Origin of the sequence: Desulfosporosinus sp. HMP52 (genome assembly GCF_000765145.1) — a bacterium.
Lineage (GTDB): Bacteria > Bacillota > Desulfitobacteriia > Desulfitobacteriales > Desulfitobacteriaceae > Desulfosporosinus.
Window position 1 is genome coordinate 1 of sequence record NZ_JMGA01000013.1, and the last position, 52,641, is coordinate 52,641.

Annotated in this window: 48 protein-coding genes; 30 read left to right on the forward strand and 18 right to left on the reverse strand. The window is 40.5% G+C overall.

Annotation, left to right across the window (positions count from 1 at the left end; translation table 11 throughout):
• Nucleotides 1–404 precede the first annotated feature (404 nt).
• The gene (locus tag DP73_RS04780) at nucleotides 405–623 is read right to left on the reverse strand and encodes a hypothetical protein (protein ID WP_128751382.1); all 219 of its coding nucleotides are present in this window, start codon (nucleotides 621–623) and stop codon (nucleotides 405–407) included.
• A gap of 120 nt (nucleotides 624–743) precedes the next feature.
• Here DP73_RS04780 and DP73_RS22380 point away from each other — a divergent pair, with 120 nt between their 5' ends.
• Nucleotides 744–1,007, forward strand: coding sequence for a hypothetical protein (locus tag DP73_RS22380; RefSeq protein WP_081962958.1), 264 nt, complete (start codon nucleotides 744–746; stop codon nucleotides 1,005–1,007).
• Between the two features lie 575 nt (nucleotides 1,008–1,582).
• Here DP73_RS22380 and DP73_RS04790 read toward each other — a convergent pair.
• From DP73_RS04790 to DP73_RS04805, 4 genes are all read right to left on the reverse strand, one after another.
• On the reverse strand, nucleotides 1,583–2,080 hold the full coding sequence (locus tag DP73_RS04790; RefSeq protein WP_034597894.1) for a hypothetical protein: 498 nt from the start codon (nucleotides 2,078–2,080) through the stop codon (nucleotides 1,583–1,585).
• 129 nt (nucleotides 2,081–2,209) lie between these two features.
• On the reverse strand, nucleotides 2,210–3,115 hold the full coding sequence (locus tag DP73_RS04795) for a S1C family serine protease (RefSeq protein WP_034597895.1): 906 nt from the start codon (nucleotides 3,113–3,115) through the stop codon (nucleotides 2,210–2,212).
• Nucleotides 3,115–4,140: a hypothetical protein gene (locus DP73_RS04800; protein WP_034597896.1), complete on the reverse strand. Its 1,026-nt coding sequence runs from the start codon at nucleotides 4,138–4,140 to the stop codon at nucleotides 3,115–3,117. The genes DP73_RS04795 and DP73_RS04800 overlap by 1 nt, the downstream gene beginning before the upstream one ends.
• Nucleotides 4,141–4,260: 120 nt before the next feature.
• Nucleotides 4,261–5,148: a hypothetical protein gene (locus tag DP73_RS04805; RefSeq protein ID WP_034597897.1), complete on the reverse strand. Its 888-nt coding sequence runs from the start codon at nucleotides 5,146–5,148 to the stop codon at nucleotides 4,261–4,263.
• Between the two features lie 269 nt (nucleotides 5,149–5,417).
• Between DP73_RS04805 and DP73_RS04810 the strand changes: the two genes are divergently transcribed.
• Together DP73_RS04810 and DP73_RS04815 are read left to right on the forward strand one after the other, a co-directional pair.
• Nucleotides 5,418–5,978 carry a sigma-70 family RNA polymerase sigma factor gene (locus tag DP73_RS04810; RefSeq protein ID WP_034597899.1) on the forward strand — a complete coding sequence of 187 codons (561 nt, stop codon included), beginning with the start codon at nucleotides 5,418–5,420 and terminating at the stop codon, nucleotides 5,976–5,978.
• Nucleotides 5,945–6,706, forward strand: coding sequence for a DUF4367 domain-containing protein (locus tag DP73_RS04815; RefSeq protein WP_034597900.1), 762 nt, complete (start codon nucleotides 5,945–5,947; stop codon nucleotides 6,704–6,706). The genes DP73_RS04810 and DP73_RS04815 overlap by 34 nt, the downstream gene beginning before the upstream one ends.
• A gap of 76 nt (nucleotides 6,707–6,782) precedes the next feature.
• Here the strand turns inward: DP73_RS04815 and DP73_RS04820 are convergent, their stop codons facing one another.
• Complete coding sequence (locus DP73_RS04820) at nucleotides 6,783–7,214, reverse strand: DUF6147 family protein (protein WP_034597902.1); 432 nt, start codon at nucleotides 7,212–7,214, stop codon at nucleotides 6,783–6,785.
• Between the two features lie 694 nt (nucleotides 7,215–7,908).
• On the opposite strand from DP73_RS04820, the gene DP73_RS04825 reads away from it, so the two are divergent.
• The 3 genes from DP73_RS04825 to DP73_RS04835 all read left to right on the forward strand — a co-directional run bounded on the left by DP73_RS04825 (nucleotide 7,909) and on the right by DP73_RS04835 (nucleotide 10,260).
• Nucleotides 7,909–8,151, forward strand: coding sequence for a hypothetical protein (locus DP73_RS04825; RefSeq protein WP_052090406.1), 243 nt, complete (start codon nucleotides 7,909–7,911; stop codon nucleotides 8,149–8,151).
• A gap of 31 nt (nucleotides 8,152–8,182) precedes the next feature.
• Entirely contained in the window at nucleotides 8,183–8,380 is a 198-nt protein-coding gene (locus DP73_RS04830; RefSeq protein ID WP_034597903.1) for a hypothetical protein, read from the forward strand.
• 182 nt (nucleotides 8,381–8,562) lie between these two features.
• Nucleotides 8,563–10,260, forward strand: coding sequence for a long-chain fatty acid--CoA ligase (locus DP73_RS04835; RefSeq protein ID WP_034597904.1), 1,698 nt, complete (start codon nucleotides 8,563–8,565; stop codon nucleotides 10,258–10,260).
• 207 nt (nucleotides 10,261–10,467) lie between these two features.
• Here DP73_RS04835 and DP73_RS04840 read toward each other — a convergent pair whose 3' ends face one another.
• The 3 genes from DP73_RS04840 to DP73_RS04850 are packed head-to-tail and all read right to left on the reverse strand — an operon-like array spanning nucleotide 10,468 to nucleotide 13,780.
• The gene (locus tag DP73_RS04840) at nucleotides 10,468–12,315 is read right to left on the reverse strand and encodes a carbohydrate-binding domain-containing protein (RefSeq protein ID WP_034597906.1); all 1,848 of its coding nucleotides are present in this window, start codon (nucleotides 12,313–12,315) and stop codon (nucleotides 10,468–10,470) included.
• Nucleotides 12,316–12,326: 11 nt separating this feature from the next.
• Complete coding sequence (locus tag DP73_RS04845) at nucleotides 12,327–13,016, reverse strand: DUF4956 domain-containing protein (protein ID WP_034597907.1); 690 nt, start codon at nucleotides 13,014–13,016, stop codon at nucleotides 12,327–12,329.
• A 23-nt stretch (nucleotides 13,017–13,039) separates the two neighbouring features.
• The gene (locus DP73_RS04850; RefSeq protein WP_034597908.1) at nucleotides 13,040–13,780 is read right to left on the reverse strand and encodes a polyphosphate polymerase domain-containing protein; all 741 of its coding nucleotides are present in this window, start codon (nucleotides 13,778–13,780) and stop codon (nucleotides 13,040–13,042) included.
• Nucleotides 13,781–14,507: 727 nt separating this feature from the next.
• On the opposite strand from DP73_RS04850, the gene nrdR reads away from it, so the two are divergent.
• Together nrdR and DP73_RS04860 are read left to right on the forward strand one after the other, a co-directional pair.
• Complete coding sequence (nrdR, locus tag DP73_RS04855; RefSeq protein WP_034597909.1) at nucleotides 14,508–14,993, forward strand: transcriptional regulator NrdR; 486 nt, start codon at nucleotides 14,508–14,510, stop codon at nucleotides 14,991–14,993.
• Between the two features lie 26 nt (nucleotides 14,994–15,019).
• Nucleotides 15,020–17,428 (forward strand): vitamin B12-dependent ribonucleotide reductase, encoded by a 2,409-nt coding sequence (locus DP73_RS04860; protein WP_034597951.1) that lies wholly within the window; start codon nucleotides 15,020–15,022, stop codon nucleotides 17,426–17,428.
• A 437-nt stretch (nucleotides 17,429–17,865) separates the two neighbouring features.
• Here DP73_RS04860 and DP73_RS04865 read toward each other — a convergent pair whose 3' ends face one another.
• Entirely contained in the window at nucleotides 17,866–19,032 is a 1,167-nt protein-coding gene (locus DP73_RS04865) for an IS91 family transposase (RefSeq protein WP_034597910.1), read from the reverse strand.
• Nucleotides 19,025–19,888: a tyrosine-type recombinase/integrase gene (locus tag DP73_RS04870; protein ID WP_034597911.1), complete on the reverse strand. Its 864-nt coding sequence runs from the start codon at nucleotides 19,886–19,888 to the stop codon at nucleotides 19,025–19,027. The genes DP73_RS04865 and DP73_RS04870 overlap by 8 nt, the downstream gene beginning before the upstream one ends.
• Nucleotides 19,889–20,294: 406 nt before the next feature.
• On the opposite strand from DP73_RS04870, the gene DP73_RS04875 reads away from it, so the two are divergent.
• The 7 genes from DP73_RS04875 to DP73_RS23340 all read left to right on the forward strand — a co-directional run bounded on the left by DP73_RS04875 (nucleotide 20,295) and on the right by DP73_RS23340 (nucleotide 24,729).
• A complete protein-coding gene (locus DP73_RS04875; RefSeq protein WP_034597913.1) occupies nucleotides 20,295–21,017 on the forward strand; it encodes an Abi-alpha family protein in 723 nt (240 codons plus the stop codon).
• A 188-nt stretch (nucleotides 21,018–21,205) separates the two neighbouring features.
• Complete coding sequence (locus DP73_RS04880; protein WP_034597914.1) at nucleotides 21,206–21,706, forward strand: hypothetical protein; 501 nt, start codon at nucleotides 21,206–21,208, stop codon at nucleotides 21,704–21,706.
• Nucleotides 21,707–21,918: 212 nt separating this feature from the next.
• Entirely contained in the window at nucleotides 21,919–22,143 is a 225-nt protein-coding gene (locus tag DP73_RS04885; protein WP_034597915.1) for a hypothetical protein, read from the forward strand.
• A 126-nt stretch (nucleotides 22,144–22,269) separates the two neighbouring features.
• Complete coding sequence (locus DP73_RS04890; RefSeq protein WP_242865702.1) at nucleotides 22,270–22,590, forward strand: protein tyrosine phosphatase; 321 nt, start codon at nucleotides 22,270–22,272, stop codon at nucleotides 22,588–22,590.
• Nucleotides 22,591–22,701: 111 nt separating this feature from the next.
• Nucleotides 22,702–23,664 carry a YafY family protein gene (locus DP73_RS04895; protein WP_034597918.1) on the forward strand — a complete coding sequence of 321 codons (963 nt, stop codon included), beginning with the start codon at nucleotides 22,702–22,704 and terminating at the stop codon, nucleotides 23,662–23,664.
• 75 nt (nucleotides 23,665–23,739) lie between these two features.
• Complete coding sequence (locus DP73_RS04900; protein ID WP_034597919.1) at nucleotides 23,740–24,372, forward strand: type 1 glutamine amidotransferase family protein; 633 nt, start codon at nucleotides 23,740–23,742, stop codon at nucleotides 24,370–24,372.
• A 204-nt stretch (nucleotides 24,373–24,576) separates the two neighbouring features.
• Nucleotides 24,577–24,729 carry a hypothetical protein gene (locus tag DP73_RS23340; protein ID WP_165574384.1) on the forward strand — a complete coding sequence of 51 codons (153 nt, stop codon included), beginning with the start codon at nucleotides 24,577–24,579 and terminating at the stop codon, nucleotides 24,727–24,729.
• Nucleotides 24,730–24,831: 102 nt separating this feature from the next.
• Here the strand turns inward: DP73_RS23340 and DP73_RS04905 are convergent, their stop codons facing one another.
• Nucleotides 24,832–27,069, reverse strand: coding sequence for an excinuclease ABC subunit UvrA (locus DP73_RS04905; RefSeq protein WP_034597920.1), 2,238 nt, complete (start codon nucleotides 27,067–27,069; stop codon nucleotides 24,832–24,834).
• A gap of 220 nt (nucleotides 27,070–27,289) precedes the next feature.
• Here DP73_RS04905 and DP73_RS04910 point away from each other — a divergent pair, with 220 nt between their 5' ends.
• Entirely contained in the window at nucleotides 27,290–27,775 is a 486-nt protein-coding gene (locus tag DP73_RS04910) for a hypothetical protein (protein WP_034597921.1), read from the forward strand.
• Between the two features lie 195 nt (nucleotides 27,776–27,970).
• Here the strand turns inward: DP73_RS04910 and DP73_RS04915 are convergent, their stop codons facing one another.
• The 5 genes from DP73_RS04915 to DP73_RS04935 form a co-directional block, all read right to left on the reverse strand.
• The gene (locus DP73_RS04915; protein ID WP_034597922.1) at nucleotides 27,971–29,086 is read right to left on the reverse strand and encodes a Ger(x)C family spore germination protein; all 1,116 of its coding nucleotides are present in this window, start codon (nucleotides 29,084–29,086) and stop codon (nucleotides 27,971–27,973) included.
• Entirely contained in the window at nucleotides 29,083–30,189 is a 1,107-nt protein-coding gene (locus DP73_RS04920; RefSeq protein WP_034597923.1) for a GerAB/ArcD/ProY family transporter, read from the reverse strand. The genes DP73_RS04915 and DP73_RS04920 overlap by 4 nt, the downstream gene beginning before the upstream one ends.
• A gap of 4 nt (nucleotides 30,190–30,193) precedes the next feature.
• Nucleotides 30,194–31,408 (reverse strand): spore germination protein, encoded by a 1,215-nt coding sequence (locus DP73_RS04925; protein WP_034597924.1) that lies wholly within the window; start codon nucleotides 31,406–31,408, stop codon nucleotides 30,194–30,196.
• Nucleotides 31,409–31,595: 187 nt separating this feature from the next.
• Entirely contained in the window at nucleotides 31,596–32,261 is a 666-nt protein-coding gene (locus DP73_RS04930) for a uracil-DNA glycosylase (RefSeq protein WP_034597952.1), read from the reverse strand.
• Nucleotides 32,262–32,428: 167 nt separating this feature from the next.
• Complete coding sequence (locus DP73_RS04935; protein WP_034597926.1) at nucleotides 32,429–32,791, reverse strand: response regulator; 363 nt, start codon at nucleotides 32,789–32,791, stop codon at nucleotides 32,429–32,431.
• 180 nt (nucleotides 32,792–32,971) lie between these two features.
• Between DP73_RS04935 and DP73_RS04940 the strand changes: the two genes are divergently transcribed.
• Genes DP73_RS04940 through DP73_RS04950 form a run of 3 tightly spaced genes read left to right on the forward strand, consistent with a single transcriptional unit; the run spans nucleotide 32,972 to nucleotide 36,903 of the window.
• Complete coding sequence (locus DP73_RS04940) at nucleotides 32,972–33,286, forward strand: hypothetical protein (protein WP_034597928.1); 315 nt, start codon at nucleotides 32,972–32,974, stop codon at nucleotides 33,284–33,286.
• Between the two features lie 32 nt (nucleotides 33,287–33,318).
• Nucleotides 33,319–34,692 carry an ATPase domain-containing protein gene (locus tag DP73_RS04945; protein ID WP_034597929.1) on the forward strand — a complete coding sequence of 458 codons (1,374 nt, stop codon included), beginning with the start codon at nucleotides 33,319–33,321 and terminating at the stop codon, nucleotides 34,690–34,692.
• 27 nt (nucleotides 34,693–34,719) lie between these two features.
• Nucleotides 34,720–36,903 carry an ATP-binding protein gene (locus DP73_RS04950; protein WP_052090407.1) on the forward strand — a complete coding sequence of 728 codons (2,184 nt, stop codon included), beginning with the start codon at nucleotides 34,720–34,722 and terminating at the stop codon, nucleotides 36,901–36,903.
• Nucleotides 36,904–37,017: 114 nt separating this feature from the next.
• Here the strand turns inward: DP73_RS04950 and DP73_RS04955 are convergent, their stop codons facing one another.
• Nucleotides 37,018–37,437: a VOC family protein gene (locus tag DP73_RS04955; protein ID WP_034597931.1), complete on the reverse strand. Its 420-nt coding sequence runs from the start codon at nucleotides 37,435–37,437 to the stop codon at nucleotides 37,018–37,020.
• Between the two features lie 134 nt (nucleotides 37,438–37,571).
• Between DP73_RS04955 and sbcD the strand changes: the two genes are divergently transcribed.
• From sbcD to DP73_RS05010, 11 genes are all read left to right on the forward strand, one after another.
• The gene (gene sbcD / locus DP73_RS04960) at nucleotides 37,572–38,867 is read left to right on the forward strand and encodes an exonuclease subunit SbcD (RefSeq protein ID WP_034597933.1); all 1,296 of its coding nucleotides are present in this window, start codon (nucleotides 37,572–37,574) and stop codon (nucleotides 38,865–38,867) included.
• Nucleotides 38,864–42,478 (forward strand): AAA family ATPase, encoded by a 3,615-nt coding sequence (locus DP73_RS04965; RefSeq protein WP_034597935.1) that lies wholly within the window; start codon nucleotides 38,864–38,866, stop codon nucleotides 42,476–42,478. Before sbcD ends, DP73_RS04965 begins: the two co-directional genes overlap by 4 nt.
• Nucleotides 42,479–42,747: 269 nt before the next feature.
• Nucleotides 42,748–43,524: an IclR family transcriptional regulator gene (locus DP73_RS04970; RefSeq protein ID WP_034597937.1), complete on the forward strand. Its 777-nt coding sequence runs from the start codon at nucleotides 42,748–42,750 to the stop codon at nucleotides 43,522–43,524.
• A 313-nt stretch (nucleotides 43,525–43,837) separates the two neighbouring features.
• A complete protein-coding gene (locus DP73_RS04975) occupies nucleotides 43,838–45,088 on the forward strand; it encodes a (Fe-S)-binding protein (protein WP_034597939.1) in 1,251 nt (416 codons plus the stop codon).
• Nucleotides 45,089–45,223: 135 nt separating this feature from the next.
• Nucleotides 45,224–46,528 carry an FAD-binding oxidoreductase gene (locus DP73_RS04980; RefSeq protein ID WP_034597941.1) on the forward strand — a complete coding sequence of 435 codons (1,305 nt, stop codon included), beginning with the start codon at nucleotides 45,224–45,226 and terminating at the stop codon, nucleotides 46,526–46,528.
• 18 nt (nucleotides 46,529–46,546) lie between these two features.
• On the forward strand, nucleotides 46,547–47,923 hold the full coding sequence (locus DP73_RS04985) for an FAD-linked oxidase C-terminal domain-containing protein (RefSeq protein ID WP_034597943.1): 1,377 nt from the start codon (nucleotides 46,547–46,549) through the stop codon (nucleotides 47,921–47,923).
• A gap of 322 nt (nucleotides 47,924–48,245) precedes the next feature.
• On the forward strand, nucleotides 48,246–48,593 hold the full coding sequence (locus DP73_RS04990; RefSeq protein ID WP_034597944.1) for a cupin domain-containing protein: 348 nt from the start codon (nucleotides 48,246–48,248) through the stop codon (nucleotides 48,591–48,593).
• A 331-nt stretch (nucleotides 48,594–48,924) separates the two neighbouring features.
• On the forward strand, nucleotides 48,925–50,202 hold the full coding sequence (locus tag DP73_RS04995; RefSeq protein ID WP_034597946.1) for an ATP-grasp domain-containing protein: 1,278 nt from the start codon (nucleotides 48,925–48,927) through the stop codon (nucleotides 50,200–50,202).
• A gap of 9 nt (nucleotides 50,203–50,211) precedes the next feature.
• On the forward strand, nucleotides 50,212–50,499 hold the full coding sequence (locus tag DP73_RS05000) for a hypothetical protein (protein WP_014901187.1): 288 nt from the start codon (nucleotides 50,212–50,214) through the stop codon (nucleotides 50,497–50,499).
• Nucleotides 50,500–50,568: 69 nt separating this feature from the next.
• Nucleotides 50,569–51,462 (forward strand): CoA-binding protein, encoded by an 894-nt coding sequence (locus tag DP73_RS05005; RefSeq protein WP_034597948.1) that lies wholly within the window; start codon nucleotides 50,569–50,571, stop codon nucleotides 51,460–51,462.
• 72 nt (nucleotides 51,463–51,534) lie between these two features.
• Entirely contained in the window at nucleotides 51,535–52,419 is an 885-nt protein-coding gene (locus DP73_RS05010; RefSeq protein ID WP_034597950.1) for a CoA ester lyase, read from the forward strand.
• Nucleotides 52,420–52,641: the final 222 nt, after the last annotated feature.

Here is a 52,641-nt window from a genome sequence, read left to right on the forward strand (position 1 = left end):
TGTATTTAAGGGCTTTGACCCGTCGCTACTTCCCATAATAAGAGGGTGCTCATTTTTTATCAAAGATCAAAATAAGGAACTACAGGAATGCTTGGGGCATAGCCCCTGGGAAAGTAGGTTATTGCCGGGTAAACAAGCGACAGACTATCTCTAACGAGGTAGTCTGTCGCTTGTTTTGTAATACTGATACGAAGAATCTGGGGAGTCGGGGTTCCACGATCCACACTGCAGGAGAATTCGTTTCGGGACGCAGTTGTAGATTGTCAAGGAAAATTGACCACTTTTTTGCCCGTTTTTCATCTAAAATCTACCACTAAAACTAGCTAAGTTAACACAGGTTGTTCGTCGTCCTGTAAACCAATTTCAATTTGTATTGGGCTTGTTCACAGAATTAGGGCATTTCCTTAAGTTACTTTTAAAACATACCCACTATCTTTGATCATCTTACTGTTTACGAAAATCTGCTTAGATGCTCGCTCAAGACGGATAAACGTTTGAATTTCAATAAGCCTATCCCGCATAAGCTCGGCAATAAGATCATCAACTTTGACGTTATAGTCATTTGGATTAGATTTAACCAAAGAACTGGGATTCTTTGTTCCACAGAGTTCATCGAGACTCATAAATTGTTCATTTTCGCTAGTTCTTTCATATCGTTTAGAGCCCTTGTTAAATACATAGTCTGCCTCACGACGCATTTTTCGTTGAAACAGGTCATAACCTAGGAATTAGTAGAACGTAAATTGTTAATAAAGCTATTATTCAAACAGGTTGGGAAAGTCAAAGGACTGGACAGCGACTGTTTAGACAGAGTAAATAGTCAATTTCCTCGGTACAAGGATCTCATAGACATCGTTAATGAATTCCGGAAAATGTTGTTGGATAAAAATGTTGGCATGATTGAACAGTGGGTACATAGGGCTTCGGGCTTAAACATTCGTGAGTTGACTTCATTTATAAATGGCATAACCAGAGATATAACAGCTGTGAAAAATGCCATTAAATAGGAATACAATAACGGACTTGCCGAAGGCAGCGTAAATAAGCTTAAGGTTATAAAGAGGATAATGTATGGTCGTAATAGTTTTGAAATGTTAAGAAAAAAACTGTTACGGCTTGAAAAAAGACCAAAATTCAACTAACTGTGGAAAGAACCAGAAATTCGTTGACATTCACAGGCTCGTACGCCTTTCGTTCCAGGGCCGATGATACTCCCTCTGTTTGATTAAATATCCTGCTGAATACTCGCTTATTCGCAGGATTTCATTTTTATCTAGACAAGTTACATAGAATAACTGACACGGTAATAAATGCGTAAGGGTAAAATAGGTATATGAAATAATGAGATATATTAATATCCCATTTAGTTCCATATACTGCACGAATACTCGATGCTTACTCCTAGTGGTCACCCTCCCATGTCTCTACGGGTCTTTGACCTCACATTCCTTCGTAATACCTGTCTAGGGTGGAGTCCGATTGGCTGATTGAGAGGCATTTTTGTATCCGAAAATCTAAGATATTTATTACTAAATTATGTTAATAAAGGTATAAACGTCATTCATTTGGAAATAAAATAATATCATTTTCCTACAAGTTTTTGTGCTATGAGTCTAGTTTTTTTAGTTTTGTGATCATATTCTAAGAGAGTTAATTGGTCATCAAGATACATATACTGAATCCTAACCACTATCTTTTCATCATGTACTATGTCTTGATAGTTACTTTTCGGGACTTTTATTACCTGAAAATAGGGATTGTCCCTGAATTTCGGGGAGATAATATTTTTCCGAATAACTAATTCCCCTGCGACTTTATCAATATAATATTCTTTAAAATCATCACCTGCACCATTGAGCACATATAAAGCCTTATCGTCATGAATTATCGCAGTATCAAAACCTTGTTCACTGTGTATTACAGTCATTCCATTTTCATACTGATATTGTATTTTCTGTTCGTTGAAAACTGGCGGAATACTAATAACATTTTGTATTCCGGTATTAATGTTTAAATATACCAATGAAAACAACATAAACACTATTGGTGCTATAATCCACCGCCTTCCCTGTCTTAACATAATAACCTCCTTAAATATTACTTAGAATCACTAAAATTTAAAACAATTTATAGGACAATTTCCGAAAATTTTTGCTAAGTCACGGAAACGTTTTGTAAGATAAAACCATTGTTTCTTACTTTAAAAAACTTAGGTGTTTATACTTATAGTAATAACTTTTCCGTTACGCTTAACTTTGAGATCCCAAACCAGTAACTCAGAGTCAATTAACATCCTATAAGATAAATCGGAAATCGAAGCGACAGAGTAACTATTAATTTCTAGTATTTCATCGTTCGGAAATAAGTTCATATACGCGGGCGAATTAGCGGTTGTTTCAGTAACCACTAAACCCTTAGAACTGGGTAAACTATTTAGTTCCTGTACTTTGATTCCTAGTTTTTTATGTTTATAAGGTTTACCAGACATTATTTGATTCAATACTTTCTTTACATCACAGAAGGGGATGGCACACGTGTATGTCACGTTTTTCTCATCCATTTTTGCCACTATTATACCTATTACTTGCCCATCTTGATTTAAGATGGGGCCTCCAGAACTACCATACGTTATGTTAGGTCCTGATAATTTAATTAGTTTTAAAAAATCAACAGGGGAGTTTGCTAAGGTTAAGTTACTATCAACGACTGTTCCTTTTTCTATTAAATTTTGGTGAGCTACTATTACTTTACTTGAATTTTGTTCTTCATAACTAATTTGAAGTGGTTGAACGCTTTCGTCAATTTCTAATACTGCTAGATCTGTTAGTGAATCATATGATATGAGTTTAGCGGTTAACTCTGAACCATTCATATCTTGCAGAACTATTTTTGTCGAGTACTTAACTACATGATAACAAGTCAGGATTTTGTTCGAGTCAATTGCAAATCCAGTACCTTCCGAAGTAACTAAATTATCATTTGAAATCACCTTAAATAGACTTTTGTTTACTTCTGTATAATTGTAAGTGTTGAAGCTATTAGCATAAACCATATAAGTAAGTCCAAGAAAAGATAACAATATAAATACGGATAATATACCAACTCGATTATTCATTATAAACCTTCCAAGTGCGATAAAACTATATTTGTGGGGTATTGCCCTAATGAGTAGGTACTAATTATTTTGCTAGTTCTCATGTCATAAACACTTAAAGTCCCGGCCATTTCATCTACAATATAAATATTATGACCATCCAATATAATACTTGAAGGTAACACATCCTTAATGTCAATTCTTTTCACTGTTCTATTATTTAAATTTAAAACAGTTAGTCCTTTTTGCTCTTGTGAATCAGGATAATAATGGCTTATGATTAATCTTTGCCCATCAGAGACAATCTGTCGAGCTATCGAATCTATCTCGATCGTCTCAATTTTTTCTCCGGTCTTTTGATCGACATTAATAAGTTTATTACCGCCACAAATCCAAAGCTCATTATTCACAAACTTTATGCCACTAAGTGGAGTGTTTTCGTATTTAAACTGATTGATTAGTTTTTGAGATGCAATATCTATAGTAGATAGTATGCTAACTTTGTGATCTACGTCTTGGGTTATACTATAAAGAATTCCATTATCCTTATCTAAATCAGAAAACTGAAAGTTATCCCCGCCTATTTGCAATTTGCCTAACATACGAAAATCGTGAGTGTTCACAAAATATGTAGTAACATCGTTAAAGCCTCTCTCTAAACATGTTATTGCAGCTATATTTTGGTTAAACTGAATATCCACGGGACTAAGCCCCACTTTGATTTCGGTTACCTTTTTGTTTATAATCTTAACCATATTACTTATTTCAGACAGATCACTAGTATAAGCCGCGGGGACCCAGATAGTATCGGTTGTGTTATCTATAAAAATAGATCTACCGAATATTGGTCCCAAGTTTACTTGTTCTATTATATTTGATTTACCTAAGTCATAATAGTCTAATAGGAACTCTCTAGAATCGGGAGACACTTTGCCGTAGGATATAGTTCCAGTGATATTATCTTTAGAGCACCCTGTTGCGAGAAGAATTAAAAGAGATATGGCTAGTGCCCAAAGCCAAGGATATTTTTTTACTAGTATAATCATTTTCTCCTCCTTTTCTGAATAAAATGCCTTTTTGAATTTCGGTATTAATTGTGGTTAAGAAAGATTTATTAAGTTGGGGCTACCAATAAATTCATATTGGTTAGCCCCGGGTATTATATACTACAGATCATTTGTTTCCTTAGCATCTTCCATAATTTGATTATACTGGCTGTCATCAATGTTATATTTACTCTTGATATCTTCTTTGCTTATACCTCTCTTTTCAAGTCTTGCTAGATACTCAGAAAATCCTTCTTTTTGTATCCCGAGTTCAAACTTAATATCTTTAGTATCTACTCCTTTATTTTTCCAAGCTTTCAGTCTATCTAAAGCATGTTGTGGCAAAGCACCTTTTGATACTGTTGGTGCCGTTGATGTAGTGTAAATAGCAACATTAGTATGGTAATAAATGTCGTCGGGTACAGGAAGGATTGGCGCAATTCCTGATGACCACCCTATATTAATATCCGCCATGTCGTAATAAGCTCGTTCAACTAATTTCGAACATTGCCAAGAATTATTTACCCAAAAATTTGAGTTCACATCATACGGGCCTGAAAAGTCTTCCCATGCATAATCTACAATACCATCTCGTTCATTTCCACTAACATCAGGAACATAACCTATAGCTGCCCAATCGTAAAACCAAAAACGATGAACATCTCTTGATACTACATCATTCGTTGAACTTGTTGGTGTAGCTTCGACAGTCATTCCCGTCCAACCGTAACCAGCTACAGCTTCTCCGGTTTCATCATATCTAAAGAAATAATCACCTGCGTAAGTAGTATCCCTGGCTAATGCACAATGAGTGTATTTTCCATATTGTCCACCTGTATTTCCACCAAAGTATATATCAGCCTTAAATGGGTATGAAAAATTTAAAGTATTTTTTTTACCTTGCCATTTCCCAGTAAACGATGGAAATAGCTCTCCGGCGAAAACAGTATTTACATTGGCTAATAATAGACTAAATACTACTAGGATTATAAAAAAACGTTTTTTCATGGTTAACCTCCTCTATTTATTAAGAACAGTTTTAAATTAATAACAATAGTACTTTCTATAGGATGTTTTACTTTTTAGAGTCCCTCCAATCTTAGTCATTTCTAAAGGCTACATAGTTATATAATCCTCCTCCCTTTGATTGTTAAATCGCCTTCATTAAATAGAGGTTTTGAACATGTAAAAAGGTTACATGAATAGAGAAATTTTTTAATTTTAGAAGGTTTATTAAATATTTCTTTGAATATCTTTTTTGAGGGGTGTGAATAAAGTTGTCATTATATGGTGCAGAAATAGATGTATTTGAAATTCTTGTCAAGCAGAATTATGAGAAGGTTTATCAAATAGTATATATTTATACTAAAGATAGATATATTTCGGAGGATGCAGTTCAGCAAGCGTTTGTAATAGCCTATAGTAAACTAAATCAATTAAGGTCTAAGGATAAATTCGCGTCATGGGTTACTTCAATTGCCCTAAATGAGGCAAAACGTATGTTAAAGAATAAATACAATGAAAAAATTACTTTCATAGAAAAATTTCATGTTGAAACACTTTCATATAGTGAAGATGACAATATTAATCTTAAAGAAGATATAGATAATGCTTTAAATAGATTAAAGTATAAAGATAACGAGATCTTAGTTCTAAAGTATTATGCCGACTTAACCTTGCAGCAAATATCAGACCTATTAGGCATTAACCTATCAAATACCAAAGTAAGATTACATAGAGCTAAGGAATCTTTTAGAAAACTATTAAATCCAGAAATTAATCAAAATCAGGAGGTGGAGCTTCAATGGCCTTATCAGAAAAAGAACTTGAACGACTAATAAAGAGTCATTTATCAAAAGAGTTAGATGTTGCTATTGAGGTTCCAAATATAGATGATCAGTGGCAAAAGATAAAGAAGCAGATATTAGAAACAGAAAGTATCTCGACAACAGAAAAACCTTTCTCAAACCGAAAAAGAATCATTGTTGCGGCGACAATCCTCATTTCAATCGGTTCAATAAACTTCCTATACCCACATAACGCAAATGCTTTAGGGGGCAAGATTGGTGAGTTTTTTGCCTATATCGTTGGAAAAACAACAAAAAACCAAACTGAAACTTACAAACAGAGCAAAGATCCAGAAATACCAAAGATACAGAATTTGGGTTCTAATATTGAAAAAGAAGTTTCTCTAAATCAAGCCCAAGCTGAGGTTCCATTTAAGTTAGCTATTCCTAACTATCTCCCTCCTGAAGCTAAAACTGGCCGGGTTGTACTTACTTCTCTGGGAACAGATGTTTATGAGGTTACTATTGAATATAGTTATAACGATATAGTAATCGCTTTTAGCCAACAGAATTGTGCAAACGGAACTTCACGTGGTTCTGTATACGACACAGATGATACTGTTGTAAAGGATCTAACTGTTAACGGTAGCCCTGCTATCTTATATTTAAGTAAAAATAGTATAAGTACTTTAAACTGGCAAACAAGGGGTCTTTTGCTACAAATAACGGGCAAAATAAATGAAACCGAGATTTGCAAGATCGCAAACTCGATCAACTAGAAAAAACCGCATAAAGCGGTTTTTCTAGTTGTTTTTAATGGATTACTTATTTATGATAGTCATCAACTAAGTGACATCATTGAATATATATCGCCTCAGAGTAAGCTTGAGTACTCTCACTTATGTCCCCATTTAACGATGTATGCTGTGAGGATACTCTGTAATAATAACCTCCCGTAACCACTAGTGACTGCCCCCCGGATACATATGCTGAATTGTACTTGTAGTAACTATAGTTGTCCAATGTATACCATGTGCCACCAGATAAGTATTGGACATTTAATTTTAGTCCTATTTTTTCGACTCCATAGTAGGTTGAAGTTGACCCAGATACGTTGATTTTGCCGTTACCATTATTAACTATTTTGCAAACTCCTCTTGAAATAGTTTCGAAGGATGCAGGGCTTACGACTCCATTCCCACTCATTTTGGTTTCTGTAGCACCTAAAGCCACCTGGGAACCCATTAACATAAAGATAGCCAAAAGTACGGGTATAAGTTTTTTCATTAAATATTTCCCCTTTCTATTATTCTATAATATAGAGTAAAAAAAGGGGGTAAAAGGTTACAAGTTGATGGATAAATTTTTTAGCAAATCTATCCGATAATAAAGCTTTCTTCTGACCAACTGACCCAACCTTATCTTTTCAACTTATTTTTTTATAATTAGTTTGTAATTCACCTCATTTTTTTAGCCATTTTTGGCACCTATCTTTACACAGAGGTTTTGATAGGAATTATACTTTTCGCTTTCTATGGATAGAGAGTGATTAAATGATGTTTTAGAAACTTTATGTTTTGCTGCCTTGCATTGCAATGTCTTAATATAGGGGGATAGTTGGTAAGGGATAGGGTTTGGGACTATCTATTATAACGCTTACCAATGGCTAACCTTAATGAACTATTAAAAATTAGAGCGAGCGTTAGAAGTATTTTTTTGGCATTTCGAACTGCCCGCTTTTTTATATTTTAACTTTAAATCAACGAGCTTGCTTTCGATGTACCGTCAAATGGTATTTCAAGTGGGGTCGTTTTTTATATTTAAGAAGGAGGTATTAGCATCTAAGTTGGATAGAACAAGATTTTGTCTAACGGTAGCGATATCCTTAGAATGGGTAAAGGATTGGGCTCAGGTAGAGCGTGAATTAAAAGAGCCGTTTCCTAACAAAGATATTTAAAACAGGCTAGATGCTGTTTTTGGAATGGGTAACTGGAAAAATGATTTTAAAGAGTGGAAAGATAAGGCGGTCCTTTGTGGGCTGTCTTGTTGCTTAGAAGGTAAAGATTGGATAACCAAATGGGATGGGGCGGTTGAATCTGAAATTGAAGCAACTAAGGGTGGATTATTGTCGGATTCAATGCAGAGAGCTGCTTTTCAGTGGGGTATCTGTCGTTATCTTAAAAAAATCGGGAACATATGGGTTGAAATAACACCCCCTAGGTAAAAGCTTTAAAATCAAAGATGGATGTAAACCTATGTTACCTGCCTGGGCTTTACCTAAAGGTGAAACACCAATTCAACAAGGTAATCAGCAGAATTTCCAACTGGGACAACCTCAAGGGCAAAATGTCCCTAGTATTATCCCATTCAATGGGTTAGTTAAACTTTTTCAAGAGCCTATTTTGGATAAAAAACAAGCGGAACGTGGTCTCGAGGATCGAATTATGATCTAAAAGATGGTGGGCATCCTTTTAAAGTAATGTCCTATCCCAGAATACAAATATAAAATCACCGCCACGAGTATTTTGAATAATATAAAAATACAGAATATTAAAATAATATATATAAAAGAACGGAGGGATGTGCTAAAATATGTAAAACAAATGAATCCGCATTCAAGAAGGAGGAGACAGACATGGAAAAGTCTATCGTAGAGAGATCTTGGTTTCGTTTTTATGAGCCTAATGTTCGGAAACGGTTAGAAATTCCTGAACTTACTTTGATGGGGATGTTTAAGCAAACAAAGTTGAAATTCCCGGATAATCCGGCATTAATATTTGGAGGAAAGACCACAACCTACGCAGAGATGGATATATTTATTGAACGCATGGCTAAAATGCTTAAGCAGAGAGGGGTAAAAAAGGGAGATAGAATTTCTATATATATGCCTAATAGCGCTAATTGGGTAATCTCATTCTTTGCAATCCAAAGACTAGGGGCTGTAGTTGTTCAGACTAATCCCCTTTATGTCGAAAGTGAATTAAAAGCTTTATTGCAGGACTCCGGTGCTATAGGTATAATCTCCATTCCCCAACTCTTGCCGCGTATTATGAAGATACAAGAGGAAGTGGGATTAGAACTAATAGCCTTAGATTTCCTAAAAGCTTTCCATGGCTTAGGAGGCTTAGGATTGGCAGATAATCCAGTGTATGAAGATATAGAGAAACAACTTTCAGATCCCTGTTGGGATGAATTAGAGTCTCCACCCTGGTTGGGGGAAACTGAGGATCTGGCAGTTTTACAGTATACAGGTGGAACAACAGGAACGGCAAAGGGAGTTATGTTAACACATCATAACTTAGTAGCTAATGCTTTACAAGCCTGGGAATGGATTGATGGACAAGAGGGAAAGGAAAGAGTCTTAACGGTACTGCCACTATTTCATATATACGCCTTAACAGCATGTATGAACTTTTCAGTATTATCCGGAGGGGCAATGATTATCTTACCTAAGTTTGATATTGATAGTGTCCTTCAACACATTAATGACTATGGACCCACGTTTTTCCCGGGAGCTCCTACTATGTATGTAGCTGTAATAAATCATCCGCGAATCAAGGAATATAAGGTTTCGTCGATTCGCTGCTGTCTAAGTGGGTCAGCTCCGCTCCCCAAAGAAGTAGCAATTCGTTTTGGGGAATTAACGGGTGGCAGGTTAGTTGAAGCCTATGGATTATCCGAGGCAGCACCTGCAACACATTTGAATCCGATCTTTAATTCAAGGGTCGGCTCAATCGGGGTTCCTGCACCTAATACGGATTCCAAAATTATGGACTTAGAGACAGGCGAGAAAGAGCTTCCCCCAGGAGAAATTGGGGAATTGGTGGTTAAGGGCAATCAAGTTATGTTAGGGTATTGGCAAAGACCTGAAGAAACAACGGATGTGTTAAAAGATGGGTGGCTATATACAGGAGATATTGCTTATAAAGATGAAGACGGCTTTTTCTATATTGTTGATAGAAAAAAGGATATGATTATTACGGGAGGTTATAATGTCTATCCTCGCGATGTGGAAGAAGTACTCTATACTCACCCGGCTGTAAGAGAAGCTGTATGTGCCGGAATTTCTAATCCCTATTGGGGCGAAATGGTTAAGGCCTATATTGTTATTAAAGAAGGATTAAGTGTGACAGAGGAGGAAATTTTAAAATATTGTAAGAGTAAGCTTGCAGTCTTTAAAATTCCAAAGGCCATTGAATTTCGTGAAAGTCTACCGAAGACAGCTGTTGGTAAAGTTTTGCGTCGCTTTTTAGTAGAAGAAGAAAGAGAAAGAATGCTGCAAAAAGAAATGGCTGAGACGACAGCTCAGGAAGAAATTGCCGTAAGTATATAAATATCTTCTCTTAATTGCTTTCTTGTCGGGAAATCAAATAGATTAGTATACGAGCTAAGAGGCAAAGGACCTTATGTATTCTTTTACAATGGTGAACTTTACAAAACCTGGGCAGAGCTGAAATTAGCCTTGAAGTTTCGATAACTTAGAGAAAGGTCATGACCATAAAGATAGTCATGACCTTTCTCTAACTGGTAATTGAGGATATTATTGCGGAAGTTTGTCACTGGGCGGCACTCCACCATCATTAGGGGGCATCCCACCCTCACGAGGAGGCATGTTGCCTGTGCCGCCGAATCCTTTGCCACCACCGGGACCGGCGTTTTGGGGTTTAGTAGTTACACCTGATTCCGTTAAATAAGTTAGAGAATCTGAAAGTGTAACTTCAACAATTTGATTGTCCCCACTATAGAGAGTATAGGTTGAGCCTACCGTTAATTTAGGGGAGGATATTGCCACTGAGCTATACTGCTTGGAAGGTGTATAGGTTAAAACAATATTACCATTCTTATCTTTGAGGGTTAGTGCAGTTCCTGCAGCTTGTGCGGAGGTGTAATACATGAGGATTGAGGGTTGGGTATTGGTGCTGGGAGCTTGAGCCATTCCAGAGCTGCCGGATGCCACTAGAGTTCCACCGCTTATAGCAAAACTACCGTCATAATCAACAGAACCATTGCCATTGCCTGCTGGGCCATCTACATAGACAGTACCGCCTGTCATGTTTATACTGCCATTGGAATCTGTTCCGTCACCATTAGCATTCAAGGCTATTTCTCCACCAGTGATACTTAAAACTCCAGTCTTGCTGTTGACATTAATTCCGTCATCAGTAGAGGTCGCGTTAATCTTTCCACCAATAACTGTAATATTTGAGCCTTCTAAACTCTCATAAGAGTTCTTTATAGAGATTTCGCCATTAGTGATGAGGAGATTATTGTCAGCATGCAAACCATCATCACCACTTTGTAAGGTCAGAACACCATCGTTGATGATTAAGTCATTATTGCTGTGTAATGAATCTTCATAGGAGGAGACACTGATATTCCCGCCGTTTACAAGCAGGCCTTGGCCTGCCTTTAAGCCTTTTTTACTTTCCTCTTCCTCGGTACTATTTGTAGTGGGGGCGCTGGCTTTTTGATCGGGACGACCACCAAAGTCATTGCTGCTGCTTATACTCTTGCCCGGGTAACCACCGCCGGAGTTTAGCTGAAATGATCCATCATCGATTTGAACAAGCTTTGCTGCCTGTATTCCATCGTTGGCCGCAACAATAGTAAACTGTCCGTTTTCAAGGACTACATTTCCCTTGTCTTCATCGGTTTCATTGGTAGAGCGAATACCGTCTTTGCCGGCGATAATCTCAAAGCTGCCATTTTTGATACTCACACTGTCCTTGCCTACAATTCCATCCGCCTTGGAGGTTACAATCAAAGACCCATCAGTAATTTTCAAGTCATCCTTACTGGTAATTCCATCATTATAATCAGCTGTAACAGTTAATTTGCCGCCGCCGGTGATCGTAAGATCTGACTTGCTAAAAATTGCCGCGGAGGGTTCGCCATCTTCATTCACAACGTAGTCACTTCCGCCGGCAACAGAATTATCTGTGCCATTTTCTAAGAGAATAACCGCTTTCTTAGAGTTTTTAATGTAGATTGGAGCGCTTGTTTGACTTTGGATAGTTGCCCCATTCAATACCAGAAATACAGTTCCATCATCGGTATCTCTGTTTACATCCACAACAATACTCCCATTGGTCAAAGAGCCGGTGATTTCATATACGCCGGACTTGGAGATAGTAACAATTGAGCCTTGGACGTCTAAACCCTCTCCGTTAACTGTTGCCGAGCTGCCGTTTAAACCGATAGTTTTATAGCTGCTATTTTTCCAGTCGAAATAATAATCGTCCTCATCATAAGTTACAGAAACCGGATTGACTGTAGAAGTAGTAGTGCTGACAGTTTCAACGGTAGAGCTTTCTTTGCTGGAAGCACACCCCGCAAGGCCTGTTACTAAAAGGGCCAGGGCTAGAACGATACTAAGTGGTTTTTTCATACTTATCTCCTTTAAGCGTAGATTTTATCGTCTAATTGATGACAGGTTAAGGCAATGTTTAAGTTGCCATTGCGGCATCTCAATTCATCAAGGAATGACTTTTGATTAATCCCTTGTTTTAAGTTGATGTTATAGACAACTTCAAAAAGAGTTCCAAAGTCTTTAGTTTTAACTCGATTCATTGTCCAAGAATCCGTATATTGATTGAGAATATCATCGAATAATCCTTGAAAGTTTAGATTTTCTGGCACAACAATTTTTAACTGCATAGCATTGGCTTTGGGATTTGCAAAATCTGTGTAATAAAGGATTATCATGACCGCACAGAGGATGAAGGCAAACATGGCTGCGTAGACAATATAACCCATCCCACAGGCCAAACCTATGGCTAGAGTAAATAGCACATAAGCAATATCTTTAGGTTCACCGGGGGCACTTCTAAAACGAATAAGGCTAAAGGCTCCCGCTAGACTGAAGGCTCTGGCCACGTTATTCCCAATCAATAAAATAATGATGGAAATAATAGCAGGCAACATAATCATGGTTACTGTAAATCCGGCAGAATAGCCTTGCTTTTTGTGGGTGTGGATATACACTAAGCTTGTGAATAGTCCCAGGAGAAGTGCTGAACACAAAACTGCTAGGGAGTTAGTTAGGGTAAGAGAATCTCCCGCTGAGGAAGATAGTAAGGTTTCTAACATAGCATTGAGGCTCCTTCCAACTATTAATAATTAGCACAAAGGCTTGGGTTAACAAGGGTGCAATAATTCTCGTACTCTTTGCCGTATTTTGAGAAGTTAGTTTTGTATAGTCTGAGACCGGATAAGGTACGTGATAGCCAAATAGGTACGGCACCGGAGAGTTTGACTTCCATTAAATACTGACCTTTTTCTAATATGGGGGTTCCATAGCTGGGTAGTTCGAGAAATAAGTCATCTCGTCTGGAGCAGATGTTGTAGTCAAAAGTCACGCGAAAGTCTTTATCATCTTTTCCAAAGTAGGCTAGCCGCTTATAACTAATGTAAGCTGCCGGACTTACCTGATTGTGGCTTAGAAAATATTCAATTTCGCTAGCGACCTGCTTATTAAGCTTTGGAGAGGAAACTGGGCATTTACCTAGTCGAACAAAATCATAGGCAGCTTTTAAAGTTAAGACAACACGTCTCTTGTTGACGATACCACCGATTTTCTTTTTGAGCTCTAAAAATACTTGGTCGTTAAATGAGGTTGGAATAGTATAGCTTCTGAGGCGAAGCTTTTCTTTATAATAGGGTTTGGAAAGAGAATGCCGAATGAGATTACTGTCATGTGTATCATAATAAATATTATAAATGTTGTACTCCTTCCCCTCTTGGCAATGGGCATCAGGAACCATGTATTCCAGCAAAAGTGGGATAAGAGTATCCAACTGTGTCTGATCTAGCATGAATTTCATTTCATAACGATTAAACGTTGTTATAGCCATTTGCATCCCTCCTAATAACTTAGGCTCTTTCAGCAAATACCGCTGTGCCTGATTTGTAGTATATAGTTACTTTCTGAATTGGACCTGATGGCTGGCTGAATATATGCTTAAAATAATCGATAGGTCGACTACTCCAGAGGTTTGCTAATCGTCCCTTAGCTTCTAGGGAACGTTAAGGTTTAATGGCACACACAAATGTGAATATAAAAAAATGACGTGCAAGATTGTAACATTTGCACGTCATTTTTGGTAGATTGTGGTACTATATGCGACTTAAGAATGATTGTTCCGGTAAAAGAACGAGTCTAAATATAGACGTTAAACATGGAAGGTAAGTTTTGAAAATAAATCTAAGGTGCTTGGAGAAGTGTGAAGTTACTTCTTGGATCGTAACGCTTCCTCTTTTGAAAGCCCATGCCCATCTCTAGAATCCATACTTGGCTGATCCTCGGGGCGGGAAGGAATTGGCTTAGTAGTTGGATTGGCTTCTCTTTCAGGAAATTTTTTAATCACGGTAATAATCACTCCTTCTAATACTATTAGAACTATTTATCTCCAAACTTATTTTGCCCTTTTTGCTAAAGAAATACTGGTTTTTTGACTAAATCCACGGAAAATACCTGGTTTCAGAGAAAAAGTTCTAAGACGAGCCGTCTAAGCGGACAGGTTGACACACAACATATAGTGTGATTAAATTGTATAAGTACTATATATTGGGGGTGGTGCTATGCACTGTCCATTCTGCGGATACGAGGACACGAAGGTTCAGGATTCACGTCAAGTTGAAGAAGGGACGGCGGTTCGGAGACGCAGGGAATGTGAACGATGTATGCGTCGGTTCACCACATTTGAAAAGTTCGAGGACTCGCCACTTGTCGTTGTGAAAAAAGAAGGTCGACGTGAAGGATTTTCCCGCTCAAAAATGATGGCCGGTATGCTCAGAGCTTGTGAAAAAAGACCGATTTCTATCGAGGAAATTGAAGAAGCTGCCTACGCCATTGAGAAGAAGTTACGCAATTGCCATGAACGGGAAGTATCAAGTTCCGAAGTAGGGGAAGCGGTTTTGGAACAGTTATTTAACTTGGATGAAGTCGCCTACATACGTTTTGCGTCTGTTTATCGACAGTTTCAGGACATCCAACGATTTATGGAAGAGTTACATGAACTCATTGAAAAAAGGGGATCTATCAGTAAGAGAGATCAGCCTAAGTAGTGATAAGGAAAGTTGGGGATTTTAAGTTGAGTTTCGAAGGACAAGCACCAAAAAAATGGCCGAAGGCTAATTTAACGCCGAATGCACGAGTTGTATTGGCAAAGCGATATTTAAAACAAGAAAATGGACAAGTAGTAGAATCTGCCGAAGATATGATTTTTCGGGTGGCTAGTGTAGTCGCTCGTATTGAAGAAGAAATGTATGGCAAAGGAAAAGAAGAGGTTCAGTCCTTAGCCAAAGAATTTTATACAATGATGGCCAACCTAGAGTTTATGCCCAACTCTCCGACCCTGATGAATGCCGGGCGAGACCTGGGTCAGCTAAGTGCCTGCTTTGTCTTACCCGTTGAAGACAGCATGGAAGAAATATTTGATGCCATTAAGAATGCTGCCATAATTCATAAATCCGGTGGTGGAACCGGTTTTAGCTTTTCTCGTTTACGTCCTAAAAACAGCATGGTTCGTTCAACCGGTGGGGTAGCCTCCGGCCCGATTTCTTTCATGAAAGTGTTTAATTCAGCAACAGAAGCAGTTAAGCAGGGTGGCACACGACGGGGAGCCAATATGGGAATTCTCCGCGTCGACCATCCTGATATTGTAGATTTTATCCAGTGTAAAGAAGACAACAAAGAAATTACCAATTTTAATATTTCTGTCGGGGTAACGGAAGAGTTTATGTCTGCCGTCCGGGAAGGGCGTCCTTATGATCTGATGGATCCTCATACGGGAAATCCAGTTGGACAACTGTCCGCTCCGGAAATCTTTAATAAAATTGTAGAACACGCTTGGAAAAACGGAGAACCGGGTGTTGTTTTCCTAGATCGCTTGAACCAAGGAAATCCTACACCCTTACTCGGAAAAATCGAAGCAACTAATCCTTGTGGCGAGCAACCCTTGCTGCCCAATGAGGCCTGCAACTTAGGCTCGATTAACCTGAAGCTGATGGTCACTGAAAAAGAAGGAAAAATGGTGATCAATTGGGAACGTTTAAGTCAGGTAACTCGACTGTCGGTTCGCTTCCTGGATAACGTGATCGACGCTAATCAGTATCCTCTGGAGATTATTGATCAAGTGGTAAAAGGGAATCGTAAAATCGGCCTGGGCGTCATGGGTTTTGCAGACATGCTTATCCTGCTCCAAACCTCATATGCTACTGAAGAAGCCGTTGAATACGCTGAAAAGGTTATGAATTTCATTCAAACTGAAGCTCGTATTGAGTCCCAGCGCTTGGCTGAAGAAAGAGGAACCTTCCCGAACTATGAAGGCTCAATTTATGATGGGTTCATGAAGTTGAGGAACGCTACTCTGACAACGATTGCTCCTACAGGAACAATTTCGATGATTTGTGCAGCTTCAAGTGGGGTAGAGCCCTTGTTTGCCGTGGCTTATACCAAAACCGTAATGGATGGAACGGCACTGGTGGAAGTGAATCCTCTTTTTGAGGGATTCGCTAAAGAATATGGTTTCTATTCTGAAGAACTAATGCGCAAAATTGCAGACAGGGGAACCGTCCTGGGTCTGCCTGAGGTTCCCAACTGGGTACAGGAGGTCTTTACCACTGCCCAAGAGATTGCCCCTGAGTGGCATATTCGAATTCAGGCAGCCTTCCAGAAATTTACGGACAATGCAGTCTCGAAAACCATTAACTTTGCTAATTCAGCGACACAAGAAGAAATAGCTGAGGCTTATCGACTGGCCGATGAACTCAACTGTAAAGGGTTAACAGTTTACCGCGATGGCAGTCGTGAAGAGCAAGTGCTTTCTACAGGTACCGGCGCAGCACAATCCTCGGAGGACAAGACCACTGAGGTTAAAGATCTGCAGGCTTCAGAACAGCTTTCTGCACCAAAGAAACCCTTTGTCCCTGAGGTGAATACAGTGGTTCCCCGCCCCAGACCGACAACAACCATAGGGGTAACAGAAAAGATAAAAATCGGTTGCGGCAACCTCTATGTAAGTGTTAATGCCGATGAAAAAGGGATTTGTGAAGTGTTTACGAATACCGGTCGGGCAGGAGGCTGCTCTTCCCAGTCGGAGGCTACTGCTCGTTTGATCTCGATAACCTTACGTTCAGGTCTGTCTGTCGATGCAATTACCGAGCAGATTAAAGGGATTCGCTGCCCGGCCTGCATGAGACGAGAAGGGGTTAATGTTACATCCTGCCCTGATGCCATTGCTCGAGTCATTCGCAAGTATAGTGATGTGGGGATTAACTTTAGTACGGTCAAGCTCGGGAAGCCAGAACAAGCACCTGCGCCTGAAAAGACGAATGTTGCGGCAGGACAGGGAAATGCTGCTGCCCCAGAGAAAGCTGCTACTAAAAAAGTCCGGGCTAGCGTAGCTCCGGGAAATGCTTGCCCAGAGTGTGGAATGTCTATTAATCATGAGAGCGGTTGTGTAGTGTGTACGCACTGTGGCTATTCGAAGTGTGGGTAAGAGTGGTGTTTGCTGAATAATAAAGTCTGACACTATTGGACAGCTGATATTGACTTTGAAAAATTAATAGTTATTAAGACTAACCAAAACGCATCTTAGCCAATAACTGAAATATTACGGTTATTGGCTTTTTTTTATTATCTCTGTAGCCATTTTGTCTAGCAGATTATCCGAAGTTAGGGGTAAAAAAGCTCAAACTCCGAATGTGAGCTTGAGTAAATAGAAGGTGGTTCATTTGGTGAAGCTGTTACCTAACTTTGGATAATTACAATGCACGAAACCGCGACGGTTAAGGAAAATGCTATGGGGATTGAATTTCTAATCTCCGTCTAATTCATATGACATTTATGTAAAACTCAGAAGGAATTGTATCGAAGTAGCGTTAATTATGCTAAAACAGATATAGTTTCCCCCTCCCCATAACCGGGCAATTTTTATTAAATACATGCAGATTGGACAGCGATTGGGGGAGATTTACCCAAGCTCATAAACCGTTTGGGTTTATCTGATCCGCAATTAGGGCATTTAGATAAATCTAATCCTGTAAGCTTCTGGATGAGTTGGAGGGTTGTAGCTTTCTCTCCAATTAATAAAGGGGTATGGGTAAGTTGTTTGCAAATCTTAAGTTTGGTTGTCTTGTTACGATTACCAAGTAAGCCGTAGTGCCTAATTTTCATAAAGCGACTCGGCAAGATGTGGATAAGAAATCTTCGGATAAACTCCTCTGAGGAAAGAGTCATCACCTTATGCTTACTGTCGTCTTTGTAGTCCCGCCATTTGAAGGAAACTGTATCCTTTTCCATGCTAACGATGCGCTTGTTGGATATAGCCACTCGGTGAGTATATCGCCCCAGGTATTCAACAACACAAGCAGCATTTTTAAACGGTGGTTTGCAGTAGACAATCCACTCTTTACCATAGAGAGAGGTGAGCAACTTTTCGAATTCCTCATCGTCGGAAAGATAAGTTTGATTTCCGTGGAATTCAAGCTTGTTTTGGTAGTAAAGCTGTTTAAGGTAATACAGGAATTTTCCTCTGAACTTTCGGGATAGAACTTTAACCGGGATGAAGAATTTCTTTCTGCTATTCACCCATTTTCCCAGGGAAGATAGCCCGCCCCCAGGTACAATGCAATGGATATGCGGATGGTGCATGAGGTTTTGTCCCCAAGTATGCAGAACCGATGTAAAGCCAATCTTTGCACCAAGATATTTTTTGTCAGAAGCTAAATCGGTAAGAGTTTCAGCAACGGTCTTAAACATAAGGGTATACACTGCTTTTTGATTTTGGTAGACCATTGAATTGAGAGTATCTGGGATGGTAAATACCACATGGAAGTATCCGATGTCGAGCAGATTGCTTTTCTGGTTTTCAATCCAACGCTCTTTGGCCAGAGCTTGGCATTTAGGGCAGTGCCTATTGCGGCATGAATTATAGGAAATACGGGTATGCCCACAACTGTCACAAACCTCCTTATGGCCACCTAACTCTGACGTTCTACATTTTTGAATGGCAGACATCGCCTTATGTTGTGCGATAGTGAGCTTATGGTCAGTACGATAGTTTTTGCCGTATTTTATGAAGATATCTTGGACCTCAGCCATTGTCTTTGTCCGATTCAACCATCTGATCAAGGGGACTTGTTACGTTCAAAGATTCAATCTTAACCAAATGCAAGTAAACGCAGGTCGTGTTGATATTTGAGTGACCGAGCAGTTGCTTGATGTGGTAAATGCTTGTTCCGGATTCCAGCAGGTGAGTCGCGAAACTATGCCTCATAGTATGAACTGAAACTTTTTTAGAGATGTTAGCTTTCTTTACATATTTATGGAAAAGATTTTGTATTGCTTTGGTAGTCATGTGGGTGCAGGTGTGATTCCTGCTGTAAAAAAGCCACTCTTTGGGGCGGTAAGCTTTCCAGTAAGTTCTAAGAATATCCAGGTTAGCTTGAGAAAGCAGGGCGTAACGATCTTTGCTTCCTTTGGCATTGCGGATGAACAATTGCATTTTATCACTATGGATATCTGAAACTTTAAGCGAGGCTACTTCGCTTAGGCGAAGTCCTGCACCATAAAGAGTCATAAGAATGCATTTATCTCGCAGGTTGTCGCAGACGTTAAAAAGGGCTTGTATCTCCTCTTGGGTAAGGATGTCAGGGAGTCTGCGTGGTTTGCGGTGGCGAGGAACTTGTCTGGGATTTAAATTAACGTTCAGAGTTACGCCATACAAAAAGCGGAGGCCGCTATTGTAGGTGTTTACCGATTCGGGAGCAAGCTTCTTAACTGTCGTGAGATAATGAAGAAACTGTCTAACGTCCTCTACACCTAGATCGGTTGCAGGTTTACCGAAGTGCTCCTGAAAGAGTTTAACTTTGGTATAGTATTCAGCCTGGGTATGCTTACTAAACCCTCGAAGCTCCACATCGAATTTCAGTTTGGCTAAAACTTCTTCTTTTGTCATATTCAATCATCTCCTGCAAAATAGTTTTACAGGAGAGGCAAAGCTTCATAACAACTAATAGGAATATTTGCGTAAACAGTAAGAGATATGCTATGGAAACCACCGCGCCAGCGGTTTAGTGCTATGTCTATACTGTGAAGTTGAGAGATCAATTAAAAAGGACATTAGCGAGTCTAAACCTCCGGCCCGCTACACTAAAGCAGTCGTTTGCAAAGTGATTTACATTTAGTTCCTCAATGTTAACAACCAGTTTTCGGCTAGGATTATTACCGACATGTATCGTAGACCCTATGGAATTGGAGGGATCTGCGACACGTGTCGGTAATACATCATTATGTGAAATTAGTCGCAGGATGCCACGCGTCCATGCGTGGCTTATGTTTATTCATTAAGGAGGATATTTTGAATGAATGATTTAACGGGACTAGGAAAGGTAGCAGAATCTGTTGATTCTGTTACAAAAGAGTTAAGACAGTTAATCTATGAGTTTCTTTCACCAGGAACAAAAGGAGCGGGAGAGTATATAGCAGATAAGGTTCGCTATTTAAGATTTATGAATTCCGTAAGAGCCATGCAGAAAGCCAAAGTGATTTTGGAATCTATGGGAGTTGATAATGTACATATAGAACTACGAAATTTAGTTCCATTGATTGAGAAGTGTTCTCTTGAAGAAGATGATACACTTATTGACAAATGGGCCAATTTAATCGCAAGTGCAGTTGTTGATAAAAGTTTTAGTCCTTCGTATATCAGTATATTATCCTCATTAAGCCCAATTGAAAGTTTAGTGTTAGATACTATAAGTAGGAATAGTCGTCCAATAATGAAAATGGGAATTTACCAGTATTATGGTGTCGAATTACATATTCTAGTTGATAAATCTAATTGTGTAAGAGCAGATTTGGTGGGGGTTTTAAGTAATTTGGAGAGGTTAGGTCTAATCTTAAGAGTTTTTGAAAATGAACCAGCACTAATGTTTGGAAACCCTCCAATTGGAACAATGCAAAGTGAGTTAATAGGACTAACTCCTTTAGGTGGTCGCTTTATATTGGCATGCGACCGTAAACTAGAAGTTGGAAATGGTATTCCTCATATAGATTTGTCTATTCTATCTACTGAAGTGATATAAGGAATATTCATGGACTGCCGTCCATGGCAGCTCTGAATTTTGGGGCGACTAACTTCACTTGACTTCAATGTTCCCAGCACTAGAGGATGATGCAAGCGGTTAGGACGCGCCGAGAACACCCGTCCGTTATATGACAGAGCGCGATGCATGTATTCCTTTGAGGTAAATTAAGAAAGGGGAGATTCTTTGTGAGAGATTTGATTAATCAGACACGCTTAGGCATTAGGTCTAATCTTTACTACTTGTCACTTTATGGTGCACTAGCTTTACCAGATATATGTGGTGCACTCAGCTCAGCAAATGGACAAGCATCAGGAGAAAAGTATAAAAAGTGGTTTGATAAGTATGTTGGAGAGAAGTATGAGGGATTTTTAGATGGGGAAGACTGCTATTTCTTTAGATGTTCATTATTACACCAAGGAAGTTCGCAACATCCAAAAAATACTTATGGAAGGTACATCTTTATTGAGCCTTCTGCATCAGGGGGGAATATCTTTCATTGCAATGTGTTAAATGATGCATTAAATATTGATGTTAGAGTTTTCTGTGAAGACATTCTAGCAGGTGCAGAAACATGGCTAGCAGAAGCAGAAAAAGATGAACAATTTGTTATAAATTTTTCCAAATTTATGAGAAGATACGAAAACGGTCTTGCCCCATACATTGTTGGCCTTCCAGTAATATCATAGCAGTTACAATTCTAGTCATTCTATGGGGACGCGCTCCATCATGCGAAGCCGCCCCCGTCCTGACGCGGCTCGCACAAGTAGTTCAAGAATCTTCAGATTCAAAGTTTAATTGATTTTATAATAGTAATTAGGCTAATAATTGGAAGTTACAACAACTGGGTAAAGGTACAAAAGTAGGAAACTGTGTCATTATTATTTTTAGGGGATAAATTATGCTGAAGACAATTTTCGGAACAATGATAGCCCTTTATTTATTCATATTCTGGCTTGGCTATCCTATCGCAGATTTAATTTTTCCAGGGGGTGGCGTTGCGGAATCCTACCTGAAGCCCATATATATGGGGATAGTTGTCTTGGGAGGATTAATTGTGGCACGTACCTGTCATATTGCTAAACAAATAGAAGGACTAAAATCAGATAAAAAGGCTAATGAATAGTATTCTAATGGTGAACTTCTTAAAATCCATACAACTGGGATGACCCAGAAAAGCTGGACGAGTTATGCCAAGTACCTAGTGAGGTAGCAAATCGATTATTATGGAAGGTGAAATCATATTAAACTATTGTTTCTATGTAGCAGAAATAAATGGCGCAGTTTAACTGCTGAAAAGATATTTCATGGGGTCAATGGCTATGAGGTAAGGTCAGCTGGTACTGAAGAAAATGCTCGTATTAAGGTAACTAGTGGTCATATAGGTTGGGCTGATCTGATTTTTGTGATGGAGAAAAAGCATAATAGAAGACTTAAAACTAAATTTGGCCCTCAAATTTCTAATAAGAAGATTATCTGTCTTGATATCCCAGATGATTATCAATTCATGGATATAGAATTAATTGAAATTCTTAAAGCTAGATTATCTGAATATATCGACGTGCCTGAGTAGGTTAAGTAATAATGTTCTTGTGTATTTGAGATTTGAAGGAACAGTTGATGAGTTATACTAAAAATCGGAAAAATATAATAGAAAATAAATTCCATATAGAGGTGGAATTATATGCCTAAAATTGACAATATACTAGCAATTCTATGGATGCTTAGTTCAGGTGAAAAAATTACTGCAAAACAAATTTCAGAAAAGTTAGAGATGAATATAAGGACTGTGTATCGTTATATTGATACACTTTCAACAAGTGGCGTACCTATAATTTCAGAACCAGGACATAACGGTGGATACACTTTATTGAACAGTTTTATTGAAGCTCCTCTTTTTTTTGATTTTGAAGAGCAAACCTCACTTTATCATGCCGCTGTTTTTGCAGAAGAAGCCGGATATTATGGTGGTGAAGCACTAAATAGAGCTATTTCAAAGCTAAGCAAATATTCAAATCAAGAGCAGGAAACAAAGATAAACCAACATTTAACCAGTCTTGAAGTAATAAGTCGATTAAGTTCCCTTTCCATGGAACCTTTCTTGAGGGAGTTGGAGAAGGCCGTAGCTGACGGATACACTGTAAAAATTCAATACCATAAAAGTGGCGAAGAGAAATCAAAGTATAGATTGGTTGATCCCTACAGAATTATTTATTGGAATAATCAGTGGTATGTGATTGGATTTTGTCATCTTAGGAATGATATCCGAAGTTTTAGAGTAGATCGAATTGAAAGTCTAATGCTAATCGAAAATAAGTTTAACCGGCCAGAAAACTTTTCAGCACGTGACTTTTTTATGAAAAACCTCCTTCCAACTATACAAGATAAGGAAGGGATTATTACTTTAGTTATTAATGGAAATACAAGGGCGTTGGATGATATTTGCCAACATTGGTTTTTAGGACATTATTTACAAGAACGGACTTCAAATCAAGCAGTATTTCTTCTTGAAAAAGATATGATACATACATATGTACCTTATTTACTTTTACCGTACGGTAAATCTATTCAAGTTATCGAGCCAATAAGTCTTAAGAAAAGACTTGTTGAAGTTCTGTCGGAGTTAATAAAATTTTACCAAGTATGATAACTTCCCTGACGTTAGCTGTCAGGGAAGTTATTTTATAATAGGCTATATCAATTGTGATTGGAGTGTTATTGGATGCAAATAATAAAAGTTTATCTTTATGTATTTAATACAATGTCAGACTGGGAATATGGACATTTAATTGCTGAACTAAACTCAGGAAGATATTTCAAAAAGGATTTAGCACCTTTAAAAGTAATTACAGTGGGAGCTAATAAAGGAATTATTACTACCATGGGAGGACTGAGCATAAAACCAGATATTTCCCTTGATGAATGTACTCTTGAGAGTAAAGATCTTTTAATTTTACCAGGAGGGACTACTTGGAGAGAAGATATTCATCAACCAATCTTGGAAAGAATTGGCCAAGCTTTAAAGCTTGGCACTATTGTTGCTGCAATTTGTGGTGCAACTGAGGGCCTCGCGAATATGGGATACCTAGATTCTAAAAAGCATACAAGTAATAACTTAGAGTATATTAATATGGTATGTCCTAATTATAAAGGAGAAAAGTTTTATGAGTTGGGACCTGCGGTATCTGATGCGAATTTAGTTACTGCCTCAGGAGTAGCTCCTCTGGAATTTGCGATGGAAGTACTGAAAAAAATAGATGTATTTACACTAGATACATTACATGCATGGTATAACCTAAATAAGACTCATAAACCTGAATACTTCTTCCAGTTAATGAATTCAATGAAGAACTGAAGAACTCAATTTCTCGCTATCTGAACTTGCAAAATATATTATCTTTGAACAGAGTTCAAAAGAGATTCATATTAACTCTGAACGTCTTCAGCGAGATGGTTACACTTTAACAATCAATTGAATTAGGGGGTCAATTTTCATTGACAATCAACAGCGCACAATAGATGCCGTTATAGTAATTGCTTATTGAAAGTAAATGTTATATTGAGCCAAAGATTTCAAAAAGCACTGTCTGAGCAACATGGACTTGCTTTACCTAAAATGGCCAGAAAAGACTTGGTTTCAGCTTTTAGCCGCTTGATTAACGAGCTTCTCAAATTTGCTAAAGATGGAAGTGACCACATGGTTTGGGTCTAATATCTCAAACGCTGTAGATAATCTGAGCTAAATAAATAGCGTTTTAGCCAATAACTGAAATTATATCGGTTATTGGCCTTTTGTGATGTCTATTTCCGCCGGCTATAAGTATTTTGCAGTAATCGATTCCTTACAGTTTCTCAAGTCCCCAGGGGTTCCTTCAAAGAGAATTTGTCCGCCTTTGCTGCCGCCCTCAACACCTACGTCAATAATCCAATCGGCATTACGAATGACATCCAGGTTATGTTCTATGACAATAACGGTGTTGCCCTTCTCAACAAGACGGTCAATAAGAGTCAAAATGCCGGTGATATCGGACATATGCAAACCGGTTGTAGGCTCATCCATTATATAAATATTGCCCTTTTTGCTTAATTCCTTGGCAAGCTTTAAGCGTTGACATTCTCCACCGGAAAGGGTGTCTAAGGGCTGGCCCAAGGTCATGTAATGAAGACCCACATCAACTATATACTTCAGCTTGTTTTTGATTTCTTTTTGGCTAAAAAAGTTCACGGCTTCGGCGATGGTCATTTCAAGCACTTCAACAATCGACCGGCCATTATACTTATACGCCACAGCCTCATGCTTATACCGTTTGCCGCCGCATTCCTCACAGAGGGTTTCAACTGAATCCATAAAGGAAAGATCTGTTTCAATATAACCCCGCCCTTTGCAAGCCTCACAGGCACCCTCTGAATTATAACTGAACAATCCAGCGCTTACTTTGTTTTCATCAGCAAATAATTTGCGAATTTGATCCATTATTCCGGTAAAGGTCGCCGGATTGGAACGTAAATTTGCACTGACTGCGGACTGGTCGATAATGATAGCATCTTTATATTCCTTTGCAAAGACACCATTAACAAGAGTAGACTTACCGGAACCGGCAACTCCAGTAACCACTGTGAAGATCCCTTTAGGTATTCTTAGACTGACATTTTTCAAATTGTGTAAACTACTTTTTTTCGTTTCCAAGAAATCATTGCTTGTCCTTGGCTTACTCTTAATCGGTAGGCTCCTGCCGATGTATTCTCCAGTAAGTGTCTTGGCTGCCAGAAGGTCGCTATAGCTGCCCTCAAACATGATCCGACCGCCGTTGGCACCGGCTTGGGGCCCAACATCAACAATAAAATCGGCAACCTTTATCACATCAGGGTCATGCTCAACCACTATCACCGTATTGCCTTTATCCCGCAATTTTAGTAACAGTTCGTTAAGCCTGTGCACATCTCTGGGGTGTAATCCGATACTTGGCTCATCGAAAATATACATTACATCCGTCAAGCTGCTTGTCAGGTGCTTGACCATTTTAACACGTTGGGATTCGCCGCCGGATAATGTGGAAGTTTCCCTGTCCAAGCTTACATAATCAAGCCCTATTTGAATTAAATCCTTCAATCGCTCAGTCAGATTTTTGATAATAGGTTTTACATTATTATCAGTAATTTTTTGGATTAATTCCAGGAGCTCATCCACCTGCAGAGCCGTAAAATCCGCTATGGAATAGCCCATGATTCTCGAGGCTAAAATACTTTCGTCATAGCGTTTGCCCCCGCAATTATGGCACTGCTGTTCAGTGATGAATGGCTCAATTTTCTTCCTTGACGCCTCCGATTTTTCAAACTCGGTTTTGATGTTCTGACTTATGAATCTCTCAACAAGACCTGCATAAGTGGAGTTCATTCCTTCAACGATGGCCGAATTGATTTTTACCGGTTTAGAATATGCAAGCTTGTCGTATTCCTCTTTCGAATAATCCTTAATTTTTTTGTCGCAATCAAAAAAGCCTGTTGAGGCATACATTTTCCACTGCCAATTACCGGGTTTATAGCCCGGCAACAAAATCGCCCCTTCGTTTAGCGACTTTTCTTTATCCAAAGCTTTGTTAAGATCAAGTGTTACAATCCTGCCGATACCCTCACAAGTCTTGCACATTCCATTTGGGTCATTAAAGGAAAAATAATGGGAAGGGCCAATCTGCGGCTGTCCAATTCGAGAAAACAGCAGCCGGATCAATGGGTTAATATCTGTTATTGTTCCGAGAGTTGACCGGGAGTTCCCGCCTATCCTTTTTTGATCAACAATAATCGCTAAGGACAGGTTTTCAATGGCGTCAACATCCGGATGACCATACTTAGGTAAAAAACCTTGAATAAATTTGCTGAAGGTTTCATTTAATTGCCGACCGGCTTCTTGGGCTATCGTTTCAAAGACAATCGATGATTTGCCCGACCCTGACACGCCGGTGAAAATTGTTATCTTCTTCTTCGGGATTTTCAAGCTGATATTTTTTAGGTTATTGGCACGTGCACCTACTATTTCAATAGATTTATGTTCCATTTTTATCTCCATATAGATTGTTTTTTAAATAATGTGTGTAATATCTATTTAACTATGCGCAGAAGTCTCAACCCGTCTATAGTTGTAGCATACACTAAAAATCCGTTACCAGAAATGGACAGTTAGGGTAAATTTCTAGTCAGTACAATCAAAGATAAAAAGACGTATTTGGGTTTATCCTTGACTTTTGGGAGATACTAATTCCCGGAGGTGGGAAAGTTTGAATAATCGTTTAGGAAAGGATACTTTACTTATTGGAGCAGTGTCTGGGATAGCAGCGAAATTAATTCAGGATCTGCTAGGAGCAATCATCATTATGTTTTTTTTACCTTCGTACCTTAACTGTGTTCGAATCGCAGGAGGACTCTTGCTACTGCCCGAACAAGTACTCTCCGGTAGGTTTTGGCCAACATTGCTAGGTTTACAAATTGACATGGTTGTAGGAATTGTAGTTGCAATAGTGGCTGTACTTATCTTTCAACACTGGGGTAACGATTACTATAAGATCAAAGGTGTGATGGTTGGATTAATTGCGTGGGTGTTATTATATTCTACATTAAGTCGATTTTTGAGTAGTGTTCACCCTTCAGGATCAATATTGCAAGCAGAATTATCTTTTTTAACACATATAATTTTTGGTTTATCCCTATCTTGGTGTATCATTTGGTTACGTAAATTTAAAAATTCTAATAGCCATGAAATTTAACTGGAATGAAGAATTGTATTTATTGGGTTAGTCATACTGCCCCAAAATCGGAAATGTTTCCGATTTTGGGGCAGTTCGTTTAACTGAGGTTTCGGCACTCATAAGACTGGTTGATGATCTCAGAAGTTCTAAAGCCGTGGCAAAATTACTGCAGAGGAGTATTGTTTTGTCAGTCCTACTAGTAGTTTTTGATCTCTACTTTCGCAATCCATAAGCTTTTATTTTACACTCAACTTCCACTTCTATAGGCATTGTCGGGTAAACCTCACTCCAATTCAAGGTTTTATAAGCCTTTGGTTCATGTCTCCGAAAGGCCTTATGAAAACCTAAATAATCTGCCTTGAGCTCTTTTTGAGATTTATCTATTGCGGTTTTTATCTGTTGAGCAATAGTTTCAGCAAAGAGTAATTCCATTTCTTTAATGTTTTCCGGGTTAGAAAGGTCAAGGTATTTTCCGTATTCCTCCATAACCATTCCTTCTGAAGTCACTTTGACCAGAATAGATGGATTTCCTTCATTAATAATGGGCTTAAAGGTTGTGTCTTTCTTTCTGACCTCATAAGTGTAAGTGTTTTCCTCTCTTTTCGCTACTACAACAGCTTGGTTCTTCTCCACCAGCCAATTAGCGGCCTGGACTTCCTCGTCATTAAGCCAGGCCGCCAGTTTCCAGTCCTTAAAGATAGCAGCCCCATCGCGAAGGATAAGATTTTCTCCTTTCGGAAGCAGAGCCCGAGAGCCATAGGCCGTGCCATTGGAACTCTTCAAGTCAGAGAAGAAATCCAGAAAATCCCGGGTTCTGATAATAGCGATTTGCTCCGAAAAACGTCCCATACCCACCAACGTAGCTGTTGGGCGTTTTTCGAATTTTTGAGTGGTATCTAGCAGGTCTCGTGCTTGGGCGTTTTGGACAAAAACCAGGCGAAGCTGCAAGGCCAAATCAGGCTCGCGCAAGAGATAATTAATAAGGTCTTGAAAATTTTCCCGCCTGGCGATGTCTTCCCCGATTACCACCGCCCGCAGGTGACTTAAGGAAATCCTTCGACTAAGACCAGCCTGAGCAAGTTGAATTGCTTGCAGGATGCTATCCGCGTCCCTACTGATTACAAAACTTTCCGTCGTAGGCCCCTCATGGCTTGGGATAGGCTGAGCAAGCTGGAAGGTGACTTTATATTTGGCGCTGTTGGGATTAGAGGGCACATCAATTCCAACTCCTAGCACAAAGGCGATGCTGTTCACATCGCGGAGATCCCAACATCCGGGTGTTAGTATTAATAGAGGGAGAAGGCAGAGTAATCTTAGTTTATTTCTCATCTTACCCTTCCTTTCTTGCGGATAATCGCTAAAAGAAGGGTCATTACAGGGAGTAGATAAACCATCGGCACTGTGAAGACTGTTAGATAAAGGCGTAAAACCTCATGCAAGTTTTCATTAGGAAAGAAGTAAGCAATTGTAACAGGAATTGCTGTTACCAAGAATAAGATCCATTTTTGAGGACGCAGCTTAAATAACTGAAAAACACCGGAATACAGAAGGTGAAGATAAATAGCCAGTGTTGTAAATATGCCAATTAGCCAGGGCAAGGTGAGGAGAAGCCCAAATCTTTCTACCGGAAAACCGGGTAACTCCAGGAGGTTTACAACGTTAATCCCTGGTAGAACAGCTTCCTTAATATTGTCTACACATAAAATACCTATTGCTGCAACTGTATTGATAAAGCCGAGAAAAACCGTTAAATTGTAAGCTAACAAGGAGGCTTTTACTCCTTCCCTAATTCTAAGGAAAAACGGGGCAGCAAATAAGAGCACTTCCGGACCTTGATAGGCTCCCAGAAATAAATAGGAACCTTTTAGTACAGGTAAGATTCCGTTCTCCAGAACAGGTAAAAATCGTTCGATTTTGATTGTGACGAGAAACAGAAGACCTAAGAAAAGTAGGGGGATTACTAAGAAAGGCAGAAGCAGTTGAAAAAAACGGATGATGGGGATGAGCCCGTAGGAGACCAACCAAATGAGGGATAAAGCAAATATAGTCAGAGGTACTATGGTGGGTGTTAAAGGAAGAAACAACAATTTGTTAATTAACACAGTCTCATAAAAAATTGAGCTGAGAAAGCTAACCCAGAATAAGAGATAAAGAACTGAGATCAAGAAACCTATTGGCTTTCCCCAGACAATTTGCAGGTATTGAAAATAGTTCATTGAAGGGAAGCGTGCTGCTAATTTAATAAACAAATAGACAAAGATGCTACCGATAAAGGCGCCAATAAGGATAGAAAGCCAAGCATCCTGATTGGCCGCCGTAACTGTGGCTTTTGAAAAAGTAAACACTTCATATTCAACAATACTTAGGACTAACAAAGGGACAAGGGCTTGAATGTGAAGCCGATCCTCTGTTACATTGCTTTCTTTAGGCAAAGTATTACCCTCCTTTCTTTTTTAGAGGATTCTGAGGCTTATAAGTATCGTCAATAGGCATCTCTTCAGAATCCTCGCGCAGGAGAGTATGTCCCCAGGCACTTACTTCCATGGTTGCCATGGGTGCCATGTAGGGAATGCCAAAGGATTTTAAGGTGGAGAGGTGAATGCAAATCAAGAAGAAAGCCAGGGCAAAACCGAATAAGCCCAGAAAGCTGGATATAATCATGGTCAAGAATTGAATCATCCGGATGGCTGTCCGCAGATCGTAATCGGGGATGGCAAAGGAAGACATCACTGTCAAGGTAACGACTATTACCAAGCCTCCCCCAATTGTATTGGTAAACAGACCAGCGATTAACAGAGTAATACCGGAAAATAGAGCTACGCTGGAGCCCATTAAAGACGGCATTCTGATTAGCATCATCCGAAAAGCTTCGGATATCCCCAGCATCAGAAAAACCTCAAAATAGACAGGGAAGGGTGTACCTTCCCGGGAGTCTAAGATAAGAAGAAGCAGACGGGTTGGGATCATTTCCGGATTATAAGACAGTAAAGCGATATAAAAGCCGGGCAAGCAGCCGGCAAGCAACAACATAATATAGCGAGCAAGTTTAAAAAAGCTTGCTGCAAAAAACCAACGATTGGAAACATCATCAGGGGTATCCATAAGATCGAAAAATGTGCTGGGAGCCAGTAAGACGTCTGGACTGCCATCTAAAATGATAACGGCTCTTCCCTGAAATAAAGCACTCACCGCTACATCAGGTCGCTCACTCACTTCAACTTGGGGAAAGGGGCTAAGGGTTGAATCTTCAATATTTCTTTGAATGTAACTGCTTTCATATAAAGTTCTTGCTTTAATAGTCCGGAGTCTTTGCTTTACTTCTGTGATGATGCCGGGGTTGGCAATATTGCCCAAGTAAATTAGCAGCACTTCTTTAGGGGCTAGACTCCCTAGAGAAATAGTTTCGGCAATCAGTTCCGGTGTGGGGATTAGATTTTTTATTAAATCCAAATTATAATGCCCATCCTCGGTAAAGCGCAGCTTTGATCCGCGTAAGAGCTGGCTGCTATCGCGAACCATAGTGCTGACCAAGGGTAACCTTTGGGGAGAAGTAGCTTCTTGAGAAACACTTTCAGGATGTTCTTCTAGCTTTTGAAAAATGGTATCGTTATTAATTCTTTGAGGGTGGCTCCTTTTCCAGAAGTTAAACATTTACGCACCTCAGTTTATTAGTCCGATACTATTATCTCAAGGCTTGGAAAAATATATGTATATAAAAATACTCCCCTTCCGGCAGTCGTTTTCTGGTATCTAGCCATTGAACCGCCTGCAGGAAGGGGAGCATATCAATTTTCGAGGGCCTCCACAGGTAATTATAAGTCTAAACCGCTGTGGTGAATCAATCGATTTGCCAGTCAATCGGCAATCTATTCTTTGAAATCAAGAAGTTATTGGTACGAGAAAAGGGTTTGCTGCCGAAAAAACCTCTGCTGGCAGATAAGGGACTGGGGTGTGCTGATTCGATGATCAAATGCTGGGAATTAGTAATCAGGTTCTTTTTAGACCGAGCATTATTACCCCATAAGATAAAGACCACGGGATCGGATTTCTCATTGACCAGAGAAATAATTCGGTCGGTAAAGATTTCCCAACCCTTGTTTTGATGAGAATTTGGTTTGCCTGCTTCAACGGTAAGTGAGGTGTTGAGTAGTAATACCCCTTGTTCTGCCCATTTTTTCAGACTGCCATGCTGAGGGATTTGGCAGCCCAGGTCCGATTGAAGCTCCTTAAAAATATTCTGAAGTGATTTTGGAAAGGGTACTCCAACATTGACAGAAAAACTAAGCCCCATCCCTTGACCGATATTAGGATAGGGGTCTTGTCCTAAAATGACTGTCTTAGTATTTTCATAAGAGGTATAAACTAACGCATTAAATACATCGTCCTTCTTCGGAAAAATTTGCTTATAACGATATTCGTTTTTTACCCATTCAAGGAGCTGAACATAGTAATCCTTTTTGATTTCCTCGTCGAGTAGTCTTTTCCAATCAGCTTGAACTGTCATTTGGTTATTAATCCCTCCTCTCTGTCCCCGGCCACTTCGGTTAACTTTTTTATAACACAAAGGAAAAGGGGTAGCAACAGGTGCTGCCCCTTTTTCCTGTGTTAAGAAGATGATTAAACGCACATAACACCCACTTCAGCAGTGGGTGCTAGACATTAACTATATCTTCAGGCAATTAACCTTTCTACAGTATCAATTAATTCTTGCAACTCAAAGGGCTTTAGAATTAAAGCTTGGTAAGATTCTTTTGCTGGCAATATGTCTGTTGAAGGTATTGAACCTGTAATAAAAGTGACTGGTATATAATCTAGATGGGGGTTTGAGCGGATTTTCTCAACTAATTCCTTTCCAGTCATTCCAGGCATTTTGAGGTCAACCAATAGTATATCGGGTTTGGCCCCATTTTCTAAGCGTTCGTAAGCACTTAGGCTACTGTCAAAGGTTTCAACCGTATGTCCTTCATCAGTTAAAGCTAATTGTATAACCATGGATATTAAAGGATTATCATCGATGCTGTAAATTAGAGCCATTTTTGTGTCAACCTCTTTCCCAAAAATCCTGTTGTTATTAAAACTATACACCTTGGAGTGAGAAAAATTTGCTGTGCTATGTCACTAATATTTTGAAGATGATTTGTCCAATTAGCAATCATGGAAGGATTTAGAAAGGATGATGTCGAAATATATACTGTTTCGAAAGGGGGGTAAAATTTGGACTTTCATAAAAAAACGATTGATGAGCTATTTGTATCGGTAGGACAAGTGGTCGGAATTCATGTCTTTATCATCGTCTTGGAACGAGCCTTGTGGAAAACTCAATTAAAGTATGAAGAAGCTTCTTTAATTAAAATTACGGAAGATGGAGTTCTATTACAGGAACTAGTTGAGATAGATCAGGAGCGTGCCCTTCTGATTGTCCATGATTTTCTGATTAATATCGTCAGCACATTAGGACATTTAGTTGGAAAACAACTAGCTAAGCAGTTGACAGAAGAGCTTGAAGCCAGGAATGATGAGATTAAATAAGTTTCTAGATGATTTATGTAGGAGTGTTAGAATTGGATAAAGTTTCGACCGGCATCACTGCACTTGATCAGATTTTAGATGGAGGTTTACCAAGAGGTTCTACGATACTGCTAGTTGGTCGACCGGGGTCAGGTAAAACCATTCTTGCGCACCAGATGATGTTTGAAAATGCGAATGCGGAAGATAGAGTGTTGTATTTAACCACTCTTTCCGAACCTCAAATTAAAATAATGAAATTTCAACAGGGCTTTAGCTTTTATGATGTGAGTAAAGTTCAGAAGAATGTGATCTATAAAGATCTTGGAGGTGTGCTCCGTAAACAAGGGTCTCTTCAGACCATGAAGTTAATTGATACCTTTCTTAAGGAATACCAACCAACATTGGTTTTTGTCGATACCATTAAAGCAATCGCTGATATAATTCCTGATACGATGGATTTTCGTGAATTCATTCTTGAACTATCCGTTCGCTTGACGACTTGGGCTTGTACCACCGTCCTTTTAGGGGAGTACTCTGAACAAGATATCGAGATTAGACCTGAAAGTGCCATAGCCGATGGGATCATCTATCTTTATGGGACCGAGGAGAAGCGGCAGCAGAAGCGGTATTTGCGGGTGCTAAAGATGAGAGGAACAAAGCATTACAATGGAGAAGCGGTTTTTAAGATTTCCAAGGCGGGCATTAGCGTTTTTCCCCGCTTGAGTCCAATGGTATTGAAGCAAGACTATATTCAGTATTCTCAAAGGGTTTCAACGGGAGTGGCAAAGTTAGATGAGCTAATGGAAGGTGGTATTCCTCAAGGGTCTACGACCTTAATAACGGGACCATCTGGCTCGGGTAAAACGATGGTGGCCCTTAGTTTTGCCTTAGAGGGAATTAGGTCAGGTGTAAAAACTGTTTTTTTTAGTTTTGAGGAAAACCCTGCCCAGATTATCAACAATTTCAAACAAATCGGGAATGATATTCAACCCTATATTGATCAAGGTCTTCTGCATATCATCTACGTTTCTCCCATTGAGCTGGATGTTGATGAACATGTCTATCAGGTTCAGGAACTTGTACGTGAAATTGGGGCACAACGGTTAATTATAGATTCGATTTCTTCATTTGAAATTGGAATGAGCGATAAAGTGAAATATACGGATTATATTTGGGCTCTTACCGATTATTATAAGGCCCAAGGCATAACTGTTTTACTCACCCATGAAATGCATAATACTGGGACTATAGAGCCCATGACAAAACATGGAGTTAGTTTTGTAGCTGACAATTTGTTACTCTTAACCTATCAAGAACATGAAATCAGCTTAAAAAGGTACATAAGAGTTGTCAAAATGAGAGGCAGTCATCATTCTACTGAATTAAAGGAATTGATAATCGATCGTAATGGTTTATCAATAGGTTAGTGTCTAATAAAAAGGGGGGATGAAGGGATGTCCATAACTACTGAAGATTATGGTTTCCTTAAATCCGAACGTTGGCATAGTTTTTTAGAATGTACCGCCCAGGGTCTACAACTTTGTTTATCCATTGTTATCTTGGATAAGCCGGTCTTTCAATCATCAAGAATATGCCCGGTGTGTCAAAGTGAATTCCAAGATGCTGCTACTATTCCGGATTTGCAAAATCATAAACTCTCCAAAGTCCAAGAAACCATTGACTTAAGAACAGAAGATACCTTATTAACCTTTCCCTTAGGATCCGGTATTAGAATGATTGCCCAAGAGTGTTTATGTGTTAAGGAAACTGTCTATCCTAAATTACTGGAACGGGCAACGATTGCTGCAAAATTACTGACCAATTTCCTGGCATCTTTTAAACATGAGTTCAATTGTGGGCAACGAGCCCTTGAACTCTCAATCCTTCGCCAAATGAATCATATAGTCATATCCCTGTTTCATGGAGATACAGATGCTTTGAAAAAAAGTCTGGAACTAATCCTAAGTGCCTTAATCATCTTACTAGAGGCCGAGGGTAGTTGGGTTCAGATAGATAATCAAGGGGATCCTTACATTAAAGGTGATGAATTCTTAGTCAAAGCCTACTTAACGGGGGCAGAAGGGACTGCGCAGCATGTTGATATAACTTATGGGCAGTCTAAATGTAATCTAGGGGTACTTAGTCCCGTTGACAAAGAGCATTCAGGGGAGCTTATATCATTAATGGCCCAAGAGTGTGCTATCATTCTTGAAATAGATAACTTATTTAGACTACTAAATAATCAGCTAGCCAGAGTTCTCGGAGAAGTAGGTAGTGCGGTATTTATTATCAATCAGAGAAAGACTATTACATATATTAATAAAGCTGCCGAGAATCTCTTAAATAGAACCTTTCTCAACCTAGTTGGAGTTTCCATATTAGATATTGAGGGACCTTGGGTTTCAATTATTAATTCAGAGATCGGATTTCCCGTCAATGGACAGATGGAATCTTTACAGAGGGATCAAGAAGAGGATAAGCAATGCTGGGTGGACTGGCAGGTTTCCCCGATTTTTGAGGATAAGGTGATTGTCGGATGGTTAATTATGCTGGACGATCGATCCGATTTTTATCGTTGGCAGTCTGCTGCCCGCCAAGCTGAACGTTTCGCAACTACCTCAATGATGGTAGGGGCTTTGGCCCACGAATTAAGGAATCCATTAAGTGCTGCTAAAGGGCTATTACAATTAATGACCAGAAAAAGAAACCAAGTACAGACGGCGGGTTATGTCGATTTAGTCTTGCGTGAGATAGATCGGGTGACCCGACTGCTAAACGAATTTCTGCTCCTGGGAAAACCAGCCGCAATTTTACCGGAACCGCTGGATCTTATATCCTTTATAGAAGAATTGTCTCCCTTATTAGAGGGCGAGGCTATAGGAACAGATATTCAAGTTCTAGTTGATTACTCTAAAGGGGTAGCTCCTATAAATGCTGATGCCGGGCAGCTTACTCAAGTTATTTTAAATTTAGTACGTAATGCTGTTCAATCTGTAGTGGCAAGTGAAAGAGAAAATGGATTGGTTAAAATATCCTTAGATCAAGGATTGGATAAGGTTGAATTATGTATTGAAGATAACGGGTCTGGTTTTGCTCCGGGTATAATTGAGCAGTTGTTTACTCCCTTTTTCACGACAAAAGAAAGGGGAACTGGGTTAGGTCTAGCAGTAGTGAAGGCAATTATTAATAATCATGAAGGAGAAATTGAAGCCAGCAATAAACCTGAGGGTGGAGCCATATTTAAGATTTTGTTGCCGAATTCCTGCATAGCAGAAATAGAAGTTGATGTAGCCCTAATCATAAATGATCTAGTTTTAAGCTACTCCTTAGAGAAAGCCTTGAAGGTGTTAGATTATCGAGTGAAGGTTTTCAAGATGAGTGCTTTGAATAGGGATATCCTTAGCAAAGTTTTACCCAATCAAGTTGTCATTGAAGGATTAATTGATGAAGAAAAACTTATTGTGATTGAGGAAATACATAAACAACTCCCTGAAGCCAAATTCATGGTTTTGGGAGATTTGCCGGAGGCCTTTGCCAAAAGGCTGGAGGAAAAAGGGTTTAAAATCATCAAGAAGCCTGCGGATATTAACCAAATCGTAAGCAGGATTAGAAATATAGATATTAAGGCTATAAGTTAATTATTAAGTAATAGAACCCATCCAACCGGATGGGTTCTATTAACTCTAAACTAAGCACCTCTACAGAAAACAAGATACACTGTATCTTAGAGGCTTAGTTGTTATGACGGGTTATTACTTTACCTTGCATGAAACTTGCCACTGTACTCCATATTTATCTGTAAACTTCCCGTATAAGGGACTAAAGAAGGTTTCCTGCAACTCCATTTCGATAGTGCCTTCCTCAGACAATACTTCGAAAACCCTCCTTGTTGCTTCTTTAGTATCAAACTCTAAGGAGAAAGAAATATTATTCCCTGTACTATAAGGGTTGCCGGGAAAGGTATCTGAGAAACGTATGACATGACCATCTTTTCTTAGTTCGGCATGCATAACGAGATTCTTAACATGATCCGGGATTGGAAAGGCTGGATTTGCCGGAGCGTCAGCAAAATGCAAGATTTGAATTTCTCCCCCAAAAGCTGCTTGATAGAAGTTGACAGCCTTTTCGCAGTTGCCATTAAAAACAAGGTACGGTATTAGCCAGTCACTCATTATAATGCCCTTCTTTCGTTTATTGTCTACTGTATTATGCTCAGTACTGATTCCAATAATGCCCACAAGTTTTTGTCTGGGACATGCTCTATAATAAGAACATTAGAGAAAAGTATGAAAGGGGCAAGAAATCCATGAGGATTTTACATACATCAGATTGGCACTTGGGGCGTACCCTTGAAGGGCGTAGTCGGCTTGATGAGCAAGTCGCCTTTATTGATGAATTATCCGGTATAGTAGAGGACAATGCGGTAGATCTTATTCTGATCGCCGGAGATGTTTTTGATACTGTTAACCCCCCAGCTGCAGCGGAAGAACTTTTTTACGAAGCTTTGAATCGATTGTCTGCCGGAGGGAGGCGTGGGATAGTTGCAATCGCAGGAAATCACGATAACCCTGAACGACTTTGTGCAGCCGGCCCTTTGGCTGTGCGACAGGGAATAACTTTATATGGTCTTCCGAAAGAGGTGCTTTTGCCTAGCTCCAGCATATTTACCCAACTGAACCCAGGAGAGGGTTCAACTGTTAGAAGAGCTGCGGCAGGCCAAGGGTGGATGGAGTTAGCTATTCCTAATTGCCCGCCAACTATTGTAGCTATGCTGCCCTATCCTTCGGAATCACGACTCAACGAGGTCTTAAGTGCAAGTTTAGATGAAAAGATCCTGCGGGAAGAATACTCTAAGCGTGTTCAACAACTATTTACTACCTTTGCTCAGCATTATCGCCCGGATGCGGTTAATCTGGGGATAAGCCATCTTTTTGTGCGGGGGGGAGTAGAATCCGAATCAGAGCGGCCAATTCAACTGGGCAGTGCCCCCACAGTTGAAGTAAATGCTTTGCCGGTTGGGGCCCAATATGTTGCGCTTGGGCACTTGCACCGTGCCCAGTCTGTCAAAGGTGCTCCTATTCCAACTCGTTACTCGGGCTCGCCGCTAGCTTATAGCTTCTCTGAAACCGGCTATGCCAAATCTGTGGTTTTAATCGAAGCCTATCCCGGTCAAGAGGTAACAACTCAGGAGATTTTCCTGCGTTCAGGATACCCTTTGGTCAAATGGCGGGCCAAAGAAGGGCTTGCTCAGGTACAGCATTGGATTGATGAAGGCAAGGATCTCAATGCCTGGATTGATTTAGAAGTCTTCGTGTCAAACTCGTTGCAGGCTCAAGATATTCATAATCTGCGCCGGCAAAGAGAACGACTTATTAATATCCGACCTGTTTTTCCGGAGACTGAGAAGATCGCTGCCGAGGCTCGGTCGAAGTTGCCGATCGACGAGCTTTTCCGCAAGTTCTATCAAGATCGTATGGGTGGAGCGGAACCGGAGCAGGAACTTGTTGCTATGTTTTTGTCATTGATTGACCCGGATAACAATGAGACGACTCTATTATCAGACCAGCAAATTGGGGTCGATAAGGAGGTTGAGTCTGCATGAGGCCCATTAAACTAAAGATAGCAGGCCTAAATAGCTTTAGGGAAATACAAGAGATCGACTTCTCCAAACTGTGTGAAACCGGTGTGTTTGGAATTTTCGGCGCTACCGGCAGCGGAAAATCCACGATTCTGGATGCAATTACTCTGGCTCTCTATGGTACTGTAGAACGAGCTGCTAATAATACCCAAGGGATACTTAACCACGCAGAAAACCTGCTCACAGTAGAATATAGTTTTTCCTTAGCTGTAGGGGATCAACGGAAAGTTTATCGTGTGGAGCGGGCCTATAAACGATCCGGGGATCGAACGGTTAAGGCATCGACCTGCCGACTTGTGGAGATAATCGATGATGTTGAAACTGTGTTAGCCTCTAAAGCTGATGAAATGACGAAAATGATTGAGGGTGTATTGGGACTCAATGTTGAGGATTTTACTCGAGCCGTAGTTCTTCCTCAAGGGAAATTTGCCGAGTTTCTCACCATTAAACCAAAAGATCGGAGATCAATGTTAGAGAGACTGTTTTCCCTTGAAGCTTATGGGAGGGAATTATCCGCTCGACTTTCGGAACAACTAGATAGCACTAAATACAGTTTGAACGGTATAGAACAACGACAACAAGGATTAGGAGATGCTTCCTCAGAACGAGTTATCGAAGCTGAAAAGGATTTAGAAATCTCAGTGTCAAAGGCTGAGACTATTTCGGAAGACTTGAGAATTTTAAAACGACAATATGATGAAGCCAAAGAAGTCTGGGGACTGCAGGAACAATTGCACCAGCTAAAGGATTTAGAGAATCGGCTTTTAGCTGAACAAGCAATCATTGACAACTATGCTGAGCGCTTAAGCCTGGCAGAACGTGCGGAATCAATCCGTTCACTGCTGGAAGAGATAGCATTCTCAGAAGCTCGATTTCAAGAGGCTCGAGGTCAAGCGGAAGATTCAGCGACAAAACTTAAGGCAGCCAGGCTTGATAAGGAAAAGGCCGAAAGTATGTGGTTGGAGTCAAGCCAAAAACGCCAAGCTGCAGAGCCCCTCTGTCTGCGCAGGCTTGAGCAGCTGGAACAAGCTAAAAGCTTAGAAATTGATATCCTGACCAGGCAAGAGAGGTTAAATCAAACACGTCTGGATTATAGTAAACATGAACGAATTCGTAAGGATTTGGAACACAAAATTAGAGCTTCAAATGATAGAAAAACAGTCCTGCAAAAACAATTAAAGGATATTAAAGACGAGATTAATCGTCTTACGGTAGATCCCCAGCAGCGGAGGAGAGTTAATGGATCTGCTCAAGCCCTGGAAAGCTTTGATATAGTTTTTAAGCAAGCTAAAGATCTTCAGAAAGATTTAGACAAAAACCTCTTAGAAATGAAAGAACGTCAATTTGAATTGAATGACTCTCAGAAAGAAGTTCGAGCCGCTCAGAAAACAGTTGAGCAGCTTAAAGAGGTACTGACCCGCTTGCTTCAGAACCCGCCAATCCGTGAGGAGATCCTCAGTGAACAGGCTCAAAGATTAGAACGTGATCGGCATAAAATTGTCAATATTGAACGGAGTGAGCGGGAGGAAGCTGTTGAGCTGGAGCGGCTTCAAATTATCAGAGAGGATATCCGAAAAATAGAAGATGAAGTTGCCGCTAAGGAACAAGAGCAGCGACAGATCCTTCAAGCACTCCAGAGCGCCAAGGAGCATGCAGAATTAAAAAGAGTTGAAGTGAAGACATTTGAACAAGAAAACCTGGCGAGAATACTGGCTAGAAATCTGGCAGCAGGAGAGATGTGTCCGGTTTGTGGTTCAACTCACCATCCCCAGCCTGCAATAGAATTGGTTGACGAGAGGCTGGACCAGGCTAGAATTGCCCTTGAGGAAGCTTCTAATGAACTGCAGACCTTAGAAGAGAAAAGCCAGAAATGGGCGACTGAACTTGCTGTAACCAAGGCCCGCTTATCCTCGAATAAGGTTGCAGAGCAGAATCAGAATAATCTTGTAGCGGAAAAGCAACACTCCCTTGTTGCTTTTCGAGGGGAATTGACTGAGGCGGATAGCTTAAAAACGATTCAAGAGCTAAAACAACAATTAGTAGAACAAGAATTAATATTAGCGTCTAAACGTAAGGCTTTTAGCCAGTGGAAAGCAGATCAAGAGCAGTGGGGCCGAAAGTTGGATGATGCTCAGAGCCAAATGGTTGAAAGAGAGAAAAAGCAAAATAGTATTAATGCTCAGATTGCATCTCTAGAAGGTGTAGGCCAAGACATTCAAAATCGGTTAATTAAAGTGTCTGAAGAACAGGTAAAGCGGAAAGAGATTTTAGACAATTTGCGTGGGGAGATTGCTATAGCTGAAATTCCCAGGTTGCAAAATCAGTACTTAAATTGGGATCAAACCCTGGGTACCTTAAATAAAACAATGGCTGGACTTGAGGAAGAGCTGAGCAAAGCTGGTGAGGCTCAAGAACAGTTTCATCAGGATAAAATTAATTGCGAGCTGGAGCTTCAGAATTTAACAACTATTGGTACTGAGGCAGCCCGCAATTTGGCAGAGCTCCAGAAGAAATGTGATGCTCTAACAGGTGGCAAGAATGCTGCTGATCTCCTTGATCAAGTTAAAGAGGAATTATCTCATGTGACAGGATCAGAAGAAGCCCTTAGAAAGTTATATGAAAAGGCTAAAGAAATATGGACTCAAGCAGAACAGATTCAGGCAGTTAGCCTTAAAACCTTAGAATTATCTAGTGAAGGACTAAAGACCGCACAGGACAGACTTGCCCAAGGCCTCCGGACGGCACAATTCCTGTCCCTAGAAGAGGCGAAAAATGCCTTGTGTCCGGATTCAGAACGGCAGAATATGGAGCAAGCCATCACTGCCTATCGTCAAAATGTTTTGCTCAATAAGCAAAAACGAGCAGATGTTGAAGAAGTACTTAAGGAACGAATTCTACTTCCGGAAGAGTGGCTTGCTTGGCCCATTCGCATCAAAGCTCATGAACAAGCTTATACTGAAGCAATTGAGAGACGAGGTGCCAATCAGCAAAAGTTGGAGAAGCTGAAAGTTACCCATAAGGAATGGATGAACCTGGAAGGTGAGCGTATAACTCTTGCTCGTCGGCATGATTTACTGAAAAACTTGCAGAGTGTTTTCAAAGGCAATGCCTTTGTAGAGTTCATTGCTCAAGAACAATTAACCAATGTTGCAATAGATGCCTCAGAGCGGTTAAGGGAGTTAACAAACCAACGTTATGCCTTGGAAGTGGACTCTGAGGGAGGATTTATTATGCGTGATGATGCAAATGGAGGAGTACGCAGGCCTGTAAGCAGTTTATCCGGCGGTGAGACTTTCCTCACAGCTCTTGCCCTAGCCTTGGCTTTATCTACCCAGATCCAGCTTCGCGGGGAATCTCCGCTGGAATTCTTCTTTCTTGACGAGGGCTTCGGAACTCTGGATGCCAATCTTTTGGAATCCGTTATGAATATTTTAGAGAAGCTTCACTTGCAGAGTTTGACCATAGGAATAATCAGTCATGTCCCGGAGCTGAAGAACCGCCTGTCGCGCCGGTTGGTTCTAACTCCTGCTGAGGCTGGCGGAGTTGGCAGCAGGGTGAGGTTGGAGATGGCCTAATTAAGTTACTTGGGATGGAGATTACTCCATCCTGATTTTTTTATTGTCAGAGTTTTATGGTCATGAAGAGAGTCAAATATACAATCAAAATATATAAAATTATAAGACTGAAAGTTAAGTTTTTTGTTAAATTTGAAAATTTGGGGTATTGACTAAAGTCAATAAAAAGTTCATACTAGCCTAGAGAGTAAAACATAGTTTTATATGCTGAAACCGAATTCTTGTTGTTTATAATGACTGATTAGTGGTAATGAAATGGAGGCCTAACCATGGCAGAGAAATATGTGCAAACACTTGAGCGATCACTAGATGTTCTAGAAGTATTAGCTCACGCAGAAGAGCCTTTAGGAGTCACAGAAATTGGAACCCGCATTAGTTTGCATAAGAGTACAGTTCATCGAATCTTGCAGACCTTATGTCACAGAGGTTATGTCGAGAGAAAAAAAGACAGCGAGCGATATCAATTAGGCATTAAAATTATTGAATTAGGAATACGATTCTTTAACGATTTAGAAATCCGTAAAGTAGCTGGCCCTGTTCTCGGTGACTTAGTAAAAGTGTTAGATGAAGTCGTTCATCTGGTTCTTCCCGATGATGGGGAAATTGTTTATATCGATCGGGCAGAGACTTCTCAAGTTGTCAGTATGCATTCTAAAGTAGGTCGAAGAGCTCCGATGCATTGTACAGCAGTTGGGAAGGCCTTGCTTTCTACCATGCCTGAAGAGGAAGTACGTCATATTCTGGAGCTAAAAGGTATGACAAGGTATACACCTAACACAATTACTGATCCAGAGACCTTGTTAGTAGGCTTAAGAACTATCCGAGAAAGCAAAATATCGATTGAGAAGGAAGAAAATGAAATCGGTATAATCTGCTTAGGGACACCAATCTTCGATTATTCAGGGCGGGCGATCGGTGCAATTAGTGTTTCTGGACCTGCCAGTAGGATTAATGAAAAAGGAATTGATTGGATTGGAGAGGAATTGAAATCCTCTGGACAACTAATATCGGCTAAGTTAGGATTCGACTTCTTCCAAAAGTCTTGACCTATTAGTTACAAAGTTCAGGCTTGGTGATAATTTGAGAATAACTTAAATTGTTTGAAAGTTTCCTATTGACGATTTACTCAGATAGAGCAATAATATAACCATAAGTTTTCGAAACATTGTTTCAATTGTTGAAACGCTATCGAAAGTTACCAGAAAAGGGGGCGCAACATTCAAAGTAGCAAGTCAATAGGATATAATTACTTCAGGTCTTGGTGAACTTACTCACAAGCTAAAGGCAAATTAAATCTCTTTCGGAAGGGATGGGGCTGGAGGCCATGGGTAAAAACGCTTAAACAAAGGGGGAAGATCAGTGGGAGTTTTGGCAGACGTATATGAAATGCTCAACACGTGTAACAAATGTGGTGGCTGCCACACAGCTTGTAAGACCTATAAGCTGACTGGGATAGAGACAATGGTGGCACGCGGAAGAATCCAGCTCATCAAAGCCGTCGCCGATGGGAAATTAGAACCTAATCAAGAGTATGAAGATGCTATCATGAGCTGTCTGTTGTGCGGAGAATGTGCAGTCACTTGTCCAAACGGTGTACATGGTAATGAACTGGTTATGGCCGCGCGGCGAGATCTCAAACTCAGAAAGGGAATCACACCTTTTGCTAAATCTTTTGCTTTAAAAACTCTGGCCAGTCCGAAGAGATTGGGTATGGGATTCCGTCTTTTCGGAGGAGTGGGCAAAAGTGTTCTGAATAAACTTGATGGAATGGATTATTTTCGCGGTATTGATATTCGAAACTTCCCTACTGCCAAAAAACAATTTTTGGAGCAGGTTCCGGAGAGGATTAAGGTGCAAAATCCGAAGCATAAGGTCGGATTTTATGTGGGATGTTTTCTCAATTACTCCTTAGACCAAACCGCGCATTCTGTTGTTAAAGTGTTAACTAAAAATGACTGTGAAGTTATTATTCCCAAGGACCAAGTGTGCTGCGGTCTTCCGCAATATTGCTATGGTGACTTCGAAACAGCGAAAAGTAATGCCCGCCAAACTATTAATACTTTTTTAGATAAGTATAGCGATGCCGAAGTTGTTCTCTCCGCCTGCGCGTCCTGTGCTTCCATGCTTAAACATGATTATCTGAAGCTCTTCGCCGATGAGCCTTCCTATCTACCTAAAGTAAAACTATTTTGTGAAAAAGTGGTTGAGTTTTCAGAATATATGGATAAAATTGGTGTCAATCAGAGCCAACTTCATAATTCAAGTCCTCTAACAGTCACCTACCATGACCCTTGCCATATGGTACGGGGGCTTAAGGTGACTAAACAGCCACGGCAATTGCTGCAAATGATTCCTCGGGTTGAGTATAAGGAAATGTTTGAAGCCAACCGTTGTTGCGGGGCAGCCGGCTTAGTGCAAGCCTTCTTCCATGAGGTATCAACAGATATCACAGATCAGAAGACACAAAACATCAAGGATACCAATGCGGATTTGGTGGCTACAAGTTGCCCGGCTTGCATGTTGAGACTTCAAGGCGGCATCAACAAAGCCGGTCAAAAACAAAAGGTGATGCATGTTGCCGATTTAATGGCTAAAGCTTACGAAGATTAAGTAACCCTAAAAAAAGCTACTTATATATATGGTCTGACCATTACAGCTGATCATGGTCTGACCAAAATTGAATAATTCCCTTTGCGGAACATGCTGACCGCAAGTTCTAGTAAATGAGTGGAAGGGCGGGTAGTCATGAGTAACGTCAATATCAGTAAGTTAAAGGAGATTGTCGGTGAGGCCAATGTCATCGATTCCTCTTCCGAAATGACTAAATATCTAAAAGGTTCAGGTAAGCCTGCAGTTGTCGTCTTACCAGGGAAGACTTCAGAAGTTTCGAGTATCGTCAAACTGGCTAATGAGCAGAATGTGAAGTTAGCGGTAGGAGGGGCAGTCGTTAATACCCAGGGAATTACGGGTGGAATCGCGATGGTTATGTCCCGGATGAACCAAATTGTGGAAATGGATAAACTGAACCTTGTAGCCATCGTCGAGCCGGGACTTCTTCATAAAGATTTTATTCTTAAAGTAGCGGAAACCGGATTAAACTTTCCTCCCGAGCCCTATGAAGTTGAAACCAGTTCGATTGGCGGTTGCTTCTCAATCGGAGATTCCGATTCTAAATCCTTTGAATATGGTCCGACACGGACCTTCCTTTTGGGATTTGAAATGGTTCTCCCTACAGGGGAAATCTTGGAGATCGGAAATAAATGTATTAAGAACGTTTCCGGTTTGGATTTCATCCACTTTGCTGTCGGAAGCCAAGGGACCTTTGGAATCTTCACCAAACTTCTAGTGAAGCTCTTACCTCAACCGGAAGCTAAAAAAGCAGTGATTGGCACATTTGCATCCCTGCATAAGGCGAATGCAACTTTTAATACCCTGATTAAGCGCAACGTGCATCCGACTCGGATGAATCTCATTAATGCATCCTTTGCCAAGATTGCCAAACCCGGAACAGAAGGACAGCTTGTGATCATTGACTTGCAAGGTTTTAAAGAATCGGGCAAAAACATCGCTAATGAAGTTGCCTCAGTTCTTACCTTGGCTGGAGGCCTTGATGTAAAGATCATTGAAGACGCGGTTGAGTATGATGAAGTAATTAATGGTTGGCTTAAAGTTCGCGCCGAACTTAATGCAAAACCAGAGCGAACCGTGGAGTTTGTGGTTGGCCCGATGAAAATGCCTCAAGCCCTGGCTCAGCTCGAAGCTCTTACTGGGGATCTGGGAGCTTATCCTGGCGTAATTGTCGAAGGACTTCTTGGATATGTTGGTTTAGCTCTGCCCGAGGGAACCGAAAAACTTGCTTTTGCCACGAAAGTGAATAAATTGGCGATGTCCCTGGGCGGGAACGTGAAGGGCCTCTTGGGTCATAAGCTCAAAGCTGAAGTATATAATGATGCGGAAATGTGGAAGCAAACCACAAGTTTGCTCAATGAACTGCGTCAGCAATTTGACCCCAAAGGGATTCTCAGTCCTGGGGTAAGTCTAGAGGCTTAAGAAGAAGGAGGTCTGAATATGTTAAGCCAAACGGTTGTTAAGCGGTTGAAGGAAATTGTTGGGGAGAAGAACGTGGTTACGGACAAAGTTGGCCTGTTGACCTATGGCTATGACGGCACGTTATTATCCGGTGAAGCCTTAGGAGTGGTTTCTCCGACAACAACTGATCAAGTTGTGGAAATCGTTAAATTAATGAACGAACATGATATTAAACTTGTTCCCCGGGGTGCCGGCACGAATGAGAGCGGTGGAACAATTCCTTCTCAAGAAGCCGTCGTGATTAGTTTTACTAAAATGACTAAAATCCATGAAATAGATACTGAAAACTTTGTTGCTGTTGTTGAGCCGGGAGTGATTAATTTTGACCTTCAAGTTGAACTGGCTAAGCAAAATTTCTATTTCCCTCCCGATCCTTCCTCTTTTAAGGCCTCGACAATAGGAGGTAACCTAGGTGAATGCTCCGGTGGGCCGAAATGTTTTAAATACGGGGTTACCCGGGATTATATGTTGGGTCTGGAAGTCGTTCTCCCCAATGGCAAAGTCATTCAAACCGGGGGGCGTAATTTCCAAAGTGAGCCGGGTTATGATTTGACTCGCATCATTGTTGGCTCGGAAGGAATCCTAGGTTTGGTCACCAAGGTTTTCGTCCGTATCTTACCGATACCCAGAGCCAAGAAAACTATGCTGGCTCTTTACGACAAAGTTGAGGATGCTTCTCAAACTGTTGCTGACATTGTTGCTGCCGGTATTATTCCGACAACCCTGGAATTGATGGATAATTTGCTGATCAATACCACTGAGGACTTTACCCATGCCGGACTTCCCCGTGATGCTGGAGCGGTTCTGATTATTGAGGTTGATGGCTATCCGGAAGATATGGACGAACAAGTCAAGACGATTGGGGAAATCGCCAGCAAAATTGCCAAAGAATTTAAAGTTGCGCAAACGGCAGTTGAAGTGGATCAAATATGGACTTCAAGGCGCAGTGCTTTCGGATCTGTGGCTCGCGTTAGGCCATCCTATGGTGTTAACGATATTACAGTTCCGAGGAGCAATTTCCCCAAAGCCATTGGGGGAGTCCTTAAAGTAGCCAAAGATTTTGGTGTGACCATTGGAGTTGTGGCCCATGCGGGTGACGGAAATCTTCATCCCCTAATTCTTTTCGATCAACGGAATAAAGAAGAAACGGAAACTGTCCATAAAGCTGAACAGGCCCTCTGTATGATGGCTCTTGATCTGGAAGGGACGATAAGTGGTGAGCACGGAATCGGACTCGTCAAGAAGAAGTATCTTGATAAGGAGTTTACACCCGCTGCGATGGAAGCTTTTAGAAAGATTAAGAGAAGCTTTGATCCTACCAATCGCTTTAACCCAGGGAAGATCATCGATCTATAAAGATGTTTATAGGATCCAGGCAAAAAACCATCTATAAACAAAAAGACTTATAGAATGACGTTTGGACCCTGCCCTAGTGTCTTACCCTAGGGCAGGGCCTCCAAGGCCGCTGTGACAAGGAAACTGAACTTTGAGAGTGAATTGAAACCTGGAAGAAGGACATACTAGTCACACCTTTTGAGGGTATATTTTTTATCAAAGCTGCAATGATAGATTTCATATTCATATTTGAGTTTATCCTTTATTAAGAAGGACTTAAATAACGCAAACAAAGTAGTGACTGAATATTCGGATAATGCAATAACGGGAATGGAGGCCAAATATGGAAAACAGGGTGTTTAATCTTAAAGATTTAGCCCAATTCGACCCCAATACCCCCCAAAAGGTACTGGTTTATCAATCGGATAAAACTTTAGGTGCTATGTGGTGCTTAGAGCCAGGTCAGGAAGTGTTTCTTCATCAACACCCCAATGCCGATGATGTATGGGTTTGCCTGGAAGGGGAGTCCGGCCTTTATTTTGCCGGAGAGAATCAAGAAATCGAAATCAAAAAGGGAATGGCAATCCTAGCTAAGGCTGGCCAAACGCATGGTATGAGAAATACTGGCAAAGATCGCTTTGTATTTATTGGAATTGCCGGGCCCGTACCGGTAGAGACGGTTAAACTGTAAAAATATATTTTCGAAAAATCAGCAAATAATCGGTTGACTAATCCGTAAATAAGATAGATAATGGTGCTAAGGGAAAATGAAACTGGGTTTCACAATATGAAACAAAGAATTATGGGTCTTTCCGGTTACATTGTTTAAAGATTAATAGGATGCTTGGGAAGCAGGATCCTCATAAGGCCCCTCAGACCTTGTGTAAAACTTAATGGAAGGGAGGGACATTCTCTTTTCATTTGAGTGTATTCAAAATACAAAATGCATGTGTCTAGTAGATCGGCTAGTTCTTGAGACAACCTGAATAGTCGCGAAAATTTCATTATGGAAGTGATAACGTATGGCAAAATTTCTAGAATACCAGGGAAAAGAATGGCTTAGAAAATCAGGACTACCAGTACCACAAGGGCGGGTAGCATCCACTCCGGAAGAGGCCAAGAAGATTGCCGAGGAGATAGGCAAAGCCGTTGCCGTCAAAGGCCAAGTACAGGCTGGCGGACGTGGTAAAGCAGGGATTGTCAAATTAGTAAATACTCCGGATGAGGCAGCAGCTGCTGCAGCGGAAATTCTTGCTAAAAACATCGGAGGAAATCCTATTTTACAAGTTCTTGTTGAGGAAAAACTGGATATCCAAAAAGAGTATTATTGTTCCTTCGTAATCAATGGTGCAAGAGAAGCCCGTTCTCCTATGCTAATGTTTAGTGCTGAAGGCGGAATGGACATTGAAAGCGTTCCCGAAGAATTGCTCTTCAAAATTAACATTGATCCGATTAATGGACTTCAAACTTATGATGCAGTAGATGTATGTGCACGGGCGGGTATTCCTGCTCAGGATCTAAGTAAGTTTGCCAGTTTTCTATCAAAGCTATCCCAAACCTATAAAAAGTTAGATTGCCAAACCCTGGAGATCAATCCCTTTGTAATGACGGGCAGTGGTAATTTAGTCTGTGCCGATTGCAAAATGGAGATTGATAACAGCTCAGTTGGGCGTCATCCGGAATTCGGCATCAAGATTGCCCGGGATCTGCCCGGTGCTCCTACGGAGTTAGATCTTATTGGCTGGAGCATTGAAGAAACCGATGCCCGCGGAACCGGCTTCCTCATGAATATGGGGTATGACGAAGTAAGTCCCGGATATATCGGCTATCACCCCATTGGTGGCGGTTCAGCAATGATGGGCTTAGATGCTTTGAATCAGGTAGGCCTTAAACCGGCAAACTATGCTGACACCAGTGGAAACCCAGTGGGTTCGAAAATTTATCGGGTTGCTAAGTGTGTTCTTTCTCAGCCCAACATTGATGGTTATCTACTCGGCGGATTTATGATGGCCAACCAAGAGCAATGGCATCATGCTCATGCTATCGTTAAAGTACTCAGGGAGATTCTCCCGACTCAAAAACCCGGACTGCCTTGTGTATTGCTGCTTTGTGGGAACAGAGAAGATGAATCTCTGGAAATTTTAAGAGATGGTCTTGCTGATCTTATGACTCCTGATGGACCGGGTAAGAGAATCGAGATTTATGGTAAACAGTATGTAACGGATACGAAATTCATTGGACAAAGACTTTTAGCTCTTAGTCAAGAATACAGAGCTGAAAAAGAATCGCAAGGAAAGTAGGGGAACCTTATGCTGGAATTCGCAGAAAAAAGTCTGACAGTTAAGATCGATACCAGCAAGTGTGATACGTGCGAGACAAAAGCATGTGCCGAGGCGTGCAAAAAGTATGCTAGAGGATTGCTTGGAATTGACGACAAAGGTAGAGCTTCAGTTGCACATCGCGATGCGGAAGAAGTTTTGCGTCTGGGAACTGAATGTTTAGCATGTGAACTCGCTTGTAAGACCAAAGGTAACAATGCCATAACCATTGAGGTTCCGGTTAAGGGTTTGGATGAGTACCTTGCAAAACGTAAATAGGTAATAGATCTAGAGGGTAGATTGTTATTGTGAATTTAAACGAAGCAAAATGTTAAATGAGGGATAAAGATGGGCATTTTGATCAATAAGAGTACTAAGGTCATCGTCCAAGGGATTACGGGTCGTGAAGGATCCGTACGGACAAAGTACATGAAAGAATATGGTACCCAAGTAATTGGCGGAACCAGCCCGGGAAAAGCTGGAGAGGAAGTTCATGGTATACCGGTCTTTAACACTGTCAAAGAGATCGCTCGGGAGCAAGGGGAAATTGACTTCAGCGTAATTTTTGTGCCGGGGAAGATTTTGAAAACAGCCGTATTCGAAGCAGTTGATGCAGGAGTAAAAAATATTATTCCTTGCGTTGAGGGCACTCCTATCCACGATATTATGGAGATGATTGCCTACGCTAAATCTAAAGGGTCAAGGCTTCTTGGGCCAGGGTCAATTGGAATTATTACCCCGGGCGAGGCTGTTGTAGGCTGGCTTGGCGGCAATAAAGAATGGGCCAATAAATTCTTTCAAAGTGGAAATATCGGGGTATTCTCTCGCAGCGGCGGCCAATCAGGGACAATTCCTTGGTTGCTGAGAGAGGGAGGATTTGGAGTAAGTACCGTAATCCACACAGGCACAGAGCCAGTGTTGGGTACTTCCATGGCAGATTTACTTCCCTTATTTGAGGCAGATCCTGAAACTAAGGGTGTTGCGGTCTATGCGGAAATCGGAGGCACACAAGAGGAAGAGTGTGCAGAGGTTATTGCAGCCGGGAAATTCACAAAACCTTTCGTAATCTACGTAGCAGGCGCTTGGGCCCCTGCAGGAATGAGGTTCTCCCATGCTTCAAATATCGTAGAGCGTGGACGTGGGTCGGCTAAAAGTAAAATGGAAGCAATTACTAAGGCTGGAGGATTTGTAGCGGAAACTCCTACAGATATTCCCATCATCTTAAAAGAGAAAATTAAATAGTAAAGATTTATTAAACTTGCTATCCCTAGGGTCGAACCCTAGAAAATAAATAAAAAATAGGGGGTAATTCTAATGACAATTATGAGATCGGTTATGTATATTCCTGGAAACAATCCTAAAATGGTAGCTAAGGCTCCTGAATTCCCGGCTGATATTGTTACTTTAGACCTTGAGGATTCAGTTCCACCAGCGGAAAAAGAAGCTGCTCGTAAGATTGTTGCAGAAAACCTCAAATATGCTGCTCAAGGTGGCGCACAAGTATTTGTCCGTATTAATAACTGGGAAACTGAATTAACCAACGATGACTTAGAAGCAATTGTCCATGAAGGACTTCATGGAGTAACCTTGGCTAAAACCGGTTGCGCAGCTGATGTACAACGCTTAGATTGGAAATTAGAAGAGCTTGAGCGTCGTCGTGGTCTAGAAGTAGGGTCGGTTAAGATCTCAATGTTGCTTGAAACCGCAAAAGGTATCATTAACGCTGCAGAGTGCTGCTTAGCCAGCCCACGTAATGTCAATGCAATCTTTGGTGCTGTTGATTATTGCCGTGATATGCGTGTAAAACTTACTAACGAAGGTGTTGAGCAACAATATGGCCGTGCTCACGTAGCTGTTGCTTGCCGTGCTGCCAGAATTGTAGCAATTGATGCTCCTTTCGTTGACTTCAAGAATATTGAAGCTTTCGAGAAAAACGTTGCTGAGGGACGCCAAATGGGTTATGAAGGCCGTATGATTATTCATCCAGGACAAATTGAGCCTTCCAACCGTATGTACTCCCCAGATCCTGCTGATGTTGAGTGGGCTACCGGTGTTGTTAAAGTCTTCGAAGAAGAAGGTATTGCTAAAGGGAAAGCTTCCGTTTCTTATAACGGCAAAATGGTTGATACCCCAGTATACTTAAATGCTAAAGATATCTTAGCTGCTCAAGCTGAGATTGATGCTAAAAACGCTCAGTAATCAAGTGACTCTTAGCTTCAGATGGAGTTTGCCTAAGAGGAATACTTACTCCAGCTGAAGCTTAGAGGAACTTATCCAGGGACGTAGCAGCCGTTATCTCCGCTAAAGTTGTTCTGTGTAGTTTGCGGTTCGGCGAAAGCAACCTGCGCCGTTAAGCTTTTCTTTGGAGCAGGCGGCTTGGGCGAAACCCTCACCCGGGTTTCGTACTGGATGCTTTCGTAC

What these genes read in the sequence shown, in the direction of transcription:
- DP73_RS04965 (WP_034597935.1), top strand. Translation starts at nt 38,864, where the DNA reads ATGAGGCCCATTAAACTAAAGATAGCAGGCCTAAATAGCTTTAGGGAA.
- DP73_RS04955 (WP_034597931.1), bottom strand. Translation starts at nt 37,437, where the DNA reads ATGAGTGACTGGCTAATACCGTACCTTGTTTTTAATGGCAACTGCGAA.
- DP73_RS04950 (WP_052090407.1), top strand. Translation starts at nt 34,720, where the DNA reads ATGTCCATAACTACTGAAGATTATGGTTTCCTTAAATCCGAACGTTGG.
- DP73_RS04925 (WP_034597924.1), bottom strand. Translation starts at nt 31,408, where the DNA reads ATGTTTAACTTCTGGAAAAGGAGCCACCCTCAAAGAATTAATAACGAT.
- DP73_RS04850 (WP_034597908.1), bottom strand. Translation starts at nt 13,780, where the DNA reads ATGGCTATAACAACGTTTAATCGTTATGAAATGAAATTCATGCTAGAT.
- DP73_RS05010 (WP_034597950.1), top strand. Translation starts at nt 51,535, where the DNA reads ATGACAATTATGAGATCGGTTATGTATATTCCTGGAAACAATCCTAAA.
- DP73_RS04795 (WP_034597895.1), bottom strand. Translation starts at nt 3,115, where the DNA reads ATGAATAATCGAGTTGGTATATTATCCGTATTTATATTGTTATCTTTT.
- DP73_RS04815 (WP_034597900.1), top strand. Translation starts at nt 5,945, where the DNA reads ATGGCCTTATCAGAAAAAGAACTTGAACGACTAATAAAGAGTCATTTA.
- DP73_RS04915 (WP_034597922.1), bottom strand. Translation starts at nt 29,086, where the DNA reads ATGAGAAATAAACTAAGATTACTCTGCCTTCTCCCTCTATTAATACTA.
- DP73_RS04875 (WP_034597913.1), top strand. Translation starts at nt 20,295, where the DNA reads ATGAATGATTTAACGGGACTAGGAAAGGTAGCAGAATCTGTTGATTCT.
- DP73_RS04935 (WP_034597926.1), bottom strand. Translation starts at nt 32,791, where the DNA reads ATGGCTCTAATTTACAGCATCGATGATAATCCTTTAATATCCATGGTT.
- DP73_RS05005 (WP_034597948.1), top strand. Translation starts at nt 50,569, where the DNA reads ATGGGCATTTTGATCAATAAGAGTACTAAGGTCATCGTCCAAGGGATT.
- DP73_RS04805 (WP_034597897.1), bottom strand. Translation starts at nt 5,148, where the DNA reads ATGAAAAAACGTTTTTTTATAATCCTAGTAGTATTTAGTCTATTATTA.
- DP73_RS04930 (WP_034597952.1), bottom strand. Translation starts at nt 32,261, where the DNA reads ATGACAGTTCAAGCTGATTGGAAAAGACTACTCGACGAGGAAATCAAA.
- DP73_RS04895 (WP_034597918.1), top strand. Translation starts at nt 22,702, where the DNA reads ATGCCTAAAATTGACAATATACTAGCAATTCTATGGATGCTTAGTTCA.
- DP73_RS04845 (WP_034597907.1), bottom strand. Translation starts at nt 13,016, where the DNA reads ATGTTAGAAACCTTACTATCTTCCTCAGCGGGAGATTCTCTTACCCTA.
- DP73_RS04885 (WP_034597915.1), top strand. Translation starts at nt 21,919, where the DNA reads ATGCTGAAGACAATTTTCGGAACAATGATAGCCCTTTATTTATTCATA.
- DP73_RS05000 (WP_014901187.1), top strand. Translation starts at nt 50,212, where the DNA reads ATGCTGGAATTCGCAGAAAAAAGTCTGACAGTTAAGATCGATACCAGC.
- DP73_RS04840 (WP_034597906.1), bottom strand. Translation starts at nt 12,315, where the DNA reads ATGAAAAAACCACTTAGTATCGTTCTAGCCCTGGCCCTTTTAGTAACA.
- DP73_RS04820 (WP_034597902.1), bottom strand. Translation starts at nt 7,214, where the DNA reads ATGAAAAAACTTATACCCGTACTTTTGGCTATCTTTATGTTAATGGGT.
- DP73_RS04995 (WP_034597946.1), top strand. Translation starts at nt 48,925, where the DNA reads ATGGCAAAATTTCTAGAATACCAGGGAAAAGAATGGCTTAGAAAATCA.
- DP73_RS04990 (WP_034597944.1), top strand. Translation starts at nt 48,246, where the DNA reads ATGGAAAACAGGGTGTTTAATCTTAAAGATTTAGCCCAATTCGACCCC.
- DP73_RS04870 (WP_034597911.1), bottom strand. Translation starts at nt 19,888, where the DNA reads ATGACAAAAGAAGAAGTTTTAGCCAAACTGAAATTCGATGTGGAGCTT.
- DP73_RS04865 (WP_034597910.1), bottom strand. Translation starts at nt 19,032, where the DNA reads ATGGCTGAGGTCCAAGATATCTTCATAAAATACGGCAAAAACTATCGT.
- DP73_RS04825 (WP_052090406.1), top strand. Translation starts at nt 7,909, where the DNA reads ATGGGTAACTGGAAAAATGATTTTAAAGAGTGGAAAGATAAGGCGGTC.
- DP73_RS04800 (WP_034597896.1), bottom strand. Translation starts at nt 4,140, where the DNA reads ATGATTATACTAGTAAAAAAATATCCTTGGCTTTGGGCACTAGCCATA.
- sbcD (WP_034597933.1), top strand. Translation starts at nt 37,572, where the DNA reads ATGAGGATTTTACATACATCAGATTGGCACTTGGGGCGTACCCTTGAA.
- DP73_RS04985 (WP_034597943.1), top strand. Translation starts at nt 46,547, where the DNA reads ATGTTAAGCCAAACGGTTGTTAAGCGGTTGAAGGAAATTGTTGGGGAG.
- DP73_RS04835 (WP_034597904.1), top strand. Translation starts at nt 8,563, where the DNA reads ATGGAAAAGTCTATCGTAGAGAGATCTTGGTTTCGTTTTTATGAGCCT.
- DP73_RS04970 (WP_034597937.1), top strand. Translation starts at nt 42,748, where the DNA reads ATGGCAGAGAAATATGTGCAAACACTTGAGCGATCACTAGATGTTCTA.
- DP73_RS04790 (WP_034597894.1), bottom strand. Translation starts at nt 2,080, where the DNA reads ATGTTAAGACAGGGAAGGCGGTGGATTATAGCACCAATAGTGTTTATG.
- DP73_RS04905 (WP_034597920.1), bottom strand. Translation starts at nt 27,069, where the DNA reads ATGGAACATAAATCTATTGAAATAGTAGGTGCACGTGCCAATAACCTA.
- DP73_RS04780 (WP_128751382.1), bottom strand. Translation starts at nt 623, where the DNA reads ATGAGTCTCGATGAACTCTGTGGAACAAAGAATCCCAGTTCTTTGGTT.
- DP73_RS04980 (WP_034597941.1), top strand. Translation starts at nt 45,224, where the DNA reads ATGAGTAACGTCAATATCAGTAAGTTAAAGGAGATTGTCGGTGAGGCC.
- nrdR (WP_034597909.1), top strand. Translation starts at nt 14,508, where the DNA reads ATGCACTGTCCATTCTGCGGATACGAGGACACGAAGGTTCAGGATTCA.
- DP73_RS04900 (WP_034597919.1), top strand. Translation starts at nt 23,740, where the DNA reads ATGCAAATAATAAAAGTTTATCTTTATGTATTTAATACAATGTCAGAC.
- DP73_RS04830 (WP_034597903.1), top strand. Translation starts at nt 8,183, where the DNA reads ATGTTACCTGCCTGGGCTTTACCTAAAGGTGAAACACCAATTCAACAA.